Genomic DNA, 57,671 nt, shown 5'->3' on the forward strand with positions numbered 1-57,671 from the left:
ACTAATCTGAACTCCCGGTTTTAAAACCTTAGGATGACACGAGTATCTCTCCGCTCCCGTATTATAGCTTCTTGATATTTTATACAATTTAATCCGTTGTTTTTAAGATACAAGATACAAGGATGACAACATAAAAATAGATTTCTCGGCTTTGCCTCGAAATGACATATAACTACAAAGACGAGATTGCCGCGTCTCCTTCGTCCTTCGACCCTTCGACAGGCTCAGGGCGAACGGACTCGGAAGCTCGCAATGACAGAATCAAGCAAATCCTCCCTAGCCTACTTTGGCTCAGGCAATGACAAGCCGGAATTAATTTACTCAGCTGCCTTTGTTGATATGACATCCGAATGCGCACTTGCTTGCATTCGTTCTTTTTCTAAGGAGGGAATTAAATGTAAAGACAAAAGATAGATTTCTCACGTAGTTCGAAATGACAGAATTATGATGTGACCCTACGTCCACAAATCGGTGACAGGAAAGAGACTCAGATTTTGTATTTGCTAAGCTCGAACATGAGCTGTTTCAGGTACTCGGAGCTCGATGAGGCGATGCGCTTCTTGATGTCCTTCCATTCCTCGACAGGAATGTTCACGAATACGTCTATTACATCCGGGTCGAACTGTGAGCCCGAAGCCTCGGCTATTTTCTCCACCGCGTCCTCGAAAGGTATCGCTTTCCTGTAAGTCCTCCGCGATGTCATCGCGTCGAGCGCGTCCACAACGGAGAAGATACGCGCGCCGAGCGGTATCTCCTCTCCGGAAAGCCCCGACGGGTAACCCTGTCCGTCGTATCTTTCATGATGAGTATGGACTATCCTCGCCGACTCCTCCAGGAAGTCTATCTTCTTCAAGAGCTCGTAGCCGAACTCGGCGTGCTTCCTCATGAGTCCCCACTCCTCGTCATTCAGCTTGTCGGGCTTGAGGAGAATATTGTCGGGCACGCCTATTTTTCCTATGTCGTGGAGGAGCGCCCCCTTGGCTATTATCGAAAGCTCCTCGTCGGAGAGCTTCATGTGTTTTCCGAGGTTGATCGCGTACTCGGTAACCCTGTAGGAGTGGTACCCCGTCTCGTGCTCCCTCAAGTCAAGCGCAAGTATCATCGCCTCGAGAGTTCCGGAATACGCCCTCACGAGCTCCTCCGTCTGCTCTATGACCTTCTTCTCGAGGTTCTTCTGGTAGTCCTTGTTCGCCTTTATGAGGTTAGACCTCTCGATCGCGCGCCTTATGACCGTATCCACGTCCGTTACGTTGAAAGGCTTGAAGACGTAATCGTAGGCGCCTTCTTTCAAAGCCGCCCTCACGTTCTCGATATCGCGCGACGCGGAGACCATGATAATGGAGAGGTCGGGGGAGTACGCCTTTAACTTTTTAAGCGTCTCTATGCCGTTCAGCTTCGGCATCTGTATGTCGAGGAGGACGACATCGTAGTCCTTTACGCGGTAGAACTTCTCGAGAGCCTCGAGACCGTTCGCGGCGACGTCGCACCTGTAACCGAGCTCTTCGAGCGCCTCGACGAAGAGACTCCTTATAGCGTCCTCGTCGTCCACTATGAGGATCTTTTCCCCGTTCTTTCTAAACGCGTCCACGGATATTCTCTTAGCCATTTCCATAATAACTATAATCCATGAAGGCTATATACCTTCCAAGCAGAGTTTTCGCCGATCCTCAGCCGGCTTATCAAGATTAGAATTGGGGAATTCCGCCACCCATCACCCCCGATGAGCGCCGCACATACCCCCATTACGTATAAATATACAGTCAAAAGTTTGACACGGTGATTTTTAGTATGTATTTTCCAAACGAAATCATGAAAAAAGCGACTCTGGTGATTGAAGACGGCAGTGTTTTCGAGGGGTTGAGCTTCGGGGCGGAGGGGGAGGCTTACGGAGAGGTCGTATTCAACACCTCCATAACCGGGTACCAGGAGATACTCACAGACCCCTCGTATAACGGTCAGATCGTTGCAATGACCTACCCGGAGATAGGGAATTACGGAGTCAATCCCGAAGACATTGAATCGAGAAAGCCGTTCTTAAAGGGCTTCGTCGTTAAAGAATATTGGAAAGAGCCCTCGAACTGGCGCTCCCGCGGAAGCCTCGGGTCGTACCTCTCGGACAGCGGGGTCGTGGGGATAGAAGGGATCGACACGAGGTCGCTCACCAAGCTCATACGCTCGAAGGGCGCCCAGAAGGCGGTAATATCGACTGCAGAAAGCGACCCTGAAAAACTGCTTAAGAAAGTGCGCGCTTCCCAGGGGATAGTGGGCATAGACCTGGTCACGGAAGTGAGCTGCGATAACCCTTACAAATGGAGCGAAGGGACGGGAGCGTGGAGACCGGCCTCTGAAAAAGCGGCCGGGGAGAGGAGACGGTTCCGGGTAGTCGCATATGATTACGGTCTTAAGCGGAACATATTGCGGAAGCTCTCCGACCACGGCTGCGAGGTATCGATTGTCCCCTCGAGGACTCCTCCGCACGAGGTGCTCTCCATGAAGCCAGACGGGATATTCCTCTCTAACGGCCCGGGGGACCCCGCGGCGGTCGCTTACGCCGTCGAGAGCGTGAGGACGCTGATAGGGAAAAAGCCGATATTCGGCATATGCCTCGGACACCAGATACTGGGGCTTGCACTCGGCGGGACGACGTACAAGCTCAAGTTCGGACACAGGGGGGCGAACCAGCCCGTCAAGAACCTGAGAACGGGGAAGGTGGAGATCACGTCGCAGAACCACGGGTTCGCCGTAGACGCGGATAGTCTCGGGGGAGATGTGGAGATAACGCACATCAACTTGAACGACAACACGGTCGAAGGGCTCAGGCACAGGGAGCACCCGGTGTTCTCAGTGCAGTACCACCCGGAGGCCTCGCCGGGGCCTCATGATTCCTCTTACCTGTTCGAGGAATTTATAGAGATGATGGAAGAGAACTGCTGAGAGGGCGTTCACTCTGTCAGTCTCAGGTTATCGGCCCATTCCCTCTTCTGAATTGAGCCTTCTTTCTTCATGATGACATCCTTCGACAAGCTCAGGATGAACGGGTAAAAACCACCCTAGCCTGTTTTAGTTTAGGCAACGATGAGCCGGCAGTTAATTTACTTGAGAGTCTTTGCTGGTATGGCGTCCGTTTCTTGCACTAGTTCAGAACCGTTGCTCGAAATGACAACTTTCTATCGCGGCGGGCCTGTCCTGAACTTGATTCAGGAAAGCCGCTCCTACGGACAGTATGCAGGATAAAAGATGAGATTGCCACGGCTCATTCTGAGCCTCGCAAAGACAGATAACTACAAATCCACCCTACCCCTCCTTTACAAAAGGAGGGAATTAAAGGAATCGCGGCTGGAAGCCGCTCCTACGGTTTATTAAGGATGAGATTCCCAATCGAGTCGGGAATGACAAAAAGATTAAGGAGGTATGTGCGGGGTGTTTAAGCTGCTCTTCTTTCAAGCACTTCCCGGGCCATCTTCTCGGCCTTGTCTATGCCGTTCACGGACTCGCCTGATATGAGCTTGAGCGCTTCCTCCCCTATCTCGAGCGTGATGTCGTAGTTCTTCCTCTTGTTCTTCTCGAACTCGGCGATCGGGGATATTACGTTGTCTATTAACCGGGTGAATGCGTTCATCGTCCTCCTCCTGACCTTGCCGTAGCCCTTGACCATCGAGGCGCTCCTGGCGACGAGTGACCCTACCCTGTAATCGAGGGACGCATAATATTTGACGGCTTCCCTGTATTTCTTTATGAGCGCATGCTCTTTCCTGTACCGGAACGAGTGTCTCCTCATAAACTTCATTTTTGTGAGGAGCCAGAGCGTCGCGTATCCCGAGAACGACGTGGTAACGGGAGTCTGACCGAAGGTGAGCGGCTTCTTCCTGGGCCATACCTTCTTAAAGATTCCCGTCTGCGTGAAACGAACCACGGGCGCCACAAGGAAATACGGCAGAAGCCCGTATAGCTCTTCCGCGTCGGGCTTGAGGTAGTCGACGACCCTGAAGACCTGGTCGTCCCTGAGCCTCATCTCCTCCTTTATCCTCTTGAACCTGTCCGATTTTATCTTGAGGTCGGCCACGCGTATTCCGTCCTCGTAGCTCATGAGCAGAGCGAGGTTCTTCGCGTAGTGCTCCGTAAGCTTGAGCCCTCCCCCCTTCGCACTTTCGTCAATTTGATAGATTGCTTTCACGTCTTCTATGTATTCGTCCGCGTATTCCGCGTCCTGGTATTCGAGCAGCCTGAATACGGACTCTGCAAGAATCTCCCGGAGGCTCGGCGGGAACTCGGACTCGAGCCTTGAAACCCTGCCCAGATATTCCTCCCTGTCGTACTCCTCGAGCCTGTCGGCCCTCTCCTGCACGAAGCTCTCCCAGACCCGGGGGGGCTTCTTCTGCTCCGCGCCCTTACGGGAGGACACGTGCTCGTACCCGACCTCGAACGCTTTCAAGCTCGCCTTTACCGAAACTCCGACCATCTCGACCGACTTTACGAACGATTCCCTTTTTATCGGCAGCACTCCCGAAGCGCAAACCGCGCCCAGGAGTATCGCGTTCACGGCGAGATCGTCCATGCCGTTCTCCTTGGCCAGCTTCAGCGCGTCGAGCTCAATGAACCTCGATGAAAACGAGGATGCTATCTTTCTGAGATTCTCTTCGGAGTATATACCGCTTCCGACGGGCATCTTCTCGAGCGTCGAGTATATCCTGTGCGTGCTCGTGACTATGGTCGTCTTGTCGGAGCCGTAGCCCAGCTGCAGCGCCCTTCCGAGCTCGAGGAATTCCTGTGAAATGATAACGTCCACTTCGCCGGGGACCGGGAACTGCGCGAAGATTACCTGCCTGTCCCCGGAGGCCGACCTGGGGTGCGCCTCCATGTAGTAAACCGTGGACCCTCCCCTTTGCGAGAGGCCCGGGAGGCTTATCCCCTGCACATCGTAATCCTCGAGGAAGAACGCCTGTACCAGCCATTCGGTGAGCACCCCTCCGCCCTGTCCGCCGACTGCGGGGATAAATATTTTTATCAGATCGCTCTTAGTCCGCATCACTTATCAGAAAAGCAATTTCAGAAAAATACTACAACAATTTTTACGCCTTCTACAATCTATACGCCTGACGCAATAAATTCCATGCTTTAACAAAGAACAGAGAGATTCTGATCGATATACGACGATAGAAACGAAAGGATTATAGTCATAGTCAGCCTCCCTTCGGAGATTCCGGTATGAGATGCGGTGACGGGAGCGGTCAGCCTAACCCGACCAGCCGTTCCGCGAAACCAGGTGAAGTAGCGAGCGGTTTATTTTAGCCCCGATCCGTTCGAAGAGAGAAGGGTTGTCTATTATCTCCACCCTGTAGAAGGATGGGCAGAGGACGGCCGCGTGCGCTATCTCCCCGCAGAGCCCGCAGCCGACGCACGAAGGCTCTATATGCGCCACAGGGTCTTCCCGGAGTATGGTGGGACTGTCCTTTAGCGTGAGCGAAGGGCACCCGTTGAACCTCATGCACGAGTGGTCTCCCGTGCAGACGTCGGGGTCGACGCCGAGTTTTTTCTGCACCATGCGCCTGCCGTCTTTTATATTTTTTTTAATCGTAATCTTTTCTCTTCTCGTCTTCTCGAGCTGGCACTCGCCCCTGGAAATAATGACTCTCAGTCCCTCGTCCTCTTCGTAAGCCTCGCTCAGCACCCCGATCGATTCCCTGAGGTCGTAGGGGTTCACGGTTTTGATCCACCTAACGCCCGCTCCACGGAGGGCTTTTTCGATGTCCATGCCGACCCCTTCCTGTCTCATGTTCTTGCCGGAAGCGGGGTTCTCGTGATGACCGGTCATGGAGGTCCAGAAATTCTCGAGGATTATCAATATGGCGTTCTGGTTGTTATACACCGCGTTCGCGATGCTCGTCGTTAGGCCGCTGTGCCAGAACGTCCCGTCTCCCATGAACGATATGACCCTCTTGTTCGCCATCCTCGAAAGAGCGCCCGCGGAGGCGAGGCCTATGCCCATGCCGGTGATGGAATTGCTCAGGTCGAAAGGCGGGAGCCCGCTCATGGAATAGCAGCCTATGTCTGACGCGTAGTATGACTTCCCGTAGTCTTCTTCCAGTATCTTGATCGCCGTGAATATGGGCCTTTCAGGACAACCTGTGCAGAAAACGGGGTTCCTCTTGGTTACGGGCTGCTTTAAAAAGCTCGCTGCCCTCTCCTTGTGTTTCTCCGTGAACTCGCTCCTTTCCTTTATCCTCTCCTTCTCGTATTCGGAGAGCGTGTTCTTGAGGAGGAACTGACCCACCCCTTTCGCGATATGGTCGGGCGTGAACTCGCCCGCCTGGGGCAGTATGTCCTTACCGAATATATCGAGGCCGAGCTTCGCCCTCTGCGCGATTGCCCTTATCTGCTCTTCTATGAGGTTGGGCATGCCTTCCTCGACGACGAGCACGGCTTTCTTGTCCCGGAGGAAGAGTATTATCTCCTCGGGGACTAGCGGGTTCGTTACGTTAAGGTTGAGTATCGGTATCCTGCACTCGCCGTAGAGGCTCGCCTCGCCCAGGTTATAGAGGCACCTCATGAGGGAGTTGTATATCATCCCGTGTGTGATTATCCCCATGCTGCTCTCGGTCCCTTCGAAGAACTCGTTGAGCCTCCGCTCGAGTATGAACCTCCTCGCGGCGGGAATCCGTTCGTGGTATTTCTTCTTTTCGTGGTCGAAGGTAAAGGGCGGGAGCGGTATCTTGTCGAGGTCGGTTATGAGGTCATCCAGCCTGTTGATCGTGCTGATTTTAGGGTCCTTGTTGTCACGGCAGGTCATCTTGTTCATTATGTGGGCTACTCTCGTTGACAGGAGAAACATGACGGGCATGTTCGAGTATTCAGAAAGCTCGAATCCGGCCTCGACCATCCTGGCGACCTGCCCGAGGTCCCCCCGGGGGTCTATCACTGCCATCGTTGACTTCAGCGCGAACGGGAGCGCCCTTTCGGCGACGCACGTGCTGTCGCAGCCGTAATCCTCGCCGACTATTATCATCGCCCCGCCCGTTACCCCGGATGAAGATATATGCGAGAGGGCGTCCGAGGCGACGTTCGTGCCCACTATTTTCCAGTTCACGGAGCCCCTGATCGGATAGCTGATCGACGCCGACAGCAATGACGCAGCCGAGGCCTCGTTGCCGGAACAGTCGAAATATATTCCCTTTTTTTTGAGAACCGGCTCGTACGCGTCGGAGATGACATCGATGAGCCTGGCCGTCGGAGAGCCCGGATAGCCTCCGAGATAGCTCACGCCCGACTGTAGGAAAGCCTTGAGTATCGCAAGCGGCGTATCCCCGAAAAGTGTTTCGCCTTCGCCGTAATTCAACTGCTCGAGCAGTTCTTTTGAGTAACCCATTAAAACTCCCGCTCCGAAGCCCGTCCCGAACCCCGGCGTCTATAATCTACCAGAAAAGGGCCTGATATACCAAAAAGAAAAAGAGAGAAAGGAGTATCGGCAGCCGGTTGTCATTTAAAAAGCCCCTCGATGGCAAGACTCTCACGTATTATAAAATAATACTCTTTTAGTGCCTCCTCCTGCTCCCAGGTGACGAGGTGAAAGGGCCTTTTCAGCTTGACCGTATCGAGCGCGGTTGCGGGCTCGATCTTCATATGGTGCATGAGGAAGCAGGCGAGCATGAGGTTCGTCCTCCCCATACCCGCGTAGCAGTGAACGGCTACGCGCCTGTTACTGGCGATCTGGGCGCTCACGAAATCGACGAATTCCGCAAAATCTTCGTGCCTGGGGGCCTTGAAATCATCGACAGGTATGTGCTTCACGATAAACCCTTCATAGTCCCTCGCATGCTCCCTTTCTTCGAGGTTCACTATTGCCTCGATCCCTTCCCCTCTCAGGAATTCGAGGTCGTCTTCGTGGCTGTTAAACAGACCAGGCCGTTCCATCCCCGCTATCACGCCCTCTACCACCCATGAAAACCTCTCAGGCACTGCCGTACACTCCTCTTTTCAGCTCCGCGACGTATATATCCGCGCGCCTCGTGGGCTCGGGTATCCTGTAGCCTCTCGCGCATAGAAGCGCGATCTCCCTCGCGGTGTCCGTGTCGAGCCTGTGGCCCGGAGACACGAAGACGGGCTTTGTCTTATCCTTCGTCCGCAGGACTGAGCCTATGACATCCCCCTCCTTCGATAATAAAGGACTCGAATCACCCTTTTTCTCTCCCGGCTCATCGTACGTCCCGTAGAGCCTCTTCTTCGCTATCCCCATAGCCGGAATGTCGAGGAGCACGCCTACGTGACAAGCGATGCCGAAACCCCTCGGGTGCGCTATGCCCTGCCCGTCTATAATCAGGAGGTCCGGCTTTCGCCTTAGCTTCCTGAAGGTCTCGATTATCGCCGGCCCCTCCCTGAACGCGAGGAGTCCCGGTATGTATGGGAATCTCTCGTCGCAAACGGAGTAAACCCGCTCGATCTCGCCGAGGGCGGGGTACGAAAATAATATTATCCCGCATATGAGCTTGCGGCCGTCTTTCATGACGGACAGGTCCGCCCCGGCGACAGTCTTAACCTCCCCGAGCTCCTTATGTATTATGACTTTTTTGCTTAATTTCCTCTGGATCTCGAATGCGCGGGCGATAGACGGCGCGCCTTCCCGGTAGAGGGCTTCAATAGTGTCGGCATCAGTGGTATCCATAGATGTCCCTTATCACCCTCCTGAACCTCGGGGCGTATATAAGCTCGAAAGCGAGCTCTTTCCCCGGAAAGAGCCTGAGCGCGAAGTCCCTCACTTTCTCGAAATGCTCGAGCGCCTCTTCCCTTGTCAGGTTGGTCTGATACATGAGGGAGATGGTGAAATCGACCATGAACCGGAGGAGCCTGAGCTTTCTGTTCTCCTCCGCTATTTCTTCGGGTGTGGGAATCTGTTTTTCCATGGCATTAGCCGCCTCGGGACTATCTATTTACGAAAAACCGGTCATTAAAAGTATACATGAAGCGCTTAGAGGGATTAACCTGTTTTCGATGCATTCCGATGCGTCTGTATTTGTCCGCAACAATAAAATTCGGTAGAATCAAACGGCATCACATAAGATCTCAAGGTTAAATGAAATGAAGCTCAGAATGGCTTTCGTCATGGACCCCGTGGGGACAATAAACACGGAGAAGGATACGACGTACGTCCTCATGCTGGAGGCCCAGGCGAGGGGACACGAGGTGCATTACCTCGAGCTCAAGGACCTTTTCGTAAAAAACGCGAAGGCCTACGGGAGCGCAGCCCGGATCAGACTAAGCAGGGGCGCCGATTACTATAAACTCGGCGAGAGAAAGACCGTCGGTATGGAGACGTTCGACGTCGTGTGGATGAGGAAAGACCCGCCCTTCAATCAGGACTACATATACGCTACTTATATACTGAGCCTGATAGACTTGAAAAAGACAAAGGTCATAAACGACCCGCGGGGCATAAGGGAGTCGAACGAGAAGCTCTACACGCTCTATTTCCCCGAGTGGATACCGAGCTCGATAGTGACGAAGGACATAGCGCAGCTTAACAAGTTCCTCGCCGAGGAGGGAGGGGAGATAGTCGTGAAGCCCCTCGACGGCCACGGCGGCGAAGGGGTCTTCTACGTCCGCGAAGGGGACAGGAACTCGAACGTGATACTCGAAACGATCACGAATTTCGGCAGGCAGTACGTCCTCGCGCAGAGGTTCATAAAAGAAGTGAGCGAGGGGGACAAGAGGATAATATTACTTAACGGCGAGCCGCTTGGAGCGGTGCTCCGGGTGCCCAAGCCGGGCGGGGAGTTCAGGTGCAACTTCCATTCGGGAGGAAGCCCCGCCAAATCGGAGCTCACAGAGAGAGACCTCAGAATCTGCAAGGCGCTCTCCAGGAGACTCAGGAAGGACGGCCTCTATTTCGTCGGCATAGACGTGATAGGCGGGTCCATAACGGAGATTAATACGACGAGCCCCACGGGAATCCAGGAAATAAACAGGCTAAACGGCGTGAAGCTCGAAGCGGACGTGATAGATTTCGCGGAGGAGCTCTGCTCGCACTGAGGCATAGATCATCCCCCGAACATAAATTGCGTCAAACTGCAGACGGGAGAAACGAATGAAAATCACGAGGGACGACGTAATCAAGGTCGCGGAGCTCGCGAGGCTCGAGTTCGGAGAGGAAGAGCTCGCGAGATTCACCGAGCAGCTAGGAAACATACTTACGTACATAGGGAAGCTGAACGAGCTCGACACGAAAGACGTCGAGCCGACATCCCACGTGCTCGACATAGCGACCCCGCTCAGGGTTGATGTCGTCGAGGAATGGCTCACGGTCGGTGAAGCGCTCGAGAACGCCCCGCAGGAGGAAGAGGGCTTCTTCGTCGTCCCGCAGGTGATAGAAGATTAAGGAGATATCTGAATGGAACTCCCGTTTTTGTCTATAGGGGAAGCGTCGAGACTCATAAAGAAAAGGGAAATCTCCCCCGCAGAGCTGACGGAGTCCGTACTCGACAGGATCGTAAAGCTCGACGGGAAGCTCAATTCCTACATCACGGTCATGGGCGAGAGGGCGATCGAGGCGGCGAAGGCAGCGGAAGAGGAAATCGCCTCGGGCAATTACCGCGGCCCCCTTCACGGCATCCCCATAGGCCTGAAAGATATATTCGTCATGAAGGGCGTCCCGGCCACGTGCGGATCGAGGATGCTCGAGAATTTCTTCCCTCCTTACGACGCGACCGTCACGAAAAAGATACTCGACGCTGGAGCGGTAATCACGGGCAAGAACAACATGGACGAGTTCGCGATGGGCTCGTCTACCGAGACATCCTACTTCGGCCCTGCGAAGAACCCGTGGGATTTGGAGAGGGTGCCCGGAGGCTCGAGCGGCGGGTCGGCAGCTGCGACCTCAGCATCGCTCTGTCTCGGCTCGATAGGAACGGATACGGGCGGCTCCATAAGGCAGCCGGCCGCATTCTGCGGGGTCGTCGGCATGAAGCCCACTTACGGGCGCGTCAGCAGGTTCGGCATGATAGCGTTCGCGTCCTCGCTCGACCAGGCGGGCCCCATAACGAAAACTGTCGAGGACACCGCCATAATACTTAACGCGATATCGGGACACGACCCGAGGGACTCGACTTGCGTCAACACACCTGCGCCCGATTATACGGCAAGCCTGAAAGACGACATAAAGGGCGTGAAGGTGGGCGTGCCGAAGGAGTATTTCATTCCGGGCATGGACAGAGAGGTGGAAGAGGCCGCGAAGAAGGCGATCGCCTTGATAGAGGACCTCGGGGGAGAGATTATCGAGATATCGCTTCCGCACACGGAATACGCAGTCGTGACCTACTACATCATCGCCCCATCGGAAGCGAGCTCGAACCTCGCTAGATACGACGGAGTGAAATACGGCTACAGGACCACGAACGCTGAAACGCTCCGCGAAATGTATTTCAGGACGAGGGCAGAAGGGTTCGGGAACGAGGTCAAGAGGAGGATAATGCTCGGGACGTACGCGCTTTCGGCCGGATACTACGACGCATATTATCTCAAGGCACAGAGGGTGAGGACACTCATAAAACGGGATTTCGACGAGGCTTTTAAAAAGGTAGACGTCATCATGGCCCCGACGGCGCCCGAAACAGCGTTCAGGATCGGCGAAAAAACGGACGACCCGATAAAGATGTACCTGTCGGACGTGCTCACGATACCGTGCAACATAGCGGGGCTCCCGGGGATATCCGTCCCGTGCGGGTTTTCATCGGACGGTCTCCCGATCGGCATGCAGGTGCTGGGCAAGCCTTTCGACGAGGCCTCAGTCATTCACGTAGCGCACGCGTACGAGCAACACGCAGGATGGAGGGAAAGGAGACCGCCACTCTGACGTCTGAGGTTAATCTCATATAGACTTATAGCAGTATGCATCATGTTAAGCGGAGATTGTAAACGAGGAGAACGAAATGACCGGGAAGAAAAAGGTATGCATGATATGCGGGAAGCCGTCGGAAGCTTCTATATGCGACGAGTGCAAGGCGAAGATACAGGGGGAGGCTGCGGGCGAGAAACAGAAGATAGAGAAGCAGGTGAAGGTGGGGTCCGAGGTTGAAAAGGACAAGATTGTGAGGAAGCATATTCGGGAGAAGAAGTAAGAAGAATGAGATTGCCGCGTCGCTTCGCTCCTCGCAAAGACAGGCCAAATATTCCGTCCTTCGACACACTCCAGTCTTCGCCAAGGCTTCGCCAGGCAAGCAGGACGAACGGATTTTAAAATATGAGATCCTGAATACTATGGGTCATTCAAGGAACGACCGTGGAATACTTGCAGCGTTGCATTCAGCCTATGGCGTCCGGTTCTTGCACTTGTTCAGAACCGTAGTTCAGGATGACTGAATTGCTTTTTAATGTCCCCTCACCCTTCACCCTCTCCCACAGAGGGGAGAGGGGATTAAAAAAACAACAATAGATTTCCCACGCTTCGGTTCGAAATGACACTCTTCGATCCTTCGACAGGCTTCCCGGCTTCCCTGTGCTTCGCCGTGGCAAGCGCCCTTCTGGTTTCGGCAGGGGCCCAACCCGTTCGTCCTTCGACGAGCTCAGGATGAACGGGTTAAGGTGCGATGTTGGTTTAGCACCGTAGGTAACTAGAACCACGGAACACACTATGTGTGCGCCGGGCAAGCAGGACGAACGGGTAGAGGTAACTTGCGGTTCAGTAGAGGAGATTGCAATGAATCGTATATGAGCACACATTGTGTGCCGCCGATTCTGTGAATGTCGGAAAAGAAAAATAAAATCCTCCCTAGCCCTCCTTTTTCTAAGGAGGGAATTATAAAGATTGTCGCGGCTGAAAGCCGCTCCTACGGACGGGATTCATGATGCAGGATAAAAGATGAGATTGCAGCTGCTGCTGTCGCAGCCTCGCAATGACAGAAAAATATTAAGGTACACCCCCACCCGATCCCCCTTCGCCATCCTCCTTCGCCAAGGCTTCGAAGGACAAGAGACTTCGGGGGACAAGCCCTCTCCCCTCCTGAAGAGGGGGGAGGGAATTAATTGATTTGATTCGTCCTTCGACAAGCTCCCGTCTTCGTCAATACTTTGCCGGATCACACTACGGCTGACCCCCCCAACGGCTCATAGTCTTTGGGCGACGTGCCGCAAACAGGACGCACGGATGGCGAGTCGCTGCTGACATCCGAATGCGTAACCCGCTCATGCTTCGATCCTTCGACGTCGCTCAGGACAGGCTCCTGCTCAGCACGAACGGGTTGGGTTGGGCGGAGTGGGAGATGGAAATCATATGCCAGCGGGCGCTGGCCCGCTATCCCCGGCCCCAGATTGCGAGGGCGCGCTTGTAGGTCTTGCTCTTCGAATATCCCGTTTCACCCGACACGATCTTTACCGCGTCTTTCAGGCTGAGCCCTTTCTTTTTACAGGAGCTCAGCATCGTGTCCACTTCTTCCGTATCGGCTTCCCCGCTTTCAGGCGATGCACCCTCGACTACGAGAGTCACCTCCCCTTTTATTTCACTCCGCTCTAAGAGGGATTCGAGCACTTGGGAAATCTTCCCCCTTAGAGTCTCCTCGTAGAGTTTCGTCATCTCGCGGCTCAGGGAAATATTGCGGTCTCCCAATACTTCCAGCATTGCGCGGAGGGTCTTGAGAACTCTATTGGGAGATTCGTAGAAAACGAGCGTTTCGGGATAATCTTTTATACGCGCGAGGAAATCGGTCAGATGCTTCTTCGTCCTGGGCGGGAAACCGAAAAAAGCGAAGTGTGAAGTGGGGAGACCGGAAACGCTCAACGCCGATACGGCTGCAGACGGGCCCGGTATCGACAGCACGTCGATACCGCTTTCGGAAGCGAGCTTGACGAGCCTGTACCCGGGATCGGATATGCAGGGGGTCCCGGCATCGGAAACGAGGGCTACGCTCCTTCCGTCACGCAGAAGCGAGAGTATCTCGTTCGACTTTTCTATCTCGTTGTGCTCGTGGTAGCTGATGAGGGGTCTCTCGATCGCGTACCGTGCGAGGAGCTTCTTCGTGGTCCTCGTGTCCTCGCACGCGATGAAGTCCGCTTCTTTCAATATTTCGAGGGCCCGGAGCGTTATGTCCCCGAGGTTCCCGATGGGGGTCGAAACGATATAAAGCTTTCCGCTCATCTTCTCCGAGAATAAACCGCAATCGTCAATACGATATTTTCAATTACGGTTTATACCGAGTCAACCCCTTGCTTCGCCAGTATTATCAGGCGGATAAAATCAGCGCTAGTCGATATTACATCTCTGATGCGACTCGTAGTTGATGCATTTGTCCGTATCTTTCCCGCCGTCGATGCCGTCTGTGCCCATGCCACCGTCGAGGAAGTCTTCCCCGTCGTTCCCTTCGAGATAGTCGTTCCCGTCCCCGCCGTAGACGACGTCGTTATCCCTTCCGCCTCTCAGGTCGTCGGTCCCAGCGTCGCCGTAGATAATATCCTGGCCGGGGCCGCCGGTTATCGTGTCGTCGCCGTCTCCGCCGCAGATTACGTCGTCCCCGTCGAACCCTTTTATCTGGTCGTTCCCTCCGAGACCGGCTATTACGTCAGGGCCGAGCGAGCCGTTTATGGTGTCGTTCTTATCGGTTCCCACGATCGTGGCCGTTTTGCCCTGGCATGAAGGCGGGGTTTGAGGCTGCTGCGGCGCCGGGCTCGCAGCGTATGAATTCAAAGCAAGGAACGTTATAGCTAAGAAAGCAGAAATCCCAACCATTATCCTTTTCATATCATCCCTCCCTAACTCTTTGATATAACTTCAATTAAAATACCGGAGGCCGGAAAAGTCAAGCGGAATATAAAGTTATTACGAATATTAAAAATCCACAGTGTCTGAGCGTGGAACCCCGGCTTTTAACGACGGCGGTATTAAAGATGAAAGGTTTTTAGAAAATGCCTGGAAAAGAAAACCTGCCGCCTTCAGCAGTAAGGCGGCAGGTTTATTAAAGGAGGTGATGAGAGACCGATTGTCTTTCCGTTTCTTTCTAAAAATTTGCCTGAACCTGTGCCCTCACGATATTCGCGTCCACGTCCGGGGCGTCAAGAGTCGCCTCGTTCCTCTGGAACGTGTAATTGAGCTGGAGCTTCCACCTGTGGTCGTGCGAGACGTAGTAATTTAATCCCGGAGTCAATTCCCACTGTTTGCTGGGTACGCTCGTATCCGGAGGAACCACGCCCGAGCCGGTGTCGTAGTCGATAAGCGCATACCGGGCGGCGAGCTCCACGGTCTTGGGCAAAAGGAACACGCCGGCCTGAATCCTGAAGCCCTGGTCGAACGCGGTGTCCTGCGGGCCCGAATCGGGCGAGAGCCACCTGGCGTCGTATTCCGCCTCCACGTTGAAGTAAGGCATCTTGAAGCTCAGGTCGCCCGTTATCTGGGTGAAGTTCGACTGCGGGAACCCTAGCTCGGCTATCCTGTCGCAAGCCCCGCCGTTAGGCTGCTTTCTCTCGCAGTTAAGCCCCGGCAGCGCCGAAGCGCCGAACCCGGCTACGAACGTGGGTTTCTTTGCGAAGTTGGGAACCAGCTCGTAAGCCCTGGCTGTAGCGTATGTGCCGTTAGGGTTGAACTTGAAATCTTCCCCCCCCAAGCCAAGCTGAACCCTGCCGACGTAGAGCAGGTTGGAATCGACGCTCGTGCCGTTGAGCCCGTCCCCGTTAAAGACGCCTGCGCTGTAGGAGACGTTGTTGTTTTTCCCGATTCCGCCCAGGAGCGCGAGACCGCGGTCTCTCTCGAGCCCGAACTGATCGTTTACAATCGACCTCTCGACCATCTGGAGGGCTGAGGACGAGTTAAGCTCTTCCCTGTTGAACGGGACTTTCCACTGTCCTACTCTCGGGGCGACCTCCTTCTGATACGCAGCAGTGAGATACATGTCCTTCAGGAGCTGGCTGCTCGCGGGATCTATCATGAACGTATAATAGAACCACGGTTTGAATGCATACCCGTCCCACCTGAGCTCGAGTCTACGGAGCCTGAAGTTCGTAGATACCAGCTCCTCGTCAGTATCGTTGACTATGCCCTGTATCTGAGCCAGGAAGACGAACCTCGTCTTGAACTGAAAACCGTCTTTGTCCGACGATTCGAAAACGAAGCCCTTGTCGTACCTGGCCAGGAACTTGTTATACCAGGCGTCCTCGTCGACAGTTTCCTGCTTCGTCTTTATCTCCGCGATCTTCTCCCGATCTGCCGCCCTTTCCGTCTGCAGGCTTTCGATTTGCTTCTTCAGCTCCTCGATCTGCTTCTGGTTCTGGAGCTGTATGATCTCGATCTGCTTCTTGAGCTCTTCTATCTGCTGCTTCGTCGATTGGGCGAACGAGCTCGCAGGGCTGAGAAGTATAAGGAGCAGGACTACCACCGCTTCCGTGTTTCTAACGATCCTACTTATCATCTTACTTATCCTCCTTAAATTGATTTTTCCTGCAGTGAGTCGGTCACTCGATAATCAACCTGCCGGCTGATTTTAGATCCGGTCTTTTGTATCTCGAATACCTGGCGCTCCTTACGTTCCTCAGCCCGTCGACGATAGGCACTCCGAGAGCCTTGGAAAGCCCGCGTCTTAGCGGCTCGAGCTTCTCCCTGAAAGCTCTCAGGCCCCTCACGTAAGCCGCGGGATTATTCTGCCACAAGAGGAAGTTGTTGAAGACCCGCTTGAGCTTCTCCCTCACCTCGGACGATTCGAAGCTCCAGTTATAATCCCCTTCGACGGGGTAGAAGGTTTGAAAGAAGAGGAGCTGCTTTATGACCGTCCGGTGGTCTTCGACGTAATCGAGGTCGAAGAACCCGGTCCGCACCCAGCTGTAACCGCTCCCGAAGCTATCGGCAAAATTGTCCTCGAGCCCCAGCTTCTTTCCCGCGATAAATGCCAAGTTCACGTACACGTACGCAGCCTCCGGCGTGAAATACCCGTGCTCCGCAAATCCTTCGTCGAACCGGTTAAGGCTGCTCACGAAGTAAAGCCCGCTGTATTTCCTGGCGAAGCCGTAGTCAGCCCGATTCCCGAAGTCGAGCTCTCCGACGTCGGCGATCTCTAAAAGCGATTCCCTGATGTTCCCCCATTCACGTTCTGCTATCCTGATCGTATCTTCGGATTTCATTTTCTTCTCCCGTAATTTCCCTTTTGCTGTTTTTGCGTAGAACTCCCCCGTAAGTTGAAATATCAACTTTTTAAAATCCAGGAAATTTTCCGCAACTCTCCCGCGCGCCCGTACACATGCGTCAGACGACACGGCTCTCCGATTGTCTCAGAAACTAATTACGGTCAGGACAACAATAATACGTGCCCCTTAGCTTGACGCGGTGCTTCGGGAATACCAGATTTTTGAAATCGATATGTTCATGCATTTAACAGCCCCCATCTCTCTCTTACGCGGTTCTCGAGCTTCGTGAAGACGAACCTGTCAACAGTAATGCCGATGACAATGATTATTATCATTACCGCGATGATCTGGCTTATGTCGTTGAGCTCCCTGCCCATGGTCAGCAGGTGTCCGAGCCCGATGCTCACGTAGAGCAGCTCGCCCGCCATAAGCGCGCGCCACGCGAAAGACCAGCCCTGCTTGAGCCCGCTTATGATGGACGGCATGGCGGCGGGGATGATGACCCTTGTATAGAGGTCGAACCCGCCCGCACCCATAGTCCTCGCGGCCCTGAGGTATATTGGCGGCACGTTCTTCACGCCGGAATCGACGCCGATTGTAATGGCGAAGAGAGATCCGAGAACGACAACAAGCACTATCGCGCTTTCACTGAGACCGAACCAGAGGAGCGCTATGGGGAGCCAGCAGATGCTGGGAAGCGCCTGGAAGCCGAGCACTATGGTACCGACGGTCTCGTCGAGCACCTTGACTCTTCCTATCGCGAGGCCTATAAGGACCCCGCCGACTATGGAGAGACCGTAGCCTATGAGCACCCGCTTCATGCTCTCAAGAATCCCTATGGTGAAGCTGTTGTCCTGGAAGCCCGCGATGAGGGACCTCAGGACGCTCAGCGGTGACGGGAACAGGTATGATGGCCATAGCTTGAGAGCCGCGACCCCCTCCCATACAGCGACCAGGAGCAGATAAAAAACGGTCAATAAAATTATCTTCCTCTTCATCAGCCCGCGGCCTCCCTGACTTCCGAATCCTCGCCGTCTTCCCTTATCTCATCTGTGATCCACTTCGTGTTGAGGAACACCTCGGGATTGCCCGGCCTCCTCGGTCTTTCGATCTCTATATCGTGCTCTGACTTTATCCTCCCCGGGTTCTTCGTGAACACTAGAACCCTGTCGCCGAGTATCACAGCCTCTTCCACGTTATGCGTGACGAAAACGATCGTCTTATGCGACTCCACCCAGATCCTCTGGAGCTCTTCCTGAAGCGACTCCCTCGTCTGTATGTCGAGAGCGGCGAACGGCTCGTCCATGAGCAGTATAGAGGGCTCCATGACGAGCGCCCTCGCGAGCGCGACGCGCTGTTTCATGCCTCCCGAGAGCTGGTGGATGAAGGAGTTATGGAACTTGTCGTCGAGCCCTACGAGCTTAAGATAATCGTACGCGAGCTCTCTCCTTATTTTCTGAGCAACCTTTCTCAGCTTGAGCCCGAATTCGACATTCTCGTTAACCGTGAGCCACGGGAAGAGCGCCCCTTCCTGGAAGACTACAACCCTGTCCGCGCCGGGGCCTTCCACGCGCTTCCCGTCGGCGAGTATCCGTCCGCTCGTGGGCTTGTCGAGCCCCGCGATCATGTTGAGGAGAGTCGACTTCCCGCACCCCGAAGACCCGACTACCGAGACGAACTCCCCGTCCCGGATAGTGAGGTTTATATCGCTCAGCGCCGTGACCTTTCCCTCTTTCGTATTGAACACTTTCGAGACGTTTTCCACCCTGAGCCTCGCCTCTTTCTTCTCTATCTTCTGAATGAATATGTTCCAGAGTCCTTCCTGCTCGACGACCCTGTACGGATATCCCCTCCTCTCGCAGAACCTCGGCGCGTTCTCGAGCGCCGTAGCCTCGTGGTCCGATATAGCGAGGAGCACCGCATCGTCGCCGAGCGCCCTTATGGTGTCCCTTATCACGTTAAGCGGATGAGGGCAGATAGCGTCCCTCAAATCGACGACTTTATCGGGCTTGAGCACTTCCAGTTTTTTTACTGTTTCCAAATGCATCTGATTTCCTTGTATTTGACGTTTATTTTTCCGCTGTCTGACCGCTCTCGACCTTTATCTCTTTAAGACCTCTTTCCCTGAGAATTCCGTTTAAAATCGAGAGGTCGTATATATTCGAGAGGTCGGGCTCTTTTTTCCCGAGGAAACCGAGCTTGTACGCATCCTCGGCCGACTGGAAAAGAGAGCCGGCTACGGGGTCGTACGTGAATTCGATCCTCTTGATGGCAGCGTCGAGGATATTTTGAGGAAGCGACTTCCCGGTTTCCCTCTTGATCTCCTCATTTAGCACCTGTTTCGCCTCTTCCGGGTTGTCGTTTATCCAGTCAGTAAGCACAAGATTGGTTTCGAGCCAGGTTTTTACAAGCCCGGGGTGCTCTTTCAGGAACTCCGTGTTGACGATAATATGAGTGGTCACGTACTGACCGTTCGGCCAGAGGTCCTTCTCGTCGAGGAAAAGCTCACCGCCGCCGTCGTATATGAGCCTCGACACCCAGGGCTCGACAGTCCACGCGCCGTCTATCTCCTTTTTAATGAAGAGAGTGAGCTGGTCGGGGTTTTCGAGAGGGACGACCTCCACGGTCCCGCCTTTTTCCTTGAGCTTGTATCCGTTCTCGGCAAGCCAGTTCCTGAGCGCGACGTCCTGAGTATTGCCTATGCTCGGCGTCGCGAACTTCTTCCCGTTAAAATCCTTCGCCGATTTGATACCCGCGTCCTTCCTCACGACGAGCCCCGCGCCGCCGCTTGCCGCGCCGGATACTATGCGGAGCGCCTCGCCGTCCGATTTAATGTAGCCGTTAACTGCAGGGTTCGGGCCGATGTACGTGATGTCGAGCTCCCCGGCGAAGAGGGCCTCTATTGCCGAGGTACCCGAATTGAAGAGCTTCCAGTCTACGGACGCTTTATCCCCGAGCGCCTTCTCGAAATCTCCCCTCGCCTGCCCGATGACCCCCTGGGCGTGGGTGACGTTCGGGAAATGGCCCGCGCGTATGGTCACTTTCGAATCATCGGCGTCTGCGTTCCCGATCAGTACCGTAAGTCCCAGCAAAACTGCGAAAGTTAAAATTAATAACCTTATCTTCATTGTCATCTCCTCCCGAATCGATATTAGGGGAGCTATATCGGCAAAATGCGTGCCAAATAAATTATTTAATGTTTACGGGAGGAACAACCAGTAGCCTTGGCTGTAACGGTTAAATAGTATCCACCATGTCGTAGTATTTTGTTACCGCTGTATAATATTTATACATAATACGTTAGAAACTCCACCGACTCGAATTTCCGTACACTTACATCTTTATTCCTATATGGAAAATCATCGTGATTGAAAAGCGCCAGGAGAGTGGGTTTATACCGGAGGGAGGGTGAGGTATTCGACCCCCGCTTTTGGATTCCGTGCTGAAAATATCACAGGACTGCTCAATAATGCGACATTAAAACCGGCCGCATAAGAAAATCACATAATATTTAGAGGCCTTTTAATAAATGGAATTCTGGCATACAACTTGCACCTACTTAACCTAAGGGGTATTCCACCCCGAGGGAGTATTTTATGGCCGCCGCTACAAAAAGGTCACTCGAACTCACGACATTATACGAGATCAGCAAACTCTTGACCTCGACTTTCAACCTCGACCAGTCGCTCACCTCGGTCATGAACGTGCTCGACAAGTTTCTAGGCATGCGTTACGGGACAATCGTGCTTCAGGATAAAGAGTCCAAAACGCTCGACACCGTCGTTTCACTCGGCGTAGAAAAAAAACGCCACATCAAATTCAGATCCGGCGAGGGAATAATCGGGAAGGTATTCAAAACGGGGTCCCCGATAGTCGTAACGGATATAAGGGACGAGCCCTCGATATGGAAAGGGATGAAGCTCGAGGACAGCGTCCTTACGAAGTTTTCACTCCTCTGCATTCCCATCAAATCGCAGAGGGGGACGATTGGGACGCTGAGCGTTATCTACTGCAGGAGCGAGGAGTCGGTATCCATCAACGAGGCGCTTTCACTGCTGACGATGATCGGGTCGCTTATCGGGCAGGCGATAGAGATAAGCAGCAAGGTAAACGAGGAGAAGGCGAGGCTCAGGGAAGAGAAAATGCACCTCCAGCAGGAGCTCGCGAGCATGCACCGTATAGACAATATGGTCGGCCGGAGCGATATAATGCAGGAGACTTTCGAAACCATCAAGCGCGTGGCGCTCAGCAGCGCCACCGTCCTGATCAGGGGTGAGAGCGGGACCGGGAAAGAGCTCGTCGCAAGGGCCATACACTATAACAGCCCCAGAGCCGAAGGCCCGTTCATCAAAATCAACTGCACGGCGATCCCCGACACGCTGCTAGAGACAGAGCTCTTCGGCCATGTAAAAGGGTCTTTTACCGGCGCTTCGGGAGAGAGGAAAGGGAGGTTCGAGCTCGCGGATAAAGGGACGATCTTTCTCGACGAGATAGGGGACCTGCCCGTATCCACGCAGTTGAAGCTCCTCCGCGTGCTCCAGGAGAGGAGCTTCGAGAAAGTTGGGAGCTCGACGACGATAAGCGTCGACGTGAGGATAGTCGCCGCGACCAACAGCGACCTCGAAGCTGCGATCGAGAAGGGGACTTTCAGGGAAGACCTGTTTTACCGTTTGAACGTCGTCCCCATAATACTCCCGCCGGTCAGAAGCCGGAGAGAAGACATACCGCTTTTAATAGAGCATTTCCTGAAGAAGTTTAACAAGGAGAACTCCAAGAACGTGAGCATCTCAGGGGAGGCGATGGAATATCTGCTCGGCTACACCTGGCCCGGCAATGTGCGCGAGATCGAAAACTGCATAGAGAGGATCGTTATACTGAGCGATAACGACATTGCGACGCGCAACGACCTGCCGTACGAAATATTGAATGCAAGGAGAATACCGCACCGATCCAAGCCGGAGGATGTTCACAAACCCGAAGATGACTCACTCACGAAGACGGTGGAAGATATAGAGATCGAACGTATAGTGGACGCGCTCAGGAAATGCGGATGGGTGAAGTCGAGAGCGGCCAAGCTCATAGGACTCACGACGAGGCAGCTCGATTACAGAATAAGCAAATACGGCATCTCGTTCGACAAGCCGTGGAGAGATTCGTAAAATGTGCCTATGGAAGGAGATGAACCTTTACCCCGGAATTTTCCGGCAGGTATGAGTCATCCTTATCTATAACGATCAAACAGTTCGACAGGGCAAAGGATTTCAGCATGTGCGAGCCCTGTCCTCCCGAAGTCATGACGTAGACTTTTTCCCCCTCTCTACCGACTATGCCGCGGAGAAAGTGCGTCTTCCCCGGCTTTTTTCTTACCGGATCAAGGAGCATGGCGTTTAATTCGTGAAGGAATATGTCCTTCTTCCCGATCATTTTGCGGAGCACGGGGCGGACGTATTCGTAATAGCAGACGAGCGTGGACGCGGGGTTTCCAGGCAGTCCGAAGACCAGAGCGTCACTCGCCCTCCCGAAGAACATGGGGCCGCCCGGCCTTTGAGAAACGCCCCAGAATATCTTTTCGACCCCCGCGGCGCCGAGTGTATCCTTGACGAAATCGTAATCACCAACAGACACGCCTCCCGTAATTATAAGGACGTCGGAAGAGACAAGCCCTTTTTTGATCCTTTCTTCTATATCCGATCTAACATCTGCAATGCGTTCTGCGGAGATGAGCTTAACCTTCTCTCCCGCAAGAGCGGATTTGAGTGTAACTGAATTCGTATCCCTTATCTTGCCTGGCGTTAAATCTTCTTCAGGCCCGACTAGCTCCTCGCCTGTGACTATGACCGACACCTTCGGCATCTTCCGGACTTTAACTCTCTCGATGCCAAGCTCGGCAAGGAAACCCACCGCGGCAGGCGTGATCTCGACGCCTGCGCTGAGAGCGGTCTCGCCCTTCCCTATTTCCTCCCCTTCGAATCTGACGTTAGACCCCTTTTCGATTGCGGCTGTTAATATCAAATCTCCGTACTCCTCTGCAGCGTCCTCTATTCTCACGACAGCATCCGCGCCACCTGGCACGGGCGCGCCCGTCATGATCTTCGCCGCTTCTCCAGAATTTACGGAAAAATCGGGGAAGTCGCCTGCTCTCACAGTGCTGACGACCCTCAAACGGACGGGACTCCCGGGCGCTGCGCTTACGGTGTCTTCCGACCTCGCTGCGTAACCGTCCATCGCGGAGTTAGTGAAGAGCGGCAGGTTGACCGGACTTATAACGTCTGAAGAAAGCACGAGACCGAGAGCGTCTTCGACGCTCACTTCGATTTCGCCGAGGGGTCGCGTGTTATCGAGAACCAGTTTTTGCGCCTCTTTTACCGTAACCATATAGGGCTCAGTTTTTTTTGGAAGAATGGTCGCCGCCTCTTAAAATGCGGAAAGAGTGGAGTACCCACGGGAAGAGGGCGTCCATTGTTTCGGCGGCGCCCCTGGAGCTTCCGGGCAGATTGATGATAATCGTCTTCCCCCTGATACCGCTCACGCCCCTCGATAGCATCGCGTGGGGAGTCCTGCGGAAGCCGTAGCTGCGGCCTGCCTCGGCTATTCCCGGGACTTCCCGTTCTATTACTTCCATCGTTGCCTCGACGGTTACGTCGCGGGGGCTCAGTCCCGTGCCGCCTGTAGTGAGAATCAGGTCTAGCGCTTCGCCGTCGGAGAGCTCAATAAGCCTTTTTTTAATCAGCCCGATCTCGTCGGGGAGGATTTCGTATCCAACGACCTCGACGGGCTGGTCTTTCAATTTTTCCTTGATTATCTTGCCGGATTTATCTTCCTTCTTTCCGCTAGATACACTGTCCGAGAGAACGAGAATTGCTGTTTTTAGCGGCTCCCTGTAGCTTTCCTTCCAGTCGCTCTTGCCTCCCTTTTTTTCGACGAGCCTCACTTCGCTTATTTCAAGGGAGGTGTCGATCGGCTTCAGCATATCGTAAATCGTGAGTGCGGCGATCGATGCCGCGGTGAGCGCTTCCATCTCGACGCCTGTTTTCCACACCGCTTTCACGAACGAGTGTACGGCGATGCCGTCTTCTTCTATATCGAAATCGAGGGTGACAGTGTCGATCGGGACCTGATGGCAGAGAGGAATGATTTCGCACGTCTTCTTCGCCGCCATTATACCCGCAGTCCTCGCCGTCTCGAGCACGTTCCCTTTGGGCACTGCGTTCGATCTGATTAAATCCAGCGTTTCTGCACCGGCTCTGATTTTCGCGCTCGCGCGAGCTGTCCTTAATGTATCAAGCTTGTCGCTTACGTCTTTCATGGCTCGTTAATTATAATCGAGTTCTCTCTATCTTTAAGTCTTCGGGTGTATTCACGTTACGGAACATGAGCTCAGGGTCGCCGAACCGGGATATTTCATCTTCGGCGAGGAGCCTTACTCTGAGGCCGCTGCCTTCATCCGCGAGGAGATGCGGAGCGGGCTTTCTCCCTTCTTCGAAGAAGCGCTCGATCACCGGTATCACCTTCCGGGAGTAAACCGCGATTAGAGGTTCGGGATAGCCCTTCCATACCGGCATTAGGACGTCGAAGCCGCCGGATACGTCTTTCATGTATTCGAGCAGCTCCGTTCTCAAACCGGGCGTATCGACGGGGTTCACTATGCCGCGAGGGCCGGCCATCGTTTTCAAGCCCGTATATATTCCCATCATCGGACCCCTGTCCGAGGCTATGTCGCTCACCGATATTACACCGTCGAACTCGATGTTCTCTCCTTCCGCCGTGACCGCGATCACCTCGTCCGCAACGCTCTTCAAGCGCTCAACCGCTATATCAAGGAACGTCCTGCCGTCGTATTCGAGGTATCTCTTATCGACGCCCATCCTCTCCGATTTCCCGCCTGCGAGCAGAATTCCCGAAAAAATCTCTTTCATCTCATCTATCCGGTATATATGACCCGAATAGAATTATACCCAAGCCAGAGGCGGATATGCGCGATTCAACCCCCCCTACTTCTTCTTTCCTATAGTGAACGGGACCGTCGCCTGAGCGTAGAACCAGTCGAGCTGGTCTTCCTCGTTGTAAACGACCTCGACGCCGCGTCCTCCGAAGAAATGGGAGTAGCCCAAATCGAACGTAAGGTATTCGAGCGCCTTTATGCTCAGCGTTACGTCTATCTCTCCTCCGAGGAAGCTCTCTATGTCCTCGCCTTCGACTGGGCTCCTGAACTGGTATCCGAAGACGGTATCGTTGAAGGGACCCGAGCCGCCGATCCACACCTCTTCGTCCGAGGCGAGCCAGAAGAGGTGGCCTTCCACGTCGAAGCCTACGATCGGAAGGGGCTTAAGCATTATCTGCGTATATGCGTCGATCAGGTTGCTGAATGCGACTGTGTCCGCGTAACCGTACCATTTGTGGTTCGTGGGTACCATATTGAAGAAGGTGCCGTTGTCGGAATCGTCAGGGTCTCCGTCTCCCGAGGCGTAAGCGAGACCTATCCTCACCCACGGCTTCCACGGAGTGGCGGCGAACTGATAACCGAGCTCGCCTATGAAGGCGAGCGCCTTCTGGTTCTCGACGCCGAAATCGCCCAGCTGAAAGGCGAACCACAACATCGTGTCGAAAAAGCCCGAGCCCGCCGGGTATGCACCGACCATGCTTATCCCAGTCGTGTTAATTTTGAGGTCGTCTCCCGCGAGAGCTTTTGCCGGCGCCCTGTCGTCGAAATAGAAATAATCGAAGAGCTGGAACTGCGTGTTTTTCAGGAGGACGTCTTTCTTCAGCGTGAACGACCCTCCTGTGACGAATACGGTATCGAGGTCCTTCCAGTAACCGTCGTCGATGTCGTAACCGCCGAAGGTCACGACCGCCCCCATGAGGTTGAGGTTAAATTTATCGTTCGCATAACCAGCCGTGCCGCCGTCGAACCTCCTCCCTACGAGAGTCCAGTCCCAATCGCCGATGAGCCTCTCGGAGAGCCTCTTTTTTATGAGCCAGGTGAGCTGAGGCGAATCTTCGTAGAGCACCTCGCCGCCGTCTTCATAATTTATCCTCCCTCCCTTGAGATAAAACCCGTTTAAATTTTTGAGGTGGAGGTATGCCTCGACGAACTGGAAATTCCCCGGACCTGTCTCGTCGTCGCTCGCGGTGAAGTAGAGAGGACCCGGACCGAAGGCGCCGTTCTCGGGAAGGTTGAAAGCCTTGACGCCCTGACCCATTACGTGAAGCGCAACGTGCTCCCAGTCGAAATCTACGAACGCCCTCGCCCTTATGAGAAAGAAATCGTACGTGCGGTCGGTATCCGTATTCTCCTGCTGGAACGTGCTCCAGAGCTCGTTTCTCAGGTTTATATTTACTCCGCCGCTCACGTGGTTTTTCAGTCCCTCGGAAAAGTTCTCTTCCGCTCTTGCGTTAAGGCATACAGCCCCTGATGATAATACGATAGCTAACGATAGGACTGTCAATTTCAGGTAAAGTGATCCCGTCATTTAATTCTCCTCCCTTTTTATACCATTTTTACAGACCGGTGTCCTTCTTTGGTGTTGAGGAGAGGGGATAGCATTATTCATCTCGATGCTATCCCTTCACTCAGAGGGAATCTCGGCATGATTCCCTTCACAAAGGAGATTTGGCTAATTTACGGGTAATGCTAGGAGCCGACTGCGGCTGTTTTCTGAGCCTGCGCCTCCTGGAACGCCCTCTTCTCCTCCTCGATCGTCTCAGGTGAGAACCTGATGAAGAACACGAAGAGCGATGCTATCACGACGCAGAGCCCGAGATAGAAGAGCCCGCCCTGCATAGTGAGGCTTTCAGACCTGAAGAGAAAACCGGCCGCAACCGCGCCGGCATTCCCTCCCGCGCCCACTATACCCGCAACGGATCCGAGGGCCTTCTTGTTAAGGAACGGCACTACTCCATACGTCGCTCCGTTAGACATCTTGACGAAGAGGCCGAAGACGACCATGGAGATTACAGCGATAACGAGGGCGGACATCTGTGAAAAGACGACGAGTGCGATACCTTCGAGGAACAATACGGCGAAGAGGAACCTCACTCTCCCCGTGAGTCCGTGGCTTTTCGCAAACTTGTCGGAGAAGATTCCGCCCAGCGCCCTCGCGAATATATTCATGAGACCGAAGAGGCCCGCGATTATGCCCGCCGACTCCAGGCTTAACTCGAACCGGTCGAAGAAGTAGAGCGCCGCTATGTTGTCTATCGTTATTTCGACACCGAAGCACGCAGCATAGACGACGAAGAGCGCCCAGACGCGGGGGTCTTTCGCTGCAAGGAGAAAAGAGCCGTGCTCCTTGTCCTCCGCTGCCGGCATCTCGCCCCTCGCGCGGAGCTCTTTGTAGTTTCCGTCGGGAGCGTCCTGTGTGAAGAAGTAGTAAGCTATACCAGTGAGAAATAATACCACTCCGGGAACCACCATCGCGAGTCTCCATCCGAGGAATTTACCGGCACCCAGGCTGACTATGGCCGCGAATATGAGCGGCATGACCATTTGCGTCACTCCGCCTCCGAGGTTGCCCCATCCCGCGGTAGTCGCGTTCGCAGTACCCACAACGTTCGGGGCGAACATGATGGAGGTGTGATATTGAGTGATTACGAACGACGCGCCTATCATGCCTATCGCGAGTCGGAAGAGGAGGAACGTCTCGTAGCTGTGGGAGAGACCTATACCCATGACCGGCAGAGCCCCAACGAGGAGGAGCCATGTGTATGTAAGGCGCGGGCCGTACTTGTCGCAGAGCTTTCCGACGACAAGACGGCATAGAATCGTAATGGCGACGGATGCGATTATCGTGTTGCCTATTTGCGTCTTCGTGAGGCCGAGGTCTTCCCTCACTACAGCCATTAACGGCGCTATTCCGAACCATCCGAAAAAGCAGAGGAAGAACGCGAACCACGTCATGTGAAATGCCCGCATTTGCGGTGTGCTCAGGCTGAACAGGCTGATACGTGCAGCTTTATTTTTGATCTCCATAAGTTTAGCCTCCCTGGAACATTTGCTTATTTCTTATTAGTCCTTATTGGCAATTGCTGTGCCAAGTTGACCGCCCATATTGTGCAAGCGCAAAATACCTAAATGTATCGAGAATTTTCGGAATGATGATGACAGGAGATAAAAGGGAATTTAAAGCTTACAATTTTGTAAATACTCTTACAAAGTTGTAAATATGTTTACTTGCAATGAGTGTCTTAATCCTCGACGGAATAGCCGCTGCCCCTGGGTACGAGCCTGTAGGTTTTTATTTCGAGTGACGAATCCGTATGACACCTTCCGGTCTTGACGTTGAACCTGTTGCCGTGTCCGGGACAGACCACGTCATCTCCGAGCAATGTCCCGGAGGATAATCTATTCCCCTGGTGCGGGCAGAGATTTTGCGTCGCATAGAGTTCGCCCCTGATCTTGAAAACGGCGATCTCCTTGCCGTCGATAACGACGGGCTTGCCCGACCCTTCCGTTATGTCGTCCGCGTGAATGACGGAGACGGCTTTCGCTTCGGCGCTTTCGATAACGGAGGGCCCTAGTTCTTCGGGGTTAAGGAGGTTGTCTATCTGTTTTCTGAATTTTTCGAAGGCACCCCATTGAACGAGCCCTTCGAGAACGAACGTGAGCTCGCTGCACGGGACGTTCTCCATTATCTTTATCGCGGGCTTCGTTTCGGGACCCGACTCCCCGCCGATAAAAATATCGACCGCATCGACGATCTCGCCATTCACCTGTGTTTTCTTGCCGAGGAGCCCTATGTCGGCGATCGTATGGTTGCCGCAGCCCGAAGGACAGCCGGACCAATTGATGCTCCTGGGATTAAAATTCGGGAGAATGCTCTCCAGCTCGCGTCCTATCTCGAACGCGCGGTTTTTCGTCTCTATGAGAGCGAGGTTGCAGTACTCGCTTCCGGAGCAGCTCGTGATGCTCCTCATGACGGCCGAGGGATAGGGACTCAGCTCCTGGAGAAGCCTTTCCGAGAGTACGCGGTTCACGTTTTCATCCGGTATATTAGGGATGATCAGATTCTGCCGCGCCGTCAGCCTGACCTCTCCGTTACCGTAGAGCGCAGACAACCTCGCCGTCTCGGCGAGCTGCTCTCCCGTAATCTTGCCTACCGGGACGAGCATCCCGATATAGTTGAGCCCGTGCTGGAGCTGGGGGAATACTCCTATATGGTCGGTCTCGTGGCCGAACCTTTCGTCCTTCCCCGCACTCTCGAGAGCAACCCCCAGGCTGATCTCAACCGCCTCTCTCAGCTTTTCCACTCCCCATTCGTCAATCAGGAACGAGAGCCTTGCCTTGTTCCTCGCCGCTCTCGGACCGTTGTCGCGATAAATGACCGCGATCGTTTTACACAGCTCCGGCGCTTCGCGTGGCGTCACGAATACGTCGAGCGGCCGGGATTCCTTGAACCCTCCCGAGCCGTTTTTGCCGCCGACGAAAACGTTGAACCCTTGAACGTTTTTACCGTTCATGATTTTGCTCGCGGGAACGAGAGAGATGTCCTGAGTTGCGGAGTTCGTGCAGTTCTCCTTGCACGCCGTTATCGTCACGTTCATCTTCCGCGGGAGGTTCGAGTATTCCCTGTTGCCGACGAAAATGTTGTTGAACCGTTTCACGACAGGGGAGGCCTCGAAGAGCTCAGTCCTCGAGATACCGGAGACCGGACAGCCCACGACGTTTCTGATGTTGTCCATCCCTGTCTGGAGAGTGAGGAGTCCGGCATGATTAAGGAGCCTGAGGACCTTCGGGACATCGACGATCTTTATCCATCTGAGCTGAATCTGCTGCCGCGTCGTTATATCCGCTCTTCCGCGGCCGATGTTATTCGTTATCCACGCTATCGTCTCTATCTGCTGTGAAGCGGCTATGCCGTTAGGAATCCTTATCCTGACCATGAAATAGCCCGGAGTGTGCTTTCTGAAGAACGTGCCGAACCACTTTAGCCGCTCGAGATCGTCTTCGCCAATTGACTCGAACCCCTCGAGAGCGAACTTTTCGATATCCGCCCCCACATCGAGCCCGTCCTTCTCGAGCTTGATCTTCTCTATCCTGTTGAGCTTCGTTTTCTTCGGCACCTTGCAATCCCCCTCTGTCTTGGTCTATAGATTAAACAGGCAATTTGTATGCCGTTTTTTCATGATAGTTATAATCGGGATCCGATATGATATCCGGGTCGTCCGGGGTCTCGGCGTCCGGTCCGATGAGCTTCCCGTCCTTCCAGCTTTCGGTGCCGTCGTCGTAGTTCTCGAGCTTCCATACGGGCACCTTCGATTTCACTTCGTCTATAATAAAATCAATGCCGGCAATGCTTTCCTTCCTGTGCCCGGAGGAAACCGCTACGAAAAAAGCTGTCTCGCCGACATTGACCTCGCCAATCCTGTGCCTGAGCACGACATCGTGGAGTCGGAATTTCTCCATCGCGGAGAGGACGATTTTATTTATCTCCCTCTCCGCCATCTCTTCATAAGCCGAATAAGTGATAGATACCACTCTTTTGACCGCCTTTCCCGTGCTTGATTTTTGAGCAGTGTGGTCATTTCTTACAATCCCCTCGAAAATGAGGAAAGAGCCTGAGCTCTCTCTCCGTACCCGCAATACGCTCTCGACGAATTCGAACGTTATCGGGCTATTCGTGAGGTATGTGAAATTCCCTCCCGAGATCGGGGGCAGGAGAGCGACCTCGTCCGAGTCCCCGATCCTGTCATCGTCCTGAGAGACGGATTGGTTTACGACGACCCGGAATGTTTCCGCACTTAACTGCGGATGGATGCCGAATAGCGATGCCGTCATTTCCCTGACGGAGCAGCTTTCCCGGTCGATGCAGAGGGTCAGCTCCTTTACGCCTGCGATCGACATCAATCTGCCGAACAAGAGCACGTTAACTTTCATTTCTCACTCCGAGCGACCTCCTTGCTATGGGTTCGAGATAGTAAATCAACGTGCCTGCCAGAAGACCGTAGACGTATCCGTTCTTGATAAAGACGCATATAAAGCCGACTATGAGGGCTATTATGAGCTCTTTCGAGCCGGCCGTTTTTTTAATAAATTTAGTCAGGGCAAAACCTTCGACCGAGAGAATGACGCCCAGAACAGGGAGCGGGAAGAGCGCGTTGATCGACGAGTAATTGCCTGAAAGAAAGAACGCGATAAGCAGGTATAAAGAGCCGTAGATGAGGAGGGTCCCGCCCGTCCTTCCGCCGAAAGCGTAATGCCCCGCGAGCCCGCCCGATCCGTGGCATACAGGGATTCCGCCGAATAGCGGGTTTACGATGTTCATGAGCGAGTAAGTGTTCGCGAGCTTTTTCACACTCAGCTTTTTCTCGGGGAACAAATCATCTGCGAGCTTTTTCGTCGCGGCGAGAGCATTCGTTATGGAGAGCGGGAGCTGCGGAAGGCCGAGGACGACAAAGCCCGTAAGTATGTCGTATAGTGAAGGTGCATGAATTTGCGGAAGGGATAAATGCATGGCCGGGAAGTTAGGCATCGCCCCGGTGTTAAAGATTAGAGAGTAAAGCAAGCCCAGAAGTATGACCGCGAGCGCCGGAGGGTATCGCCTGTTTCCAAGAAGCAAGAATACAATTACCAAACCCGCTGCGGCTAGAATAATGCCCTCGAGACCCTGCGACGGAATGTAATCCGTGAGCGCAAGAAGCAGCAAGTTCAGACCGAGGCCGAACTGGATTCCCCTTACGACGGAGCTCGGTATGAAGTCGTATATCATTTTTATCAGGCCGGTAAGGTTGAGGAAAAGCATCACGACGCCGAGCCCGATGCCCGCAGCAAGTATCATGTCGGCTCCCAGGCGCTGGGATATGGCCATGACTGCTATTGCTTTCAACGGTTGGACGGGCATCGGGATGCCGTAGAAGAGTCCCGAGAAAATTTGTGTAGCGCCGAACATGACGAACACGCTGACAGGGTCGAGACCTGATGCGAGCAAAATACCAACGATGAGCGGCAGGTCAGTGCCTATGTCTCCGAAAGCGCCTGAGAGCTCGTTCCTGTCTATCCTTATGCGGGACCGAAGTGCTCCGTTAAGCGAGCCAAGCATGAACATTGTATGATTCATCCGGTCAACCTCCTATTTGCGACATTGTCCTCGCTGGCTTTACAAAGCCCGGTTTGTTTATGAGGTGGCCGCGCTCTTTTTTCGACACCGCGTCGACGATTACGTCCCTGATTTCCAGATCGCTCGCGCCTTCTCTCAGGAGATTCCGCAGATCCGTTTCGCCTAAAGAGAAGAGGCAGGTCCTCAGCTTGCCGTCGGAGGTAATCCTCACGCGGTTACAGTGCCCGCAGAAGGGATTGCTTACCGAGCTGATGAACCCTATCTCGCCCGAGCCGTCTTCGAATAGGTAGCCGTCCGCAGGCTCGCTCCCCCCGAGACGCTTGGGAATAAGACTGAGCCTGAGGCCGTGCTCTATCGTCTTGATTATTTCGTCTTGAGTTATTACCTGCTCGATGTTCCAGTCATCCCCGCCGCCTATGGGCATGTATTCGATGAACCGGATTATGTAATTGCTCTTCCGCGCGAGCTCCGCAAAATCGAGTATTTCGCCGTCGTTGAACCCGCGTATTAAAACGACGTTTATCTTGATGGGGCTAAGCCCGATACGCGCGGCTTCTGCGACACCGCGGAGCACCTTATCGTAGTAGCTCCTCCTGGTTATTTCTGCGAAGCTGTCGCTCCTGAGTGAATCGAGGCTTACGTTGATGCGCTTGAGCCCCGCATCCGATAACGCTCGAGCTTGCTCCTCAAGAAAATAGCCGTTAGTAGTGAGGGATATGTCTCTCACATTCCCGACGCCTGCGAGCATAGCCACGAGGACGTGAAGCTCCTTCCTCAGAAGCGGCTCGCCGCCCGTGAGGCGTATCTTGTCGACGCCGAGGCCGGAGAAAATTTCTGCGAGTCTTGCGATCTCCTCGAAGCTCAGTATCTTGTCTTTCTCCAGCCACACCATGCCTCGGGCGGGCATGCAGTACTTGCAGCGGAAGTTGCATCTGTCCGTTACAGAGATCCTCAGATTATTGACCACTCTTCCGAACGTGTCTTTAAGCAGAATTTTCGATTCCTCCATTAATGCACCGGTTTTACCGCGCGCAGAATCTCCTTTACCTCTTCGAGACAAGTGCCGCACGTGACCGCGACCTTGAGCCGCTCCTTGAGCGCTTCGATGCTGCTGCTCCCGTTCTTTACGGCGAGCGTTATCTCGTCCTCGGTCACGCACATGCAGGAGCATACGACTCTCCCCGAAGGGAGCTTTTCTTTGAAATTCCCCGAGATGAGAGTGTCTCTATACTTCGAGATATCGGAAGCGCTCCGGGCGAGCGCCAGCACTTCCTCGGCCCCTCCGGTGTCCCCGATATAGAATCCGCCGACTACGCGGTCACCGCGCACCACTATCTTTTTGTATATCGATTGACCTTTGTCTAAAAACGTGAGCACATTCGACTTTTCATCGTCGGCGTTGAACTGTCCGAATGAAATTATGTCGAGCCCGAGGATATGGAAGCGGTTCGCATCGACCGATTCAGTGTAGCGCGCGGTCGGGTCGCCGCTAACGTGTCTCGCCAGAACGTCCGCCTGCATCGCGAGCAAGTCGGTGTCGTGCGTGAGAACGCCCTTGACCTCAGCCGTTTTCCCTATGGCGTGTATGTCGGGGATGTTAGTCTCGAGCTGCTCTCCCGCGACTATACCTTTATTGATGAGGAGACCGGTTTTGAGCGGCAGGTCGAGGTCGGGCCTCATGACGGATTCGATGAATATAAGGTCGGCGCCTATTTCCCTGCCGCGCCCGATCACCACTTTCCTTATGCCGTCTCTTTCTATTATCTCTTCGATCTCGGCGCCGAGTATTATATTTATACCTCTGCGCGTGAGCTTGTGAAAAATAAATTGAGAGCCCGCTGAATCGACATACTTGTCGAGGAGCATGTTGTCGGGGTCGATTAGATAGACCTCCTCGGCGCCCCGTGATTTCAACAGATCGGCGGTCTCTATAGCGGAGGGCCGCGAGCCTATCACGACAACTCTCCCGAGGACGAGCTCCCTCGCGATTATCCTCTTAGCATCTTCGAAATCGCGTATGGGTCTTATACACTCGGATGAAAACCCTTTCACGGGCGGCAGGTACGTCCTCTTTCCCGGCGCAAAAACGAGCTTGTCGTATGGAAGCGCTTCTCCGTCCGCAAGCTCTACCATCTTTTCGCCGGTTCTTACGTTATTCGGGAGTCTCCCGTCTACCCTTATCCTGCCGTTGGGGATGTTCTCAGCTGTGGTAAGAAGTGTTATATCGATTGCGGGATTGATGTCGTTGATTTTGTGAGCGAGCTCGAGCGCGGAGGGGTCGTTCCCAATTATCAGCACTCGGGACTTGTCGTCGAACGATTTCTTCTCTACCCTCACGGCGCACGCCTTGAATTCCGGCTGCTGTGAGTAAGGGTCTATGGCATCGAGGGTGAGAAGGTTTGCCCTGCCGTTATTCGCGAGGAGCTTCCCCCAGTGAAACGGGAGGAATACCGTGCCTTCCCTGACCTTGTCCGTCACCTTGCACCTCACGGTCGCTTTACCCCTCCGCGACTCGACCAGCGTGAGATCGCCCTCGCGGAGTCCGTACTTCCCGGCATCCACGGGATTAATTTCGAGCACGGGCTCGGGTTCGTTCTTGGTGAGGCTCTCGACCTTTCCCGTCTTCGTCATCGTGTGCCACTGGTCCCTTACGCGCCCTGTAGTGAAGACGAGCGGATATTCGGGGTCGGCGGTCTCCTCCTGCGGGTTGTAATGCACGGACAGGATTTTCGCCTTCCCCGTGTCGGTATGGAATTTACCGTCCGTGTATAGCCTGGGCGTTCCCGGATGCGTCTCATCGGGGCAGGGCCACTGGAGAGGGCCTGTATTTATCAGTCTCTCGTACGTCACGCCCGTGATATCGACGTCGCGGCCCCTGCTCAACTGCTTATATTCATCGAAGACATCCTCAGCGCGCTCGTAACCGAAATGCGCGCCGAAGCCCATCTTATGTGCGAATTTCGTGAATATCCGCCAATCGGGGAGAGCCTCACCCGGGGGATCGACCGCTTCCGAGACGTGGGATATCCTCCGCTCCTGGCTCGTCATCGTCCCTTCCTTCTCGCTGAAGCCGGCCGCGGGGAGAAGGATGTCGGCGAATATGCTCGTATCCGTCGGGTGGAATATGTCCTGCACTATGACGAGCTCGGCTTTCCGGAGCGCGTCTTCGACTTTCGATCCGTTCGGGAGCGACACGACAGGGTTCGTGCATATTATCCATACTGCTTTTATCCTGCCTTCATTTATGCCGTCGTATATCTCGACCGCGGTGAGCCCTTTTAAAGGCGAGAGTCCGTCCGTGCCCCATCTCTCTTCTATCTCTTTCCTATGTACTTCGTCAGCCATGTAGCGGTGTCCGGGCAGGAGGTTGGCGAGACCGCCTGTCTCACGGCCGCCCATTGCGTTTGCCTGACCCGTGAGGGAGAATGGGCCCGCGCCAGGTTTGCCGATGTTTCCCGTAACTATGGATAGATTTAATAGCGCGTTGTTCTTGTCCGTGCCGGAGCTGCTCTGGTTGAGACCCATAGCCCAGAAGCTCATCGCCGCGCTCGCTTTTCCGAATGCGAGAGCAGCTTCCGTAATGAGACTAGAAGACACGCCGCAGATCTCCGATACTTTTTCAGGCGGGTATTCTTTCACCGTATCCTTGAGATTTTCGAACCCTTCCGTGTGCGTATCGATGTAGTCGTGATCGACGAGACCGTTTTCGATTAGAACGTGAATCATGGAGTTGAGAAGGGCAACGTCGGTGCCGGGCTTTAACGGTATGAATATATCGGCTATGCCCGCGGTAGGCGTCTTCCTCGGATCGGCAACGATTATCTTTAAATCACTCCCCTTTTTCTCTTTCTCCTCCGCCAGCTGCATGAACACGACAGGATGGCAGTAGGCCATGTTCGAGCCGATGATGAATACGCAGTCCGTGTGCTTCAAATCTTCATAAGAGCATGGCGGGGCGTCCACGCCGAACGCGCGCCTGTAGCCCATCACGGCAGAAGACATGCAGAGGCGGGAATTCGAGTCGAGGTTGTTGACTTTGAGGAAACCCTTAGAGAGCTTGTTGACGACGTAATAGTCTTCCGTGAGAAGCTGGCCGGATATATAAAAAGCTATCGACTCCGGTCCGTAAGTATTAATGAGACTCTTGAATTTACCGGCGATCCTGTCGAGAGCTTTATCCCACGTAGTCGAAGTGAACGGGGAGAGCCTGGAGTCCCTGATTAAAGGGTGAGTGAGCCTGTCTTTCTTATGGATCGTGTGATGGAGGTTGAGCCCCTTCGAGCAGAGCTTTCCCCTGTTCGAAGGATGGCCGGGATCGCCCCTAACGCCAAGGACTCTGCCTCCTCCCGTCTCCAGTATCACGCCGCATCCCACGCCGCAGTAAGGACAAACGGTCCTGTGCTCGGTCTTCTGATTCAGCTGCAAAATTCTGCTCCCCGTTTTATATTGGATTCGACAGCTTTCTTGCCCCCCTACGCGTCCACCTCCATATCTCCTCTGGGTTTCGCCATGCAGATGAGCGCCTCTCCCGACGCTATCTCTTCGGGTGTAATCCCCTCGACATTGCCCTGCTCGAACCTGCCCCTCACCCTGAGCTTGCAAGTCCCGCAGACACCCTGCTGGCAGCTGAACGGCAAGCTAAGGCCCTCGTCGAGCCCTTTTTGCAGTATCGTTTCGGTGCCTTTGACGGTGACGGTCTTCCCGCTCACCTTGAATTTCACGGAGTATTCTCCTTTTGCCAGGTCCTTCGATTGGACAGCCTCGTTCTCCGCGACTTTTTTCCGGGCTTCGATCGCCTCGGGCGAGTCGAGCATGCCCGCTATTATCTCGGCGAGGTTGTCGATTCCGATTCTGTACACGAAGTCGACGAAGGGCTCTCCGTCATGTCTCATCTCGATATAAGTCCTGAGGACAGTATCCACGGTATCGTTCACTTCATTGGCGGCTATATTTCTTCTCACCACTTCTCCCACCCTGGCTGAGCCGTTCATGTGGCCGCCCAGGTATAGAAAATATTTTCCCGCGCTCCCCGAAAGTCCTATGTCCGCAACCTGGTGCTGCGCGCAGCTGTTCGGGCAGCCGGATATTTGTATGCGCAACTTACTGATCTGCTCGTCGTCTTTATAGTCTTTCCCGCCTATGTGTCTTATGAGCGAATCCGCGGTCCCCTGCGAGTTGGAAACACCCCAGACGCAGAAGGTCGTACCCGGGCAGGCCATCACGTCGAGCACGGAGCCCGAGCCCTTAGGAGCGAGCCCGATCGCGCCTAGCTCCGCGAGCAGCTTAGGGAGCTTTTCCTTTCTTACCCACTGGAGCTCGAAATTCTGCTGCATCGTGTTCTGGATTTTTCCGTCGGCGTAATCGAGAGAGAGCCTCGCTATCGTTCTGGCCTGCGCCGCGGTGAGCTCTCCGAGCGGCACTCTCACGACCACCCTGTAATAGCCCTCCTGCTTCTGCGGGTAGATTCCCTCCTTATCGACGTCACCGTGTAAAGACTCATCGTTTTTAACTTCGACGCCGTGAAGCTGCGGGAATTTCGAGTAATAGATGCTCGAAAACTCTTCGCGAAATTTATCGAAGCCCCAGAGCTCGACGAGCTCTTTCAGGCGGGGGTTCCTGCTGTCGCTTATGTTCCCGTGTCTTGAATAGATTTCTATTATCGTCCTGAGCACCGGTACCGTCTGCTCAGGGGGAATGAAATCGATTAGCCGTTGAGATAGATGAGGCTTCGAGCCCAGGCTTCCTCCTACCCACACTTCGAAGCCGGGAATAACCGAGCCCTCGTGCTCGGCTTCGACGGCGACGTAACCTATATCGTTTACCATCGCGTGCGAGCGGTGTTTGGGACTGTTAGCGAAGTAGACGTTCATCTTGCGGGGCAGCCTTTTATTTATCGAAAGCGAGTTCGTAACTATGTAGTCGTGAGCTACTTTCACCCAGGGCCTCACGTCCAGTATCTCGTCCCCACCTATACCGGCTTCCTCCGAGCACGTGACGTTCCTGATCGCGTGCCCGCACGCTGAGCGAGTGGAGAGTCCGACCTCTCTAAGCCGCTCGTCGATCTCGCCGTCGTTTATGGTCGTCCAGTGGAGCTCCAGCGCCTGACGCGTCGTGATGTGCACCCAGCCTCCGTATTTCCCGGCGAGCTCCGCGACAGTCATGAGCTGGGGCGCTGTAACCTGTCCGCCGGGGACCCTGATGCGCCTCATGAAGTAGCCTTCCTGCTTCTGGCTGCAGTATCCGTGCGACTTAAGCCTAAGGAAATCGCTCGGGTCGATTGATGCGAAGCCCTCCTGCCTGTAACGCTCGAAATCGACTTCCATACCTTTCGATTTAATATCCGCCGGGTTGATTTTGCCGAGCCACGGGCTCTTGACCGTGCGGGGATGCAGGTCCTGAGAAGCGTAAATCGGGCTCTCAGGGGTAAGGGGAACGTCTTTGAGCGGAGGCTCATCGGCGGTAATATCCTTCTCAGGAGTTTTCGCGGCGGAGTTGTCGGCAGCCGCACCCAGTAATAATTCATGCCTGTTCCCGTTCACACCGGTTCTATCAATTATCAATTTGAAAATCTTTCTGTAGTCTTTGATGTCTCCGAGGAATATTGCGCCTACGATGTGGTTGTCCCTGAAAACGAGCTTCTTGTATATGCCCCGCTCCGGGTCGGAATAGACGAGGTCTTCGCACCCCTCCCCGCCGTTGAAATTCCCGACCGAGACCAGGCTCACGCCGGCTACCTTGAGGACGGCGGATACGAGGGACCCCTCGTAGACGGACTCGCCGTTCCCGGCGATGGAATCGGCGGCGACGCGCGCCTGCTCGACAAGAGGGTCGAAGAGTCCGTAAACCATGCCCCGGTGCTCGACGCATTCGCCGAGAGCGTAGATGTTTTCGTGGCTCGTCTGAAGGTAATCGTTGACGACTATCCCTTTCTTCACCAGGACCCCGGCTTTTTTCGCGAGCTCGACGTTGGGCCTTATGCCCGTACAGACAAGGACGAGGTCGGCGTCTAGTATTTCACCCGACGCCAGCCTGACCGCTTCCGCTCTCTCGTTACCGAGTATCTCCTCTGTGACTGCCTTCATCCTGAACTTAATCCCCATCCTCTCGATCAATCTTTCGAGCATGAGACCGGAATCGTAATCGAGCTGCTGCTCCATCAGGTGATCGACGAGGTGTATAACGGTCACGTCCATGCCGTTATCCTTAAGCGCCTTCGCGGCTTCGAGACCGAGGAGTCCCCCGCCTATCACGACCGCGTTCTTCTTGTATCTCGACACCTCGAGCATCGACCACACGTCGTCGATAGTCCGGTACGCGAATACGCCGCTCTTCTCGATCCCTTTTATAGGCGGGATGAAAGCAACGCTCCCAGTTGCGATTACGAGCTTGTCGTAAGCTGACGAGAACCCTTTCTCGGAGCGGACTCTCCTACTCGCGGTATCTATCTCGGTCACGCGCGAGCCGGTGTAGAGCTTCACGCCGTTCTCCTCGAACCATTTCCTTTTTTTCAAATAGAGCTGGGCGAAGCTCTTCTTCCCCGACAGGACCTCGGACAGGAGAATCCTGTTATAGCTGTGGTCGGGCTCCTCGCCGAAAACGACGAGCTCGATATTTTCGTTCTTTTTTCTGAGAATGTGCTCGACGGCGGACTGTCCCACCATCCCGTTCCCGATGACTACTACTCTCTCCTTCGATAAACTCATACTATCTTCTCCCGTTCATTAACAACGGAGCCCTGAACCCCGGCCGATATTGAGGGGCCCTGACTTATGGCATTAGTCTGTCAATGTATTGAGGATTCGCTAAAGCAGAGAAACTCATACGGTTATGTGAAGATGCAACTTGTATGCCATTTTTCTTCTGCAGTGCACAATGAAGAAAAAGCCTGATTTACGGTTGAGAGCAGGAAAGTAATTGAATATAAGATTTATGAAAGGTTACAAATTTGTAAGTTTGTCGACAAAATTGTTTACAAAATGACACTCCAAGGAATTACTTTTTAAGATAATCCCCCTTGGACAGGCTCAAGACCCCGCCGTACGGCCGAGGGACCTGAGCCCGGTTATTACCAGCTTCTTGTGATAGTCAGTGCGCACATGCAAAGAGGTCAGCTTTTGTCCGCACCGAAGTGCTCCGTCACATACCCCGTTCCCTTGAGCGCCGTAAATATCTCCTCGATCGACGTGAATTTGAGGCGCGGTCTGCCGCATTCACCGCCCCTTGCTATCTCAAGGCTGTCGATCTTGAGCCAGTCTTCATACGTTATATAGTGAGGCTGTCTTTCTCTAATTAATTCTTCCACGTGACCGTTGCCCGTACTATTCGGCTTGAGCGAGATTCCGTTCTTCACGTCCTCTATTATGCATGCCGCCGTTTCGGCCGAATCCGTTTTATTCGTACCTATCACTCCCGATGCCCCCCGCTTTATCCATCCGGTCGCGTAGAGGCCAGGAATAGGAGCGTTGGTTCCGGGGTCTATAATCCTTCCCTTTTCATTGTGTATCGTTCCCCATTTATCGTTGAAAGGGATGCCGGGAAGGGGTACCCCCTGATAGCCGATCGACCTGAAAACTAGGCCTGCGGGTATCTCTATGCGCTCGTCCGTCGATCTCGATTTTATGCTCCCGTCCTCAGACCTGTAGAGCTCGTTTTTCATGAGGCGGAGCGTGCCCGCCTTTCCCTCGCCATTGTCGACGATCTCGGCAGGGGAAAGGAGGAACCTCAGGTGGAGCCTCTTCCGTTTATCAGAAACGGAGTTGGCGGCGTATTCCCTTAGTATCTCAATTCTCCTCTCCACGGCCTCGTCGCCGCTAGCAGAGATTTCCTCGAGCGAAAGCTCGTCAGGCTCGACCTCGTCCGTGAGCGCGAGAGGGACTGCGTCTTCGAGCTCACCCAGCTCGCGGAGCTCGGGGTTCGTGAACGAGGCCTGTGCGGGACCTCGGCGGCCGATGATGTAAATGTCCCTGATTTTGCTATTGAGGAGAGTATTGAGGGCGTGCTCGGCGATGTCGGTCGCTCTGAGCTCTTTCTCCGAAAGGCAGAGTATCCTTGCGGCGTCGATCGCGACATTGCCTACTCCGATTATCACGGCGGTCTCGCAGGAGAGGTCGAATTCGAGGTCCCTGTAATCGGGATGACCGTTATACCAGGCGACGAATTCGGTCGCGGGGTGGCTCCCATTCAAATCTTCGCCAGGGATATTCATACGCCTGTCGGTCTGCGCGCCTGTCGCGAACACGACGACGTGATAATGATTTTTGAGGTCTTCCAAGTGTATGTGCTTGCCATATTCTACGAATCCCGTGAACCTGAACCGCGGGTCTTTAGCGATCTTGTCGTAGACCCTCGTCACGGATTTAATCTTCTGATGATCTGGAGCGACCCCGTTCCGCACAAGCCCGTGAGGCGTAGGGAGCCTGTCGTACATATCGATCTCAGCGTCTATTTCCTTGCTCTTTAACAGGTGGTCGGCAGCGTAAAAACCGGCAGGGCCCGAACCTATAACGGCCACCCTGATATGATTTGAGTTCGATTCGATATTGCTCAATTTAAATCCTCCGCATAGATGTGATTGATTTTGGATAGTCCCCCGGAATATACCTGGAGATAACTTCCGATATGAGCTTTTGTAGAGAGCAATTATCGTGCCATATTAAGGTGAGACCACCGACAGGCCCAACTTTCCTTTCAATAACTTCAGACCCATTTTGGAAAGTGCGGACTGGAGAGAACTTCCTGATAAAGAAAAACCAAATATTATGTAGTTAAGGAAATTCGGTGGCGGAGGGCGAGGGATTCGAACACCCAAGTCCTTGCTGACGCCGGTTTTCAAGACCTATTGAAGGTCCATTTTTAACTTTCCGGAATCGTTGAAGTATTTCTAATTCACATTCAATAAACGAATTTCAACTGTTCTATATGGTGGCAAGAATTATGGATGGTTATTTAAAAATGCTTAGAAAGGTGGGAGGGACCGGTCTATGTACGATTCATACCAATCCCGGGTGGGGAAATGATGGGTCGGCAATTAGCAAGTTCGGTAAAAACGCAATCATGCCTAGAGTGCGCCGCCTCCATGTAGGGAAGAGTCGGAAGAACCCGCATAGGTAAACGCGGAAGACTCTTTGGATTCGGCGGATTCGTTACCGGCTTCATCGATGGACGAAACCGTATACGTATATTTAGTTGACGGATCGAGATCCGTATCCGAGTAATGGGTATTTCGTACTACTTTAATCGGGGTCCCGTTGCGATAAATACGGTAACCGTATACCCCGACATTATCCGTGGACGGACCCCACGAGAGATTTACCTGGGAACCCGATATGACGATCGCCGTCAGGACGGATGGAGTTGAAGGAGGGTGAGTATCGGTAAATTTCTGCGTAGTGAACGTACGGTCTCCTGAAACGACAGTATCACCGGAATCACCTTGAGACACCACTCTGTAATGGTATGTGGTTTCCGGTTTAAGCCCTGTTATCAATACAAGATGATTCACATCCGGTTCGGGATCGTGTTTACTCATCTTGCCGTAGGATTCGTCGGTCCCGTATTCCACCTGCGAATCTCCGGGCTCCGCGGTACTCCATGTTATGAGCGCCGAATCATGGGTTACCGATTCACTCCTGATCGAGAGCTCAGTGATTATGGTCTCGCTTTTACAAAGATTCAGGAGCCCTTTTTGTTCCGCGGACATGCTGACAACGCTCGGATCGCGGAAGACCGAGCCTGAATCCTGTCCGGTAACGGATTTCCACTTGGTAAAGTCGAACGTTCCGTCAGCTTTAAATACCGCCAGGTTAAACGCGTTATACCAGATATTCTTATTGGAAGTCAGACTGCTGATAAACCGATCAGCGGGGCTTTCCTTAACATCGATTAGTGATTGAGCTCCTTTCTTCCCCATGATAACGTTGTAGACGACCGTCCAATTCCGGGTATATAGATTCATTTTTTTTCCTGTTTCCCAGTTGTCCACCGTCCTCCCCGTATTAACCCCCCTTACAGCGATTTGACTGTCGCCATTCCCGTAAAAGACGTTTCCGTCGAGAGTGACGTACTGCGAGTTGTCACCTATTATCCCCGGACCTTCTTCGTTGTTGCAGATAGCGCTATCCTGAATCGTGACCGGCCCCTCGCTCGCTTCGACGAATATTCCGTCCTTTAGGTTATTAGTAAGGATGGCGTCTTCGACGGTTACGTCAGAGCAATCGAAATCGCACCAGAACCCCCGGGTCTTGTTCCCCACGGAAACATGCCTCCTATAAGTCCCGTCGTGGATTCTAAGGTGCTTAAGACCAGCAACGGCAAAGCCCGTAAAATTCCCTCTTACGCCTCTCCAGTTATTAAACGAGGTGGTATTTTCTTCAAAGAGCAAATTCTTTATCCGCCACGCCTCCATCCCCCTCCCTCCATTGTGATTAGCCACATTGCCGCGGGCTGTTATATTGTTCGAGCTGTTGAACCTTAGCCCTCCCCAGTTATTCCAGATAAAGGAGTTGTCCTCGACCAGGATATTCGAGGAGTTATTTATATCGACCGCGTTACCGTCGACAGCAGTATTGGCATGTTGGAACACGAAGCCCCTGATTGTCACATTCTTTCTGCTGTCAACGGTAAAAAGCTTGGAGCGAACTGCGACCTCGACTCTGTAATTATTTATATCGACTCCGGCCGGCATCCGCACATATATCTTATCCTGGGACTCCGACACATAAAACGAGTTCGCCAGTAGCTCTTTGTAGGAGAGCACCTGCTTCATTATCTTGCCGCCGACAAATACTATCTCCCTCCTTCTCACTATCTCCGCGAGGTTCTCATCATTCGGCCAAGGCTGGGGGACCGCCCCCCAGTTGTAGGGCCAATTTCGCGAATAAATGTTGTACGACGATTCCTTCTTCCACCCCGTCCAGATGTCGGAACCCGATATAATCACGCTGCCCGGAGAGGAAGCTTTGAAGATGATCGCGGCTTCCGTATTAGAATGATCGGAGACGAAAGGGAGGGCGATCGATTCTCTGTACGTTCCCGGGTTCACGATTACTGTGGTCTGGATGTTGTTCTTGTTGTTTTTATCCGCGAGATAAGCAGCTTTGGATATGGTCTTAAGAGGTCGGGCATTCGTCCCGGCATTATTGTCAGACGCGTAAGGATTATTCCCGTCCACGTATATTTCCGCCGCAGAAAGAGCGCCGCAGCAACACACCGCAGAAACAAAAAATGAAATCAATGTCAGCCGAAGCTTGGAAAGTGTCATCATTGCCTCCTTATCAAATAAACCATTTATAAATCCAGCCTTTGACTTATTCCTCGCCGATACAATCATATTTCCTTTATGCCGCTCAACCGTATCCAGGCTCATGCCGCATCCGACCTGTGATTCTAATCCCCCTTCCACCACTCGTCCGGGTATTTTTTCTTAAGTATCCTGTATCCCTCCCCTACCGGAATCAGCCCCATCTTTTTCATATCAGCGTCTACCATGATTTTTACAAGGTCCTTGAAACCCACCCTGACATTCCACCCCAGGAGATCGACCGCCTTGCGGGGGTCAGCCCTGAGACTCTCTACCTCCGTAGGCCTGAAATATTTAGGGTCTGTCCTCACGTATTTTTCCCAATCGAGCCCGACGTAAGAGAAAGCCTCCTCGACGAATTCCCTTACTGAATGTGTCTCCCCAGTGCCGATCACAAAGTCCTCCGGGGTCTCGCGCTGAAGCATGCTCCACATCATCTCCACATACTCGGGCGCATATCCCCAGTCGCGCGTGGGCTCGAGATTGCCGAGATAGAGGTGACTCTGCCTTTCCATGAGTATATTGGATATGGCCCGGGTTACTTTTCGTGTGACAAACGTCTCCCCCCTCCTCGGAGATTCGTGGTTGAAGAGTATCCCGGTTACGGCGAAGAGATTGTATCCCTCCCTGTAGTTGACCGCCGTCCAGTGAGCCATCAGCTTGCCGCAGGCATAAGGGCTTCTCGGCCGAAACACGGTCGACTCGTTCTGCGGGGGCGGGGAAGCCCCGAACATTTCACTGCTTGACGCCTGATAGAACCTGCACTTGATCCCGCTCCGTCTGATCGATTCGAGTATCCTGACGGTGCCGAGACCCGTAACGTTGTTACTGTATTCAGGCATATCGAAGCTGACCCTGACATGGCTCTGAGCGGCCAGGTGGTATATCTCGTCGGGCTCGATGTTATATATCAAATTCGTCAGCTGGCTCGAGTCGCTGAGATCGCCGTAGTGAAGATAGAGCCCGGCGTCGGGATCGTGCGGATCGACATATATATGGTCAATCCTGTCCGTATTAAAACTGCTCGATCTCCTGATCAATCCGTGGATCTCGTATCCTTTAGACAGCAAAAACTCAGCCAGATAAGAACCGTCCTGCCCGGTTATCCCGGTAATAAGCGCCCTCCTCCGCGGGGTTTCCTTAAAGGGCCGAGATGTATAATCGGTTTCCGCAGCAATAGTAATTGTCATTGTTTCGAATCCTCCGGGTAGGGATGACTTACCGTTATGAAACTACTTCAGGGCTTCCGAACCCCAACGCACCCAGGCGAGGTGAACTATGAACACCACAGGGACGCTAATGCGCAGAGGCGGCGGATTTCTTTACCCTCCCTGTCCCGGCTTTTTCGCTCTTCCTCATGCCGAGAACGGCCTTCTCCGGGATGAATCCTAATTCACTTCTCCTGCCCGAACGCATGAAGTCATCGAAATATTCTATCGTTTTCCTGAGTCCCATCTCGATATCTATGGTCGGCGACCACCTCAACATTTCAGTCGCCAGTGTAATATCCGGTTGTCTTCTCACGGGGTCATCGGTCGGAAGCTCTCTCGAAACTATCTTCGACCCGGAGCCCGTGAGGCCGATTATCAGTTTTGCAAGATCGATTATAGTCATCTCGACCGGGTTTCCGAGATTCACCGGCCCTGTAAAATCTCCCGGCATGTTCATGAGAGCGATGATCCCGTTCACCATATCGTCCACATAGCAGAACGACCTCGTCTGTAAGCCGTCTCCGTAAACTGTTATCGGCTCGCCGAGCAGGGCCTGAACTATAAAGTTGCTCACGACTCTTCCGTCCTGAGGGTGCATTCTGGGACCGTAGGTGTTAAAGATCCTTGCTACTCTGATATCTATCCCGTGCTGACGGTGATAGTCGAAAAACAGCGTCTCCGCACATCTTTTCCCCTCGTCGTAGCATGACCTCGGACCTACCGGATTTACGTTCCCCCAGTACCCTTCCTTCTGCGGATGCATCGTGGGGTCGCCGTAGACTTCGCTCGTCGATGCCTGAAACACCTTGGCTTTCAGCCTCTTGGCCAGACCCAGCATGTTTATGGCTCCCAGCACATTTACCTTCGTCGTCTGTACCGGATCGAACTGGTAATGTATGGGAGAGGCCGGACACGCGAGGTTGTATATCTCGTCCGCCTCTATATACAGCGGGAAACAAATATCGTGACGAACGACCTCGAAGAAAGGATCTCCGATCATGCTCTTTATGTTTTGTTTCGTACCCGTAAAGAAATTATCGATGCATATCACCTCATTCCCCTGGTCAAGCAATCTTTCGCATAAATGGGAACCGATAAAACCGCTTCCTCCCGTGACTGCGATCCTTCTTTTCATTTTCGATCCCTCCCCGGGTCAATCCGATTGACGCCGTGCAATTTTAAAATTTTAATATCCTCGTCTTCTCAAGCATTACCAGTCCTATAAAGAGCGGCCCGTAAAGGAGATACCTGCGCCATAACCTGCGAGGCTCGCTCAACAGGCGCCAGAGCCATTCGAACCCGTTTTCCCTGAACAATAAAGGAGCTTGAGGCTTTGCGCCGGCCAGAAAATCAAAGGCAGCTCCCACTCCGACCATGACCGGGACCCGCAGCACTTCCGCATGCTCATACATCCAGATCTCCTGCCTCGGAGCCCCCAACCCCACCCATAACACGTCGGGTCCGATGTCGTTAATCATATCCACAATATCCCCCTCTTCCTTCTCCGTCAGAGAACGAAATGGGGGAGAATAAGAGCCCACAAACCTGAGCCCGGGATATTTACGGGAGAGCCTTTCGGAAATCTTCTCGGGAATGCCCTGCATCCCGCCATAGAGGAAGTGCCGGTATCTGGGACCCGTTTCGCGCAAGAAGCCTTCCATCAGCTCTGGCCCGTAAACACGCCTCTTTAAAGGATATCCGCTCAGTCTTCCGAGCCACACGAGCGGCATCCCGTCGGGCACAACTATGTCAGCTGAGTTGAGAACCTTTTTATACTCGGGGTTGAGCCACGACTCGGTAACTACGTGCGTATTCGTTACAGCTATGTAATGCCCGTGGTCTTTCTCTTCGATCCATCCGGTCATCATGCGCACCACATCGTCTATCTGAACCGCAGCGACCTCTACGCCCAGTATTCCGTATCTATCAGGCTTCGTGCTATTCATACAAGGTTTTCCTTATGGCATTTATTTTTCGGACGCGAGATCTCTTACATTACAGGCTCAGTGAGTTTTCGATCCCGATCCGTTCTTTTCTATCGCTCTCTCGTAGATGTCAACAAGAATCCGGTAGTTCCTGTCCGAAGTGTAATTGGCTTCGTATTCCATCCGGGCGGCTCTCCCCATCCGCGTCATCGCCTCGGGGTTATTCCATGCCCAGCGCACTTTGGCCGACAAATCCTCCGGACTGCCCGGAATAAAATGGAGTCCCGTATATCCGTCCCTGATATTTTCAGACATGACACCCGCCCCCGACGCAATGACCGGCACGCCGCAAGCGAATGCCTCAACCGCCACCATGCCGAACGTCTCGTAATATCCCTCGGACGGCCATACGAGGAACCGCGCATTTTTAATCAAATCGATCAATGTTTCCTTTTCCATTCGCTCCAGTATCTCGATCGAGCTGAGATGGTTTGAAGAAATATAGTCGGCGACCTCGCCCGCAAGACGCCCTCCCCCCCTGATTTTAAGGGGGATATCGCTGTTGTGACGCCATGCCCGCAGCAATGTATGGATTCCCTTCTCGTTATCGAGCCGGCCGATGAAGAGCGCATAATCGCCCATTCCATGCGCGCGGCAGCCGGGATCGGGATCGACGAAATGCGGTTTGAGCGCAATCTTATGAGGCGGGAGTCCGCCCTTTATGAACATTCTTTTATAAAACTCGGTGAAGACGATATACGTATCAACGGCGCGATCCCAGGTCCCGAGCAGACGGTGAAGAGTAAGCATCGACGCCACTACAGCCGTCTGAGAGACCGACTCCCTATAGCAGCCATGCAAGACGCCGGGCCACGGCGGGGTCTTGCCGATGCAGTCCTCGCACACCTTCCCGTTCCTGTATAGATTGGCCGCCGGACACAGGAGCCTCGGATTGTGAAGGGACTGAACGACCGGCACATCCGCCTCTTTGCAAGCGTAGTAGGCAGACGGCGAGATGAGCACGAACGTATTGTGGAAGTGCGCGATATCGGGCTTGAATTTTTCTATCAGGCCGAGAATTTTTCTTTCGGAGCTCCGCGACCAGAGCGTATTGACGGCGAGCGCGAGGGGGGTCATGGAGCGTGCCATCTCATTGTTCTCGGTGTACTCCGCGACCTCATGACCGTGTTTTCGCAGCAGCTCCGTCTCCGCCGCAAAGACCGTGTCTTCCCCCCCCGGCTGCTGATAGAAATTGTGCGCAACGAGTACTCTCATGATTTCCTTATAAGGTAACGAAGCTCGCCGTCGATAAGGACCGATTGCAGTATATACCCGAGAACGTTCTGGACCATGCTCTTGTTGTACTGTATATACCACTTCAGTCTCTTCCGGTTCTTATAACCCGAGCGGTCGAGAATATTCTCAAGAGAATTTCCGGTGAAGAGCACGAAGTGCCCGGCCCTGAGCGCTTCCCGCCATCTCTCTCCCTGGATCCTGGCCCTGAGCGAGTCGGCGTTCGGCGTGGATATATAAACGAAACCGCCCTCATTCAGCAAGAGGTTGAATCTTCCGATCTCAAGCCACGGAGACCCGAGGTGCTCTACGACATCCATGGTTACGATACCGTCGAATGTAAGCCCCGCAGGGATGTCATCGAGCGTTCTGAATGCCTTGAACCCCATATTTAAAAGTCTCTGATAACCAAAAGGCTCGACCCCGTACACATCCGCGCCCAATTCCGAAAGCGCGATCAGAGCGTCTCCCCTTCCGGCCCCGAAATCGAGTATTTTAAGTCCGCGGAAATCGGTCACTCCGAGCGACTCGGCTATCTTCCTCGCGTATATGCGCGCGAGATTAATGGACGTCCCTCCCGTCTCGCTCCTGTTTTTATAGGGCGCTGTCCAGCTGTTGACGTACAGCTCGATGACGCTCTCCGTTTCCGGCAGCGGGTGCCGGAATATCAGCCTGCAGGAGGGACACCTCCAGAAGCTGAGGCTCCTCCAGTAAAGAATTGTCTTGCCGCTGCAATACCTGCACTCTATGTTTTCAACCGGCACATAAGTCTCGACTGCATTCGACATTCGGAATTTTTCCATCTTCTCAGTCCTCCTCGGAATCGTAATAGTTTGATTGTTTTATACGGAACACCATCGTTCCGGCCCTCCTTGCTTTCTCATACCGTCGGTAACGTCCTCGCCGCGAATACCGCTTCCCTGCGCCTTGAGCGCTTGTGAAGCCTGTATAAAAATTCCCCGTACCCCATTACGAGGAAAAAGGTTAAAGGCGGGTGCCAGAAGATTTCGGTCGTGAACATGGAACGCACCGATATGAGCGCGAGAACGCCTATGCTCTCAACAGCCAAACAGTGTGTAAGGGACGCGGTCGGACTCGAAAAAGCCGAAGATAACAGATTGACCCACGTCCTTATAAATGCCGCCGCTACGAAAACCAGCCCGAGGAGCCCGACTCCGATCATGATCTCGAGCCAGGTATTGAGGACCGATGACCACTCGCTCGCGCTAAAGTTCTTGCCCAGCTCGGTCAGCACCGCAAACCTGCCGCCCGCATACGCGCCGAACCCCAGGAGCGGGCTCCGCTTGAAGAGCTCCCATCCCAAAACCCATCCTTCCGTCCTCCCCGACAGGGAAGAAAACTGCACCTCGTTTTGCCCACGCAGAAAAAATTCCCAGAAAATATCCGTAAAGCTCGTAAGTGTCGTCACGGAGAAAATCAGTATGGCAGTGAGGGCGATCGGACCGATTCTCCCTGCGGCAAATAACATGAGAGGGACAGCGATAAGAAAACCTGTAATCGGCGACCTGCTCTGAGCAAATACCAGTGTAATCATCGCAGCCATAAACAGAACGACGTAAAACGCCTTATCCCTCATGAAGATCAAGCGGTTGAGCGCAACGATGCCAAGTATTGCGCCCAGCTCTCCCACATGGTTCGTTTCCATAGCCGGTATGGCTCCAGCGAGCTGGACGCCCAGCAACCCTACGTCACGACGGAGCCCGATGTCAGGCAATAATAAAGCCCCTACCCACGCGCTTGCAGTGAGCAAGGCCACTAAAACCCACGTCCAGTCGAAGAGTGACTTTATATCGCTCACCGACCGTACCGAAGCCAGGATAGCGGCGATGAGCGCTAAATCTATCAGATACTCAAGCGACTTGTAGAGAGTCCACGCGGGGTAGAGCGACCATAGAGACGAAACGATCGCGACTGCCGCGTACCCGGTCAGGAGACCTAACGAGCCCCCGAGGAGCGAGGAAAGCCAGTCCGTCTTCTTCATCGCGAGTCTGATGACCAGCACGGCCCCGATAACCGTCATAAGCCCCATCCTGTAGAGGGCCCAGGAGTCTATCGGGTTCTGCTGTATGGTCTCGGTGTCCCTTATACGGAAAACGAGTCCGCTCAGAAACATGAGCAGCCATAGCATATGCCACCAGCGGAGCTGAGAGATCAAGATCCGGAATCTGAAGCTCGAAATATATAACGCCCGCAGGACGAGCAGAGCCGCAGGCAGCCCCAGAGCGAACAAGATCAGAATATGCTCATCGCATCTCTCCGAAGTCACGAGAATTCCTATGCCGATGAGGGAGGCGACGACTATTACGACAATCAAAGGCGTTGCGTTCCCCTGCTTTGCTGCAGATCTCATCTATGCCACAATCTCCTGATAGATCTCGTTTATCAATTCCCCTTTCTTGTCCCAATCGAATGATTCCGACACTCGCTTACGCGCCGCTTCGCCCATTTTCCGGCCGAGCTCCGAATCTTCCGCAAGCCGAATCATCGCGTCTCTTAAATCTTTAACGGTCTGCTTGGACGATTCTGCACGCAGCTTGAAGCCGGTCTCCTTCGTAACCTGCATTCCGGGACCGCCGAGATCCAGACACAATACGGGTTTGCCCAGCGCCATAGCTTCGAGACATACCCATCCGCCCGAGTCATGGAGGCTCGGATGCACGAGCGTATCGGACTCGGCAAGCCTCTTTAGAGTCTCTCCCCGCGGGAGCTCCCCGAAGAACCTCACCTTATCCGCTATGGAGAGGCCCCGGGCGATAGTTTCGAGATTCCCCCTCTCCGGACCATCGCCGATGAACCAGTACTCACTCGAAGGATGTTCCCTCACGAACCCGGAAAAAGCCTTGAGTCCCATATGGAAACCCTTCCAGTGGAGGAGTCTTCCTATGCTTATCACTACGAACCGGTCCGATCTCCCTCTCCCTGACTCTTCGAGATCCTCGAGGTCTCTCACGCCTATCCCCGATTCAGGGAATACCCGAACCCTTTTGGCCCCGAGCGTGAACACCCGATTGCCGGTCTCCCCGACCTTGGCCAGAACGAGCACTGCCCTCCTGATACTCATGAGCACGAACGGGTCATTCTCCCCCATCCGTCTCGCCGCATTCCTAATCCACTCGTGAACCTTGCCTCTCAGCGTGAAACACTTGTGATATGCGACGGGCGCGGACTCGGCGCCTCCCACGGGGCCGTGTATGAAGGGCATGGGCAGAAGTGACAGGAAGCTCGGCATCCAGTAAACGCCGAGAGTCAGGTGATGGGCGACGTCGAACCTTATCTCATTATGCAGCCGCCTTGCCAGAAAATAGACCGCAATCTGCCAGAGATAATAATACAGATGAACACCCCTCTGCCCTCTCTTCCAGAACCTCACCCAACCCGGATAATCGAAATATATCCAGTGTACGTTTGAAGGAGCACCTACGTTATCCCGCTCGATGGATTCCCGGTTGTTAGCCCTCGTTATCACCCAAACGTCGTGGAAACGCGCTATCTGTTTCACCCAGTTCCACCCCACACCGGGCTCGGAACCCTTGCCGGACTCGCACGCGTACGCTGACAGAAGCACTTTCAGTCTTTTCTGCATCTTAATTTCCTTATCGATCACCGCTTAAGAGGATAACCATCTTGGAGAGCTGACCCAGCTCTTTGAAACCTGCGCGTCCTTCAGAAGCCGCAAAAGAAAGCCTATCGATGACGTATAATAGAAAAAGAGCTTTCCGGACATTCTTGCCGACGCCGATTTTCTCCCAATATTCTTTAGTCAGATCGTTGTACGAATCCTTTAATACCGCGTCCGCCAGCTCGGCGGGATTTCTTTTATTCAGAAAAAAATTCGTTTGGAAGATAAAATGGAAGAGGTCCCACCCCGGGGGTCTGTCATCACGGGAATTCTCCCAATCATATAGAAAAAGTTTTCCGCCGGCCAAGTACGCATTCCAGGGGGCGAAATCTCCATGGGAAATATGGAACGGGAGTAGGACACCGCCGAGCGCCTCTTCCGCACGCGGAATGCCGTTTCTCTCGAGCACAGCGCGGTAATAACCGTTCTCCACATCCTTTACCCTTTTTAAAATATCCCTCCAGTAGCCGCTCTCCCGAAGCCGCGCACAGGACACGTTCATGTCAGTTAACCCGCATACTGCCGCCACGTACTGCGGCGTCAATGTCCCGGGCGCAGGCTTTAGCTTGCCCTCCGGAGGGGACTCGATTACCAGATAGCGGCCATGCCACCACCCAGTGAATAACACAGTCGGCGTACGGAAAGAGCCGTCAGACACTGCCGACAGCTTTCTGATAGCACGTGCTTCGTTCATCACCAGAGAATTTGTAAGCTCGCTCCATCCGATCTTGACATAACCCAGAACATCACCTTCACAGCTACTTATCTGGATGACCGGCTTCCTGCAGATCCCGGGCGTGCCGAATGAAAGAGAGAGATGAAGGTTATTCTGCTGAATTACTTCTTTCAGATGGTCGGATAATAATATGTCGCTTCTGTCTTCTGTTTGGACGCCATTGTCCACAACAAGTTTTACCGTTTTCAATAATAATCTACTTGCGCCGGAAGTGAGGCCGTTTGCAAGGAGAGCTTTCACCGCTCTGGCTTTGCCGTTTTGAGCATTATAGAGATCGAGACCGTTTACGGCCGTCTCAGGCTGTGACGGTAATAAATATCCGCGGCCGTTCCCGACCGGAAGACATTTGAATTCATAGAGCGTTTCCCACTTAGATAAGCCGTCTCCATAGACCTCACCGTCCATTGAGAAACGCGCTTTTTCGGAGTCAGTAGAGAGAACTGAAGTAAGCCAGTCAAGAGTCCTCTGCATTTCACCGCCGCCGAACCAGACGTCCCTTCGTGACTTGTACCGGTCATGGAGGTAATCCATTATTATCTCTCCCGCTTCGACCGTGACTTCCTCGGGCGGCCTGTGAGCGTCAAGCATGTATGCGTTGGGCGTCCTTAGGGCCATGTCTCTGTAACGCCCGCGCTGACGACGGAGTTCTTCCCCCTCGATCTCCTCCTTTCGTTTAAGGAGCTCGCCCTCCTTCGCATCAAGCACAAAAAGAAGGTCGGCGGGGGGGATGAAAGTGTGCGCAAGCGCCGCAAGCCGGGAGGGACCGCCGTATCTGTAGCGGAGAGGGTCGACCAGCAGGTCGTCGTAATACCTGTCGAATAGCACGAGGGTCGATCTTACGAACCTCGGATAGAGCTTATAGAAATACCCGAGGGTGTAATCTGCGGTGTAATATCCGAGCTTCAGAAATGACATGAATAAATTCCGCGGCGGCTTTCCGTGGGGATCGGTCACCGGCTTGCCGCGAGACTTACCTCCTATCAGACCGGGACGGAGATGAAATTTTGCGGTGCGGCGGAATGCGCCGGAGAATCGCTTCTCGATATTGTCGATCAAGGTGCTCTTACCCGCCCCGTCAGGACCGAGCACAGCTACCGACATGCCTGTCGGGAAACGCCACCTCACGAGAATCCGTTTTGCCTCGTCAAGCCAGTATTTGACGGGGTTGAGGGGATCCTTCTTCAAAACCTCCCAAACCAACGCCCTTCTGAGTCCGGGCGTGTCGTATTCAACCGCCTTCCAGTCATTCTTGGAGATCCGGGTAACCACATAGGGACCGGATTTCTTCCCGAAGAGACGCGTTGAGATGAGCATCGCTTTGTCTTGCCCGATCTTATCGATCAGATGCATGAGTCTTTCCTGCTGGTGTACGGGCGTAGAGCCCTTGAGTGTTTTTTTTACGAGCAGATACGCCAGCTCCGTCTCGGGCGAGGCCACCCGGAAGCCGTTCCACCTCGCCCTGTCCTTGCTCAGCTCGTCTGCCCGGAAATAAATTATCCCGTTCCTCCTGTAATCCGTCGCCGCATCAACCTGAAGGAAATCGATCCCCTTCCCGTCCCTCAACGCCATTATGAAATAAAAACACGAAGACTCATGCTGTATCATCTGCACGAGTCTCCCGCCACGATAATTAAGCAGGGACTCTTCGAGCGTCCCAAGATGGCGGGGGTTGAGAGCTATATCAAGATCGGACCGGAGACGATGTGGCAGTGAGTCCCATCCGTGGAGGACAGCATATTCCATGGCGTCTAAAATTTTCTCTACCTCGCTATAGATATTCATCTTATTTAGGGATCAGAAAATATTCGTGAAGTAATATAAGCGCGGGAGACACGAAGCCACTCTTCCATAGCATGCTTCCCGCACGTCGTGGAAAAGCGAGGGAGGGGACCTAATATATCGCCTTGAGCTCGAGGTTTCTTATCACAACCCCCAGCATCGCCTTCTCACACTGCATGCATATCCAGAGACCCGACATCGTCTTATTCCTGACGTCGTCAAGGTATTGGTCTCTCACCTCGAAGATCAAAAACCCTCCGCACCTCTCGCACTTGTCGTTTGTCCTGATAGTTACCGGATTCACTCTCATGTTCCAGCCTCACTTTTGTTTAATTCATGATAAACGTTCGAATTTGAAAGCACGGTCCCTAACCTCCTCGATACTTCCAACATGTGTATGATGAAACCGATCTCAGCCCGATTTCACGGTACTTTGCGGGGCACTCCCTGATACTTTATGGTGAAAGGGCGTCAGCCCCCAGTGCCGGAGGCAGGAAAAGGTAAGGGCCAGTATAAAGACCTGACTCATGACAAAGACAAACGCCATGCCGGCCTCTTTAAACCGGGGAACTATCAAAATTGCAAGCAAGAGGTGTATTGACGCGGTCAATATTCGGATGACGGCATATAACCTGTCCTTGCCGAACGGGAGCATGATCTGTATGCCCAGAACATCGGAAAGAGCCATCAGAATAGGCAGGACGGCCATAATCTGAAGCACCGCTATCGACGGATCAAACCCTTTCCCCAGGACAATCTTCACTATGAGCGGCGCACCGAAGAAGAGCGCGAAAGACGTAATGATCCCGAGACCGCCGACTGCGTAGACAAGCCTCTTCCCCCAGAGAAGCACCGTCTCCCTTGACGAAGACGCGAGCTGACTGAACCTGGGATAGACCGCCTGAGCAAGGGGCCTGAACATACCCATCAGCGAAAGGGTTATCTTTTCGGCGGCGCTGTAATATCCCACCGCCGAGTAATTCGTCAGCAGCCCAAGAATGAAACTGTTGCCGCCTATATAGAGACTCTGCGCTATGTTCGATACAAACAAAGTCAGACCTCCCGACAAAACGCTCAATACTTCGCCTGCGCCCGGCATCCGGATACGGATCCGAAGTCTTCTGACGGCGAACAACACTCCGGCCAGTCCAGCGAATACCCACTGGAAGGATAGTAGTCCCGCATATACCAAATAATCATCCGGGTTCCTGACGAAAATAAACACACCCGCTGTCGCTACGGAACGCATAATCAGATTTATCGCGGATATTGCTTTCATCCTCTCGAGTCCCAGAAAAAGCCAGGACGGAAAAAGCATATTACCTACGACGAGACCGTACAAAATCAGCAGCAGTGGCGCGATCTGATTCATCTTACGCACGGCTGCTATCATCGCCAGCAATACAAGAAATCCCGCGAGACTAAGGAGGAATTTTGCAAGCCACACGCTTGATGAAAGACGACTTACCGCTCGGTTGTCGTCGCGTTTGATCGAAATCTCTCTCGTTGCCGTGAGGTCGAACCCGTAATTGATGAAGAAAACAAAAAAATTAATAAGACTCTGCCCGAAAGATACGAGTCCGAACTTCTCAGCTCCCAATACACGAACCAGATAAGGGACCGTGATCAGGGGAAGTACGTAGAATGAAATTTGCAGCACGTATAGAGAAATAATATTCGCGCATATAGTACTTTTAAGCCCTCTCCGGATCGTATTTGATATAACTCTTCGCACTGGTTTCAGGTCTTCCCGGAACAATTTTAAATGCCGATTCTGCTCCGTTTTTGAAAGTGAGGAATTAGGGCCCGGACGTCATGGTCCGGACTCAGGCTCTAACTACCGGAGCCTTTCAGAACCACAGGAATGGTCTTCAGTATTATCTTCACATCGAGCCATATATTCCAGTTCTCGATATAGTACAGGTCAAGCTCCATATTACGATCGAAAGAAGGGTCGCTCCTCGCCTCCACCGCCCATAGACTCGTAATACCCGGCTTCACATCCAGCCTGCGGTAATCCTCGAGCTCGTACAACTCGAAATCGTCCAAGGGGTGCGGTCTGGGGCCGACAAGACTCATATCTCCTTTCAAGAGGTTGAAAACCTGAGGCAGCTCATCGATACTGTATTTCCTTAAAAACCGGCCTACCCTCGTTATACGCGGGTCGTCCTTTATCTTGAAGAAAGGCCCGCTGCGTTCATTCAGCTCCCTGAGCTTGCCTTTAAGCTCGTCAGCATTCGTCAGCATCGTGCGAAACTTCAGGCAGTCAAAGAATTTCCCTTTCTTGCCTACACGTCTGGAGCGGTATATGACAGGGCCGTCCGGGGAATCGAGCTTTATTGCAATAGCAGCCACCGTCAGTATCGGGAATGCAATGAGGAGCATCGCAATCCCGAATACGATATCTATTGTCCTTTTGATGAAGAGGCCGAGCTCCGGTATTGGCTTTCTGTAAACCTCCACCACAGGCAGATCGCCCAGGAATCCGAGTGAGAGAGGACGGTTCTGAGGAACGATCCCGTCCAGGAGATCGGGGATAACCTTTACGTCTGCTCTATAGTTGAGCGCCTCCGCTGTAACCTGCTTGACCAGCTCCCTCTCCGAAGGAATTGTGACTATCACCTCGTCTATAAACTCACTCTGGAGAATCC

The 57,671-nt window shown here is 53.5% G+C and carries 43 protein-coding genes (1 of these 43 running past the window's edge); 6 read left to right on the plus strand and 37 right to left on the minus strand.

The features are described 5' to 3' along the window. Nucleotides 1-487: 487 nt before the first annotated feature. Nucleotides 488-1,606, minus strand: a complete 1,119-nt coding sequence (locus tag AB1598_06395) for an HD domain-containing phosphohydrolase (protein MEW6144634.1) — start codon at nucleotides 1,604-1,606, stop codon at nucleotides 488-490. Between the two features lie 182 nt (nucleotides 1,607-1,788). Between AB1598_06395 and carA the strand changes: the two genes are divergently transcribed. Beyond that, nucleotides 1,789-2,934, plus strand: coding sequence for a glutamine-hydrolyzing carbamoyl-phosphate synthase small subunit (gene carA, locus AB1598_06400; GenBank protein MEW6144635.1), 1,146 nt, complete (start codon nucleotides 1,789-1,791; stop codon nucleotides 2,932-2,934). A gap of 490 nt (nucleotides 2,935-3,424) precedes the next feature. On the opposite strand, the gene AB1598_06405 is transcribed toward carA, so the two are convergent. From AB1598_06405 to AB1598_06425, 5 genes are all read right to left on the minus strand, one after another. Continuing rightward, nucleotides 3,425-5,026 carry an indolepyruvate oxidoreductase subunit beta family protein gene (locus AB1598_06405; protein MEW6144636.1) on the minus strand — a complete coding sequence of 534 codons (1,602 nt, stop codon included), beginning with the start codon at nucleotides 5,024-5,026 and terminating at the stop codon, nucleotides 3,425-3,427. 207 nt (nucleotides 5,027-5,233) lie between these two features. Beyond that, nucleotides 5,234-7,363, minus strand: a complete 2,130-nt coding sequence (locus tag AB1598_06410; GenBank protein MEW6144637.1) for an indolepyruvate ferredoxin oxidoreductase subunit alpha — start codon at nucleotides 7,361-7,363, stop codon at nucleotides 5,234-5,236. Nucleotides 7,364-7,473: 110 nt separating this feature from the next. Then, nucleotides 7,474-7,953, minus strand: coding sequence for a dual specificity protein phosphatase family protein (locus AB1598_06415; protein MEW6144638.1), 480 nt, complete (start codon nucleotides 7,951-7,953; stop codon nucleotides 7,474-7,476). Continuing rightward, entirely contained in the window at nucleotides 7,946-8,656 is a 711-nt protein-coding gene (nfi, locus tag AB1598_06420; protein MEW6144639.1) for a deoxyribonuclease V, read from the minus strand. The genes AB1598_06415 and nfi overlap by 8 nt, the downstream gene beginning before the upstream one ends. Then, entirely contained in the window at nucleotides 8,643-8,894 is a 252-nt protein-coding gene (locus AB1598_06425; GenBank protein ID MEW6144640.1) for a hypothetical protein, read from the minus strand. Before AB1598_06425 ends, nfi begins: the two co-directional genes overlap by 14 nt. 175 nt (nucleotides 8,895-9,069) lie before the next feature. On the opposite strand from AB1598_06425, the gene gshB reads away from it, so the two are divergent. The 4 genes from gshB to AB1598_06445 all read left to right on the plus strand — a co-directional run bounded on the left by gshB (nucleotide 9,070) and on the right by AB1598_06445 (nucleotide 12,104). Next, on the plus strand, nucleotides 9,070-10,020 hold the full coding sequence (gshB, locus tag AB1598_06430) for a glutathione synthase (protein ID MEW6144641.1): 951 nt from the start codon (nucleotides 9,070-9,072) through the stop codon (nucleotides 10,018-10,020). A 55-nt stretch (nucleotides 10,021-10,075) separates the two neighbouring features. Then, nucleotides 10,076-10,366 carry an Asp-tRNA(Asn)/Glu-tRNA(Gln) amidotransferase subunit GatC gene (gene gatC, locus AB1598_06435; protein MEW6144642.1) on the plus strand — a complete coding sequence of 97 codons (291 nt, stop codon included), beginning with the start codon at nucleotides 10,076-10,078 and terminating at the stop codon, nucleotides 10,364-10,366. A 12-nt stretch (nucleotides 10,367-10,378) separates the two neighbouring features. Continuing rightward, nucleotides 10,379-11,839, plus strand: a complete 1,461-nt coding sequence (gene gatA, locus AB1598_06440; GenBank protein ID MEW6144643.1) for an Asp-tRNA(Asn)/Glu-tRNA(Gln) amidotransferase subunit GatA — start codon at nucleotides 10,379-10,381, stop codon at nucleotides 11,837-11,839. Between the two features lie 76 nt (nucleotides 11,840-11,915). Next, entirely contained in the window at nucleotides 11,916-12,104 is a 189-nt protein-coding gene (locus tag AB1598_06445; GenBank protein ID MEW6144644.1) for a hypothetical protein, read from the plus strand. A 1,172-nt stretch (nucleotides 12,105-13,276) separates the two neighbouring features. Here AB1598_06445 and rsmI read toward each other — a convergent pair. The 7 genes from rsmI to AB1598_06480 all read right to left on the minus strand — a co-directional run bounded on the left by rsmI (nucleotide 13,277) and on the right by AB1598_06480 (nucleotide 20,213). Beyond that, nucleotides 13,277-14,116, minus strand: coding sequence for a 16S rRNA (cytidine(1402)-2'-O)-methyltransferase (rsmI, locus tag AB1598_06450; protein ID MEW6144645.1), 840 nt, complete (start codon nucleotides 14,114-14,116; stop codon nucleotides 13,277-13,279). Between the two features lie 105 nt (nucleotides 14,117-14,221). After that, nucleotides 14,222-14,716 (minus strand): calcium-binding protein, encoded by a 495-nt coding sequence (locus AB1598_06455; protein ID MEW6144646.1) that lies wholly within the window; start codon nucleotides 14,714-14,716, stop codon nucleotides 14,222-14,224. A 256-nt stretch (nucleotides 14,717-14,972) separates the two neighbouring features. Then, nucleotides 14,973-16,376, minus strand: coding sequence for a porin (locus tag AB1598_06460; protein ID MEW6144647.1), 1,404 nt, complete (start codon nucleotides 16,374-16,376; stop codon nucleotides 14,973-14,975). Nucleotides 16,377-16,419: 43 nt separating this feature from the next. Next, a complete protein-coding gene (locus tag AB1598_06465; GenBank protein MEW6144648.1) occupies nucleotides 16,420-17,082 on the minus strand; it encodes a hypothetical protein in 663 nt (220 codons plus the stop codon). Nucleotides 17,083-17,321: 239 nt separating this feature from the next. Further along, entirely contained in the window at nucleotides 17,322-18,083 is a 762-nt protein-coding gene (locus AB1598_06470) for an ABC transporter permease (protein ID MEW6144649.1), read from the minus strand. Continuing rightward, nucleotides 18,083-19,126 (minus strand): ATP-binding cassette domain-containing protein, encoded by a 1,044-nt coding sequence (locus AB1598_06475; GenBank protein ID MEW6144650.1) that lies wholly within the window; start codon nucleotides 19,124-19,126, stop codon nucleotides 18,083-18,085. The genes AB1598_06470 and AB1598_06475 overlap by 1 nt, the downstream gene beginning before the upstream one ends. Nucleotides 19,127-19,154: 28 nt before the next feature. Then, nucleotides 19,155-20,213 carry an ABC transporter substrate-binding protein gene (locus AB1598_06480; GenBank protein MEW6144651.1) on the minus strand — a complete coding sequence of 353 codons (1,059 nt, stop codon included), beginning with the start codon at nucleotides 20,211-20,213 and terminating at the stop codon, nucleotides 19,155-19,157. A gap of 468 nt (nucleotides 20,214-20,681) precedes the next feature. Here AB1598_06480 and nifA point away from each other — a divergent pair, with 468 nt between their 5' ends. Continuing rightward, nucleotides 20,682-22,244, plus strand: a complete 1,563-nt coding sequence (nifA, locus tag AB1598_06485; protein MEW6144652.1) for a nif-specific transcriptional activator NifA — start codon at nucleotides 20,682-20,684, stop codon at nucleotides 22,242-22,244. Between the two features lie 7 nt (nucleotides 22,245-22,251). Here the strand turns inward: nifA and glp are convergent, their stop codons facing one another. The 24 genes from glp to AB1598_06605 form a co-directional block, all read right to left on the minus strand. After that, nucleotides 22,252-23,460, minus strand: coding sequence for a gephyrin-like molybdotransferase Glp (gene glp / locus AB1598_06490; GenBank protein ID MEW6144653.1), 1,209 nt, complete (start codon nucleotides 23,458-23,460; stop codon nucleotides 22,252-22,254). A 7-nt stretch (nucleotides 23,461-23,467) separates the two neighbouring features. Then, a complete protein-coding gene (moaCB, locus tag AB1598_06495; protein ID MEW6144654.1) occupies nucleotides 23,468-24,391 on the minus strand; it encodes a bifunctional molybdenum cofactor biosynthesis protein MoaC/MoaB in 924 nt (307 codons plus the stop codon). A gap of 10 nt (nucleotides 24,392-24,401) precedes the next feature. Next, a complete protein-coding gene (locus AB1598_06500; protein ID MEW6144655.1) occupies nucleotides 24,402-25,001 on the minus strand; it encodes a molybdenum cofactor guanylyltransferase in 600 nt (199 codons plus the stop codon). 75 nt (nucleotides 25,002-25,076) lie between these two features. Then, on the minus strand, nucleotides 25,077-26,555 hold the full coding sequence (locus AB1598_06505) for an alginate export family protein (protein MEW6144656.1): 1,479 nt from the start codon (nucleotides 26,553-26,555) through the stop codon (nucleotides 25,077-25,079). A 161-nt stretch (nucleotides 26,556-26,716) separates the two neighbouring features. After that, a complete protein-coding gene (locus AB1598_06510; GenBank protein ID MEW6144657.1) occupies nucleotides 26,717-28,054 on the minus strand; it encodes a NarK family nitrate/nitrite MFS transporter in 1,338 nt (445 codons plus the stop codon). A 215-nt stretch (nucleotides 28,055-28,269) separates the two neighbouring features. Then, complete coding sequence (locus AB1598_06515; GenBank protein MEW6144658.1) at nucleotides 28,270-30,144, minus strand: Rieske 2Fe-2S domain-containing protein; 1,875 nt, start codon at nucleotides 30,142-30,144, stop codon at nucleotides 28,270-28,272. A 31-nt stretch (nucleotides 30,145-30,175) separates the two neighbouring features. Further along, nucleotides 30,176-30,958, minus strand: a complete 783-nt coding sequence (locus tag AB1598_06520; protein ID MEW6144659.1) for a molybdenum cofactor biosynthesis protein MoaE — start codon at nucleotides 30,956-30,958, stop codon at nucleotides 30,176-30,178. Beyond that, nucleotides 30,948-32,138, minus strand: a complete 1,191-nt coding sequence (locus tag AB1598_06525) for a putative sulfate/molybdate transporter (protein MEW6144660.1) — start codon at nucleotides 32,136-32,138, stop codon at nucleotides 30,948-30,950. The genes AB1598_06520 and AB1598_06525 overlap by 11 nt, the downstream gene beginning before the upstream one ends. Before the next feature lie 4 nt (nucleotides 32,139-32,142). After that, nucleotides 32,143-33,147, minus strand: a complete 1,005-nt coding sequence (moaA, locus tag AB1598_06530; protein ID MEW6144661.1) for a GTP 3',8-cyclase MoaA — start codon at nucleotides 33,145-33,147, stop codon at nucleotides 32,143-32,145. Next, on the minus strand, nucleotides 33,147-36,563 hold the full coding sequence (gene fdhF, locus AB1598_06535) for a formate dehydrogenase subunit alpha (GenBank protein MEW6144662.1): 3,417 nt from the start codon (nucleotides 36,561-36,563) through the stop codon (nucleotides 33,147-33,149). The genes moaA and fdhF overlap by 1 nt, the downstream gene beginning before the upstream one ends. A 47-nt stretch (nucleotides 36,564-36,610) precedes the next feature. Beyond that, nucleotides 36,611-39,841, minus strand: coding sequence for an FAD-dependent oxidoreductase (locus AB1598_06540; GenBank protein MEW6144663.1), 3,231 nt, complete (start codon nucleotides 39,839-39,841; stop codon nucleotides 36,611-36,613). Nucleotides 39,842-40,245: 404 nt separating this feature from the next. Beyond that, nucleotides 40,246-41,685 carry an FAD-dependent oxidoreductase gene (locus AB1598_06545; GenBank protein ID MEW6144664.1) on the minus strand — a complete coding sequence of 480 codons (1,440 nt, stop codon included), beginning with the start codon at nucleotides 41,683-41,685 and terminating at the stop codon, nucleotides 40,246-40,248. A gap of 510 nt (nucleotides 41,686-42,195) precedes the next feature. After that, nucleotides 42,196-44,502, minus strand: a complete 2,307-nt coding sequence (locus AB1598_06550) for a right-handed parallel beta-helix repeat-containing protein (protein ID MEW6144665.1) — start codon at nucleotides 44,500-44,502, stop codon at nucleotides 42,196-42,198. Nucleotides 44,503-44,522: 20 nt separating this feature from the next. Next, nucleotides 44,523-45,626: a GDP-mannose 4,6-dehydratase gene (gmd, locus tag AB1598_06555; GenBank protein MEW6144666.1), complete on the minus strand. Its 1,104-nt coding sequence runs from the start codon at nucleotides 45,624-45,626 to the stop codon at nucleotides 44,523-44,525. 106 nt (nucleotides 45,627-45,732) lie between these two features. Then, the gene (locus AB1598_06560; GenBank protein ID MEW6144667.1) at nucleotides 45,733-46,782 is read right to left on the minus strand and encodes a UDP-glucuronic acid decarboxylase family protein; all 1,050 of its coding nucleotides are present in this window, start codon (nucleotides 46,780-46,782) and stop codon (nucleotides 45,733-45,735) included. 43 nt (nucleotides 46,783-46,825) lie between these two features. Beyond that, a complete protein-coding gene (locus AB1598_06565; protein ID MEW6144668.1) occupies nucleotides 46,826-47,593 on the minus strand; it encodes a WecB/TagA/CpsF family glycosyltransferase in 768 nt (255 codons plus the stop codon). 57 nt (nucleotides 47,594-47,650) lie between these two features. Continuing rightward, a complete protein-coding gene (locus tag AB1598_06570; GenBank protein MEW6144669.1) occupies nucleotides 47,651-48,847 on the minus strand; it encodes a glycosyltransferase family 4 protein in 1,197 nt (398 codons plus the stop codon). Beyond that, nucleotides 48,844-49,668, minus strand: a complete 825-nt coding sequence (locus tag AB1598_06575; protein MEW6144670.1) for a class I SAM-dependent methyltransferase — start codon at nucleotides 49,666-49,668, stop codon at nucleotides 48,844-48,846. Before AB1598_06575 ends, AB1598_06570 begins: the two co-directional genes overlap by 4 nt. A 77-nt stretch (nucleotides 49,669-49,745) precedes the next feature. Next, a complete protein-coding gene (locus AB1598_06580; protein MEW6144671.1) occupies nucleotides 49,746-51,236 on the minus strand; it encodes an O-antigen ligase family protein in 1,491 nt (496 codons plus the stop codon). After that, entirely contained in the window at nucleotides 51,237-52,469 is a 1,233-nt protein-coding gene (locus AB1598_06585) for a glycosyltransferase family 4 protein (GenBank protein ID MEW6144672.1), read from the minus strand. A gap of 10 nt (nucleotides 52,470-52,479) precedes the next feature. Continuing rightward, entirely contained in the window at nucleotides 52,480-55,023 is a 2,544-nt protein-coding gene (locus tag AB1598_06590; GenBank protein ID MEW6144673.1) for a hypothetical protein, read from the minus strand. Nucleotides 55,024-55,132: 109 nt separating this feature from the next. Beyond that, complete coding sequence (locus tag AB1598_06595; GenBank protein MEW6144674.1) at nucleotides 55,133-55,330, minus strand: hypothetical protein; 198 nt, start codon at nucleotides 55,328-55,330, stop codon at nucleotides 55,133-55,135. Nucleotides 55,331-55,432: 102 nt separating this feature from the next. Continuing rightward, nucleotides 55,433-56,755 carry a flippase gene (locus tag AB1598_06600; protein ID MEW6144675.1) on the minus strand — a complete coding sequence of 441 codons (1,323 nt, stop codon included), beginning with the start codon at nucleotides 56,753-56,755 and terminating at the stop codon, nucleotides 55,433-55,435. Between the two features lie 98 nt (nucleotides 56,756-56,853). Then, nucleotides 56,854-57,671, minus strand: partial view of a sugar transferase gene (locus AB1598_06605; protein MEW6144676.1) — the 3' portion only. 496 nt of this gene lie beyond the right edge of the window; only the last 818 of its 1,314 coding nucleotides appear in the window; its start codon lies beyond the right edge, outside the window; the stop codon is at nucleotides 56,854-56,856.

The organism is Thermodesulfobacteriota bacterium (assembly GCA_040754335.1).
Classification (GTDB): domain Bacteria; phylum Desulfobacterota_D; class UBA1144; order Nemesobacterales; family UBA2774; genus 2-12-FULL-53-21.

Coding starts and splice junctions, on each gene's coding strand:
- AB1598_06395 (MEW6144634.1), bottom strand. CDS start 1,606: ATGGCTAAGAGAATATCCGTGGACGCGTTTAGAAAGAACGGGGAAAAG.
- carA (MEW6144635.1), top strand. CDS start 1,789: ATGTATTTTCCAAACGAAATCATGAAAAAAGCGACTCTGGTGATTGAA.
- AB1598_06405 (MEW6144636.1), bottom strand. CDS start 5,026: ATGCGGACTAAGAGCGATCTGATAAAAATATTTATCCCCGCAGTCGGC.
- AB1598_06410 (MEW6144637.1), bottom strand. CDS start 7,363: ATGGGTTACTCAAAAGAACTGCTCGAGCAGTTGAATTACGGCGAAGGC.
- nfi (MEW6144639.1), bottom strand. CDS start 8,656: ATGGATACCACTGATGCCGACACTATTGAAGCCCTCTACCGGGAAGGC.
- AB1598_06425 (MEW6144640.1), bottom strand. CDS start 8,894: ATGGAAAAACAGATTCCCACACCCGAAGAAATAGCGGAGGAGAACAGA.
- gshB (MEW6144641.1), top strand. CDS start 9,070: ATGAAGCTCAGAATGGCTTTCGTCATGGACCCCGTGGGGACAATAAAC.
- gatC (MEW6144642.1), top strand. CDS start 10,076: ATGAAAATCACGAGGGACGACGTAATCAAGGTCGCGGAGCTCGCGAGG.
- gatA (MEW6144643.1), top strand. CDS start 10,379: ATGGAACTCCCGTTTTTGTCTATAGGGGAAGCGTCGAGACTCATAAAG.
- AB1598_06445 (MEW6144644.1), top strand. CDS start 11,916: ATGACCGGGAAGAAAAAGGTATGCATGATATGCGGGAAGCCGTCGGAA.
- rsmI (MEW6144645.1), bottom strand. CDS start 14,116: ATGAGCGGAAAGCTTTATATCGTTTCGACCCCCATCGGGAACCTCGGG.
- AB1598_06455 (MEW6144646.1), bottom strand. CDS start 14,716: ATGAAAAGGATAATGGTTGGGATTTCTGCTTTCTTAGCTATAACGTTC.
- AB1598_06460 (MEW6144647.1), bottom strand. CDS start 16,376: ATGATAAGTAGGATCGTTAGAAACACGGAAGCGGTGGTAGTCCTGCTC.
- AB1598_06465 (MEW6144648.1), bottom strand. CDS start 17,082: ATGAAATCCGAAGATACGATCAGGATAGCAGAACGTGAATGGGGGAAC.
- AB1598_06470 (MEW6144649.1), bottom strand. CDS start 18,083: ATGAAGAGGAAGATAATTTTATTGACCGTTTTTTATCTGCTCCTGGTC.
- AB1598_06480 (MEW6144651.1), bottom strand. CDS start 20,213: ATGAAGATAAGGTTATTAATTTTAACTTTCGCAGTTTTGCTGGGACTT.
- nifA (MEW6144652.1), top strand. CDS start 20,682: ATGGCCGCCGCTACAAAAAGGTCACTCGAACTCACGACATTATACGAG.
- glp (MEW6144653.1), bottom strand. CDS start 23,460: ATGGTTACGGTAAAAGAGGCGCAAAAACTGGTTCTCGATAACACGCGA.
- moaCB (MEW6144654.1), bottom strand. CDS start 24,391: ATGAAAGACGTAAGCGACAAGCTTGATACATTAAGGACAGCTCGCGCG.
- AB1598_06500 (MEW6144655.1), bottom strand. CDS start 25,001: ATGAAAGAGATTTTTTCGGGAATTCTGCTCGCAGGCGGGAAATCGGAG.
- AB1598_06505 (MEW6144656.1), bottom strand. CDS start 26,555: ATGACGGGATCACTTTACCTGAAATTGACAGTCCTATCGTTAGCTATC.
- AB1598_06510 (MEW6144657.1), bottom strand. CDS start 28,054: ATGGAGATCAAAAATAAAGCTGCACGTATCAGCCTGTTCAGCCTGAGC.
- AB1598_06520 (MEW6144659.1), bottom strand. CDS start 30,958: ATGAAAGTTAACGTGCTCTTGTTCGGCAGATTGATGTCGATCGCAGGC.
- AB1598_06525 (MEW6144660.1), bottom strand. CDS start 32,138: ATGAATCATACAATGTTCATGCTTGGCTCGCTTAACGGAGCACTTCGG.
- moaA (MEW6144661.1), bottom strand. CDS start 33,147: ATGGAGGAATCGAAAATTCTGCTTAAAGACACGTTCGGAAGAGTGGTC.
- AB1598_06540 (MEW6144663.1), bottom strand. CDS start 39,841: ATGAGTTTATCGAAGGAGAGAGTAGTAGTCATCGGGAACGGGATGGTG.
- AB1598_06550 (MEW6144665.1), bottom strand. CDS start 44,502: ATGAGCCTGGATACGGTTGAGCGGCATAAAGGAAATATGATTGTATCG.
- gmd (MEW6144666.1), bottom strand. CDS start 45,626: ATGACAATTACTATTGCTGCGGAAACCGATTATACATCTCGGCCCTTT.
- AB1598_06560 (MEW6144667.1), bottom strand. CDS start 46,782: ATGAAAAGAAGGATCGCAGTCACGGGAGGAAGCGGTTTTATCGGTTCC.
- AB1598_06565 (MEW6144668.1), bottom strand. CDS start 47,593: ATGAATAGCACGAAGCCTGATAGATACGGAATACTGGGCGTAGAGGTC.
- AB1598_06570 (MEW6144669.1), bottom strand. CDS start 48,847: ATGAGAGTACTCGTTGCGCACAATTTCTATCAGCAGCCGGGGGGGGAA.
- AB1598_06575 (MEW6144670.1), bottom strand. CDS start 49,668: ATGGAAAAATTCCGAATGTCGAATGCAGTCGAGACTTATGTGCCGGTT.
- AB1598_06580 (MEW6144671.1), bottom strand. CDS start 51,236: ATGAGATCTGCAGCAAAGCAGGGGAACGCAACGCCTTTGATTGTCGTA.
- AB1598_06585 (MEW6144672.1), bottom strand. CDS start 52,469: ATGCAGAAAAGACTGAAAGTGCTTCTGTCAGCGTACGCGTGCGAGTCC.
- AB1598_06590 (MEW6144673.1), bottom strand. CDS start 55,023: ATGAATATCTATAGCGAGGTAGAGAAAATTTTAGACGCCATGGAATAT.
- AB1598_06595 (MEW6144674.1), bottom strand. CDS start 55,330: ATGAGAGTGAATCCGGTAACTATCAGGACAAACGACAAGTGCGAGAGG.